Below are 57,671 nucleotides of genomic sequence, written 5' to 3'. Positions count from 1 at the left end.
GTTTATTGGACCAAAGAAATCGTTATCAATAGCAACAGCAGGTCTTCCATTCACACGAATTTCGATCCGGGCTCTATAGTTGACATTGTTATTATTAGGAGTAAAAGAAATAGTGGCAGAAATTAAATACACACCATTTTTATTTGGTCTAAATGTTGAAGTACCAGGACTATATTCATTTGCTAAATCGAATTGTTTAAGTTGATAGTTTACTTTTACAAAAGTATTTTCAGGTACATTTTGATTTGCATTATTAACAGCTCTAAAGGCTGAAGCAATATTAATATTCTCTTCAATTGAATCGTTTGGTTTTTTCGGTTTTGGTGGCAAACTTTTCACTTCCCTCTAATATACTTCTATATTATATTAGGACGAGAATGGAGTGATTGTATGCCTGTCCATTTTTCAATCATTAAACAGTTAAACCATCAACCAGTTAGCATACAAAATGCCACTTCCTTGGGCAAAATCCAATTTAAAAAGCCTACTAGGCAATTAAAGTAGAAAGGAAACTGAACCAGCCATCTCTATCCATTTTGAACCCAGCAATGAGATAGCAGGGTATGTCAGTTGTACCTAGTTACTTGATTTAAACACACGACATACTTACAACTGGATATCAGACAGGATCATTGTCGAACATTTAGGTAGGGACTTCTTTGATAACTTTTTTCGAATTTAAAAATCTAATTGGTCTACAGATACCAATAAAACGAAAAAGACTAACGAATTTAAACGTTAGTCTTTTTACGCATTCAATCAGATGTTTGCACTTGAATGGTTCGTCACCATTATCCTCAAGAATTGTCAGTCATGTACTAAACTTACTAGATTGCATGATATATATATCCGACTTTTTTATGATCGAAAAATCAGATAAAATATCTAACAATCAGATTGCTATTTTTTAAAAAATCTAGGTAAATATTCTTTGTGCGCCTCTAACATTTCGTCTACAATCGAGATAGCCAATTTATCGTTAGCAACAAGCGGATTGATCGTCAAAGCAACGATTGCTTTTTCACGACTTCCTTCAATCGCAGCCTCAATCGCCATCTGTTCAAACGATTTAATCGTTTGGATCAATCCTTGTACTGGAACTGGCATTTCGCCCATCGTTAATGGAACTGGACCATCTTTTGTAATGACACAACTCACTTCAACAGCACAGTTAGATGGTATTCCCGAAATGGCTCCATTGTTCATCGTATTAAGCGGTTGAATATCTCGCGTATCATTGTAAATCGATGAGATCAAACGACATGCCGCATCGGAATAATATGCACCACCACGTTTTTCTAACTCGGGTGGTTTTACATCTAGCGTTTCATCTTTATATTTTTCAAACAAAGATGCTTCAATCCGTTGAACGACTTCTGCACGTGTTTCATTCGACTCAAATTCCTTCAATGCTCTTGCCAGCATTTCAGAAGTTTTGAAATAGTAGTGATGGTAAGAGCAAGGGATGACATTGATTCCTTTGAGGAATTCAGGTGCCCACTCCTCTGCGTCAATGTTTTTGACAAAACTTGCATTAGCAGGATCCATAATCATTTCAAGAACTTTCTCTTTTACACTCACTCCATCTAGATAAACCTCTAGTCCAAAAACCATATGATTAAGACCTGCAAAATCAATACGAATTCGAGAGTGTTCAACATTTAATAGCTTTGCAATCCCCATCTCCATTCCAATCGGTATATTACAAAGGCCAATAAATTTCTTAATCTTTGAATATCTTAATGCTGCCTCGGTCACCATTCCTGCAGGGTTTGTAAAGTTAAGTACCCACGCATTTGGACAAAGCTCTTCCACTTCCTTGCAAATATCCAAAATCACTGGAATCGTCCGGAGCGCTTTAAATAAACCACCTGCACCGTTGGTTTCTTGACCAATCACACCATGTTTTAATGGAATTCTTTCATCAAGTGCTCGTGCAGCCAATTGTCCAACTCTTAGTTGTGTCGTAACGAAATCTGCACCTTTCAAAGCCTCACGACGATCATATGTTAGGTGAATTTCCATTGGAACACCAGCTTTTTTGACCATTCGTTTTGCGAGCGCACCAACTGTTTCTAATTTTTCGCGACCTGCTTCGACATCCACAAGCCAAAGTTCTGTAACAGGGATTTGTTCATAACGCTTAATAATACCTTCAACTAGCTCCGGCGTATAACTAGAGCCCCCACCAATTGTCACAATTTTAAATGGCTTTGACATTACGTAAGGCCCCTTTCATACATATCAACAAACTCTTTTGCCATGTCTTTGACAGTGATCGCGTTCATCAAATGATCTTGAGCATGAATCATTAACAGTGAAATTACTGTTGGGTTGCCGCCAATCTCTGATTGAATAAGCGTTGTTTGAATATGATGCGCTTCATTTATCGCTTCATTTGCTTCTTTTAATTTCTCACGTGCTAAATCCATATTCCCTTTTTTTGCGGCTTGAATGGCTTCCATCGCGGAACTTCTACCATTTCCACCGTGTAAAATCAATGTGAAAATTTCTGTTTCATTTTTTATCATGAAATGGACCTCCTTTCTGTTTTCGAATGGTTCTTACTTATTATCGTATAGTTTGATGGCTTGCTCGAGAATCGCTTCCCCATCGCACATGCCATAATTCAACATATCGATGACATCAACTGGGATCTTTTTCTCTTCACAGATGTCTTCCATTTCGCTTAACAGAAAACGTACTTGTGGTCCTAATAATAACACGTCCGCCTCTTCGAACTCTGTGCGAATTACTGATTCAGAAACTGCCCAAATGCGTGCTGAAATCCCTTTTGAAGCAGCAACTTTTTCCATTTTTAAAACGATTAAACTTGTCGTCATACCGGCAGAACAACATAACATAATATTCATGATGATTTCCTCTTTCTTTCTTAAGTATTTAAACGTCGACCTTATTCGCAACGACTAATCTAGCGATTCGATCGTGTGCAGCCAATGATTTTTGATTCGCAAATAGGCTGATAACCGACAGTAAAAATGGGATGCCCTGAAACAAAAACATGGTCAAAAATTTAATGAAACTTCTAACTATCATGAGTAATACAAAAGCAAGTAGACCTTTTTTGTGATGGATGTGCGTTAGTTTCAAACGAAAGAACATTTTTCCAATAGTAGAACCTCTTAACGATAAGGTTGTTAGGATATCATAGCAAAACCAGATAAGAAGCGATTGAAGAAAGGCTTGATTAAAAAGAGCCATCACCTCTACGGTCGCATCTTGAGTTCCTGTTTCACTCATTGTTTTTTGAATTTCAATCATCTTTGTAAAGACGCCAGGAAAGTCTGCAAGTCCCGTTAGTTTATAAACAATCGAAAGAAGGATTGAGACAATTATTGCATCAGTCACAAAAGCGGCCATTCTTTTTAATCGAATCTGAGTAATTATATTCTTTTTGCTGTCCATAGTGAGTATTCGCATTTAAACATTAAGCCGTCCCTTCGTTTATCCGATTTTATACAGATAGGTTGGGTGTCAAACTTAAGTAGATTGACACCCGAAAGTAGTGACGTCTAAATTAATTAGTCGCTTTCTCCAATTCTAAGTTTTTCTTATCCCACATCTTAATGAAAGGGAACCAAATCGCACTGGCAACTGCAAAAGCAACTAATTGCATGACGACACCCATCAGTTTCCCACCAGTCATCAGATAACCACTGATGAAATATGGGGTTGTCCACGGAATAATTGTACCAGTCGTATGTGGAAAAATTCCCATTGCTGTACCAAAATACGTAACGGTTAATACTGCTACTGGTGCAAGTATGAAAGGAATGATTAAGAATGGGTTTAAGACAATTGGAACACCAAACATAATTGGTTCGTTTACGTTAAAAATAGAAGGTCCAATCGCCAAACGTCCAACTTTCTTAAGAAGTTTTGATTTTGATAAAAACATCATATAGATAGCTACTGGTAAGGTAGCACCCGAGCCACCCATCCAGATCCCATTCTCATAGAATGTATACGTAATGATATGTGGTAATGCTTTCCCCTCTTTTACAGCTGCTAAATTTGCATCCGCATTTGTAATCCAAATCGGTTCCATCACGGACGTGATGATCGATGAACCATGGATTCCAAAACTCCATAAGAAATGTTCCATTAAACTTGCGATCAGCGTACCAATATAGCTTGAACCTAAAATCGTAAATGGTTGTGTGACAACCTCATGGATAAACGTTGCAAAATTTTCCCAATTAGTGTGTGAAAAAGCAAATCGAACAATTAAAAAGAACGTAATAATTACAAAACCTGGAATTAGGGCTGTAAACGAACGTGAAACGGTCGGTGGTACAGTATCTGGTAAGGTGATAATTAGCTTCTTTTGTAAAAAGAAACGATAAATTTCAGCGGTGATAAGAGCCACAATTAATCCTAAGAACAAATACTGTGCACCAAAAAGATCAGGCGACCAAGCTGATACACTTTCTTTATCAACAGTGAACTCGCTCATAATGTTCACAATTAAATAGCCTGCTAATGCCAAAACACCTGCTGGAACACCATCAATTTTTTTGCCATCGACTTTATAACTGCTTGCTAGTGAGTATGCTACACCAAACACGGCGATTAAAGCGATGATCCCCATTGTACCGTTGTAAACGATGTCTCCAAAAGCATTCCAATTTTCTCCAAATAGTTTGGACATAAAGTCTTGATACCATTTCGCTTCTAACCAAGCGACGATTATGAAAAACGAACCAATAATCATTAGCGGCATAGCAAACATAATTCCGTCACGTAAGGCAAGTAAATGTCTTTGATTACCTATTTTCGAAGCGATTGGTAAGAACTTCTTTTCAAAAGATTTATTTTTCATTGAATTTTCACTCCTTTAAAGGTCTTGGGTAATCAGAAGATCCCTTGATTACCCGAAACCTTTTAGAATATATTTATAGAACTATAGAATTATATAAATTAGCTTTTGACTTACAACAACTCATTAAGAAAGTTTAATTTTTATAACAGAAGTGTAATTACTGTAAACTTTAACCTTTCCAACAACAGTGTAAGCACGAACTTTAAAGTAGTACGTTTTACCTTTAACTAGTCCAGTAGCAGTTAATGATCCTTTTGAAGTTGTTTTTGTCACTTTACCCGTGAAATTGCTTGCTGTTGCGCGAACAATTTCATAGCCAGAAACACCACTTACTGTCGCCCAAGTTAATTTAATAGAAGTTGAACTTACTTTTACACCTTTTGGACCTTTCGGAGTAGCAACCATCCATTTTGCGTAAAGTATAGTATTTCCTGTTAATTTACTAGATGTAAAGTTCCATGCAGTTTTAAACGCTGCATCTTTGTACCAACCAACAAATACAAATCCTTTTCTTGTTGGATTAGTAGGTTTTGCAATGACAGTATTGTAATTTGCTATTTTAGTAGTTACTGCAGTTCCACCGTTACTGTTAAATGTCACTTTATAACTATTTATTTTCCAGTGCGCAGTTAACGTAACATTTCCCTTTACGACTGTATTGAAGTTATATGGTTCTGTTTTTGAAACTGCTTCATTGTACCAGCCAGCAAACGTGTAACCCAATCTTGTTGGTTTTGTTGGTTCAGAAATGCTAGTATTTTCGACTACTGTATTGCTTGTTACTGGTGAACCACCGTTGCTGTTAAATGTAATTGTGTATTTGTTAATGTTATTGTTATTGTCATTGTTAAGACTCCATTTTGCATAAAGAACAGTTGAAGCTGTTACTTTATCAGTCGCAAAATTCCAAGCTTGTATACCCGCTTCATCTTTATACCAACCAAGGAATGTATACCCAGTTCTTGTTGGTGTTGTTGGTGCTGTAATTGTCACGTTATAACCTACAGTTTTTGAATCTACTGTAGACCCACCTTTTGAATCAAATGAAACTGTACTTGTTGCATTCTTGGAAACTGTGCGTACAAAAGTCATCACATGGCTATCATTTGGAAAAGCAGGTTCTCCATTCATTGTCATGCCTGAGTATACAACCGTTGCAGTAATGTTCGCTGGTTGTGCTGTTATATAAGTAACGTCTCCATTAACTGCAACTGCTACATCGCTAGGTGAAGAAGACTCGTAACTAACTTCTACAAATTTGTGTCCATCTGTATTTAATCCTGTCTCAGCCATTGCATTTTTTAACCAAGTTGGATATGCAAAAGCATCCTTATCTAGCTTAGCAGGAGCAATTGGTTCATTTGATTTATTCGGGTCAATAACCTTAATCGTATATGTTATTTTAGTAGGTGTTCTAAAGAATCCATCAATAACAGTTGCTGTAACTGTGCAAATTCCTGGTTTTAAAGCAGTTGCATAAGCACCATAGTACTCACCATTTACACTTAAATCGGTTGGACTTATATTTCCTTCATCACCATAAGTTGCTATATTTCTAAGGTCAATAACTTGAAATGCATTTGCTTCAGCGTTGATTTGTGTAGGTAATCCGTTGCTATATCCTGCTTGATCCCAAGCATTCGTTGACCAAGAAACATTCCTAACATATCCCGTAGTTTTAGCATCAAGCTTAACAGAGTCACCCACGTTTATTGTAAAAGTATGTGAATCTGCATTATATTTCGCATTAGGATTCATAGATACTATATTAGTTGGGTATTCAAGGCTTTCAGTACCTTTATTTACTGGTGCTGTAATTTTTGATCCTAACCCTTCAACATAAGCAGCATCTTCAGGGTTTTGAGTGATCCAGTAAGGCATTGAGATTACAGTTGAAGATTCCATTGATCTGCTGTTACCAGAGTCAATTGTTCTTCTATCCATCGTTCCGAATATGTTTGTGTTGTATTTAGACATCATCACTTCATCACGTGGAATTAACTGGTCAGCCATAAGATTTGGTGCTATATGTGTTACGTCATTTCTGTTTGCAGAAAGAACATCCCAGTTTATGAAATTATTAGGGATACGTGTCATTTGCCATGTTGAACCAGCAAGGTCAACTTGTGGATTTCCGATATCAATCCCTTTATCTTTCAATGCACCTAGGGAAGCTGCGTAGAAAGTTGTCATGAATGGGTTTTTCTCTCTCTTTTCGTTCGTCCACCATTGGTTCATGCCTTCTAAAATTTCGTCGCCGTTAAACTTATCAGCATGGTGAGATAATGTGTAATATGCAAGTGCTTCTTCTTCTTCATCAGAATAGTTCATGTATGATTCGTGAGTTACACCGCTTACACCGATATCATCACCGTTATGAGCAGCAATACCAAAGTATCTTGCAAGATATTGTAATGACATATCAAGCATTGACGTTGAGTTATGTGTTTTTGGGTATCTTACTTCAAAATCATTGTGTTCATTAACTGTTGATGACGCTTTTTTGCCGTTCATTACATTGTACTCATTTGCAAAATCAAGTGGCTCAACTACATCAATGCCTTGTGCTACAAGGAGTGCTCTTTCTTCAGGAGTATACGTACCCAAATCTCTTGCAACTACAAGTGCTTGAAGCTGTAATTGTGCATTTAACGGACCATCTTCATAGTCTGCGTCTCTTCCCCATGCATCCTTATTACCATCAAGATATTCAGGGTTCATATTGGCCCATCTAGTTGGAGCATTTGGAACATTTAATCCATTTCCAGGAATTGTTCCTGTATCAAAACGAGATTCAGCTGGGTTCTCACCATTCACAGTCAATTGGAAATAGTTGTTTAGAACTAATGCATTTGTGTGGTTAATCATATCGTTTTTGATTAGCGCCGCTAGCTCTGGATCTTCATCTTTGAACGCTTTATATGCTAGATCAAGAGTGAAATAGTGACCTACTAATTCGTCTGTTGATGTTGTTGCTTTGTAAACAACTTTATTTGAGTCTAAAGCTTTTGTATCAGCATCAAAACCAGCGTTTTGGTTTGTAAATGTTTTTGTTAAACGTGGAGGTACTGCAACCGTGTCATAAGCTTTAAGAGCAGGATTAGTTCCATTTTTGAAAGATCCTGGGACATTATAGTAAACTGTTTTTCCGTTTACATCTGTGGTTTGTCCTGCCTTCTTTTTAATCCATGCATTATCCCAAGTTTCAGCTTCTGGAACTGTAGCTCCATTGTTACTTGTGTTAACTTTGTAAGACCTAGCAAAGAAACCAGATGAAGCAGGTTTTTTTGTGTAATCTAATGTATACTTACCATTTTCATCAACGTAAACTGGCTTTCCTTCGTTCGCTGCAAGCCACGCTTTTGCTTCATCAATAGTTGATACATTGCCCCCATAAGAGTTAACAACATACACATAGTCGTTTACATTATTTTTAGACGTAACTTTTAATTGTGTACCAGATACATAACCAAGAGTTACAATTGATTCAACTGCACGAATAGCAGATGCTTTTGCATCTATTGTTCTTTCATCAGATTCTCCGAAATTATCCTTCATGTAGTTGTATCTCCAGATTTCACCAGAAGCGTACATTGTCGTCCAAAGACCATCGTTGTCAGTATCACCTGTTCCTCTAGCAGCGTCTTTATCAGCCGTCATAAGAGCTTTAATCATATCCGCAGTAGAAGAGAAAGTCGTACTACCAGATTGGAATCCAAATCTGTCTGTATAGTTTCTAGAAATTTCTGTTTGAAGTAAAGCTTTACCCATTAGGGACATTTGCTTTCTTACAATATGTGTTGCATTTCCTGTTTCACCTAGAACCCAAAGTCCATTATTACCATCTGGCATAATGTTGGTAATCACTTCTTTGGCGTTATATGTAGCAGCAGCGCCATTATTATTAGTACCAGAACCAGAAGATTGACCTGTTTGAGGTATATATCTTCCACCCTGTAAGTATTGAATTTGATCCGCTGGAGTTAAGTTGGGATCGTAGAGAGTAATTGCGTCAGATACGATTCCGGTAATTACTCCATGAGGTCTTTCATCTCCAAGAAGAATTTTATCGTTTGATTTGATTAAAGTATCTTTTGAAACCAACCATTTTACGCCACTTTCTCCATTAACATAGCCAACATAGCTTTTAGAAGGGAATTTAGTTCCTGACGGTGCAGTTGGAATATTTGTTGTTTGCCAATTTGTTGTAGCAAGAGTAGCCGGAATTTTTGGATCTCCTGCATTGTAATAGTAAACTACCTTTTCAAGGTTTGTAGTTGACTGTGTCTCTATGACGGAAACCGTAATATTCACTGTTGTAGGAGCACCACTTCCATCTACTCCAATACCAGTGATGATTGCTGATCCACCAGATACACCTAATATCTTTCCACTATAATCACCACTCGCATTACCAATCGTATCAACATAAGCAACATAAGGATCAGAAGTCGTCCATTTAACGGGTTTTGTTGTATCTAAACCATTTGGTTTTGCATGTGTTATTTGAGTAGTATTCATTAAAATAGTAGTACCAGTTGAAACTGAAGCTACAGATTGAGTTGAAATAGTGGGAGCTGCATTAGCTACTACACTACTAAAAGGAGTTGCAAACATTGAAATTGCTAGAACAGAAGCCGGTACTGCTTTAGTAAAACGCCATTTATTTCGTTTCATTTCTCTTCCTCCAAAGTAATATATTCGAATCAATTTTCTAGCTCTAAGTCACGGTGCCACAAGGAGACAATAACGATTAAATTTTGCTCATTTAAATCATAGATTTAACGATACATTACAAACCATTCCTTGCTTTTTTCCCCTCTACCTCCTCTATGCTTAGTGAGATACCTTATTAGGAAAATATTATCAATGCTGTATTCCCAAAAACTATATACTCAATTGTTCCTTGCTTCTCGCTGCGTAACCGCTTAAAACTTAAAAAGAAAGGAACAAATGATATCGCTACGTATATTTGTTCTTTTACACAACCAACCAATTTAACTTAAATGTTCGTAATCTACTATTTTAATGGTTTCATGAATACTTAACGATTACGAACCATATTGAAACAAGATTTTTGAAATTTCATACTGAAAATCTGTGAAATTATTCGACTTCAAGACTTTTTGTTTCGCTTCGGGATGTTCCATTAAGTGTAAAAATAATCGACTTAATTCCTTGTGTAAAAACAAGTCTCCAGCACGAAGATTAATTAAAAATAGTATTTGTACTACTTTTCCATCGTAAGTCGGTGGATTCTTAAATATCACAACACTGATTGAATCTTGAATCGCAACCATTTTTAATGCATGTGGACTTGCAATCCCATTTTGAAGAATGGTCGATATTTTTTCTTCTCGTTCAACAACCAAATCAGGATAGTCAGGTGTTGCGAAACCATTTTCAACCACTTTTTTAGCTTTTTCTTTAATGAACGCTTTGTAGTCAAATGTCTCTCTACTTTCTTCTATATGAAACAATTCTGAATGAAACAAAGATAAGAGTGTCGGCGCATTTTCTTCAACTCTACTAGCTGGGTACCTAGTGAGCGTACGACGAATTCGTTGGATATCTGTTTCAGTTAAGATAGGCGCTACTTGAATATATGGAATCGAAATATTGTCAAAACGAATCGGAATCGATGAAACAACTAAATCATAATCTTCTAGTTGAGCCGATTGAAGTTCACTATCCAGGACGACATCAATGGTTGCTTCTTGGAAAACGGTTTCAAGTTTCATTTTCAGTAAAAAGGCCGATCCTGCTCCTGATCCGTGAGAAAGCAGAATCTTTTTGTAGGAGCTTAATTGTTTTTGCTTCTCCCTTTCCATATGGGCTGCAAAATGCATTGTAATGTAACCCATTTCATCACTGGAAAGTTCGAATCCCCATATTTCTTTAATCATTTCAGAAAAATTTAAAGCAATCATAAATACGTCGGAATATCGACTGTATACATCATCTAACAATGGATTGGTAAGCTTTAAATTGAAATATAACCTTCTTAACAATGGATACATATGCATGATAAGCGTATTCAAAAGTTGTTGATCACTCATAAAATGTGTCAAGAATGTTTGATCTAACTTCTCCAAACATTTCTTTAGTTTTTGATTCAAATCATTCTTTTCTTGTTCCTCAATATCGTCAACACTCGATTTCCCACTTATGTGTGCAGCAAGATACACAATTTCACTCTCAGGTAGTACGACATGATAAAGTTCAGAAAGAATTTCACAAATTCTCTTCGCTATATTCATAAACGAGGGCTTAATCAGGGAGACATCTAACTTCTTTTCCTGATTAGGTAAAATAAAATTGTGTTGAGTTACTCGAAACGAAAGTACTTGAATGTGAACTAAAATGTTCTCTAGTGCAAAGAAACTTAATTTCAATTGATTATTTTGTATTTCTTCTCTCAAAACTGTTCGAATCTCTTCGAATGGAAATGCTTTCTCGAACTGTTGATAAGTCGATTTCTTTAACAATCCCGTTTCTTTTTGACTTAAGAAATAAGAAAACGCCCTTCTGAAATTTGTTTCATCTCCAACTAAACGAACACCATAACGTGATTTTGATTCGACTTTTAAATCGAAAATTCGAGCTTGCCTTTCTACTTCAATCATGTCGCTAAAAACCGTCGATCTGCTGATCATTAGGCTATCTGCAAACATATCAATGGTTTGAAACTCAGTCGTTTGAAGCAGAAGCATAATGATATTTACTACACGAACACGAGGTAAATCAGGGGCTATTGCACCCTCAATTTCTTTCATATACGTTTGAACTAGTTCTTTGTTAACGACATGAAGTAAAAAACCTTCTCCACGTTTTTTTTGAATCACAAATCCAGATTTTTCACCAATCACGTTTAATTCTTTCAATTCATTTCGTAAAGTCCGATTTGAAATAGCGAATTCTGATTCAAGTTCTTGCGTTGTTAGTGATTTACCTTTTTGATATAAATACTGCAAAATTAGATCTCTTCGCATACATTACCTCATCAATCTAGATGCTTCTCTATTATTTTCAAGTATACTTTTCACTAAATACATTGAACAGTTTGAATTTTTCCAACATTGTTAGCAATTTCAAACTAATTTATCATTGCTATCGTATAACTTTTGTCCTGCTAAAAATACAGGTACTTTTTACTAATCCCCCTCTCTGAATGGAATCATTCTCACTTTAAACACATACATAGTGCGCATTCTCCATCTAATGTATTTGATGTAGCAGAGATTAGAGTCAGGGTTGTTTAACATCTCTTCACAGTATGTGCATGAATCCGAAACAGAGGATCACCCTTTCGAACACAAAAAAAAGCGTTCCCAGGCCAAGGGAACGTTTTTTCTTATCGCTCATTTTACTTTTCTATATCCTTATCAGACTAAAATCATACGTTATAATACTTCGCAAAAAGATCTTTATTCCATTCATCTCCACCGTCCACATTCGAGCTCTTAAACACTGGTGGTCTCAGTCCAGCTTGATAGTATTTCTTTGCTAACAAAATCGAAATGGTTTGAGCAACAAAAGCCCCCGCCATCGTAGAAGTTGCGCCCATCCCTGTGTTTGCTTCTTCAACATAAAAAGCAGCATCTCCAGGTCCAGTACAATTATCAATAACGATATCACTAAAATCACATAGATAGTTGCCGCTACTGTGTCTTGATTTTGACCCTTCAGGGTGATTCGGATTAGTAAAAGCAATAACCTTCGCACCGCATTCCTGTGCTATTTTTGCAAGTTCAACAGTCATTCCATTTCTTCCTGAATTGGACGCAATCACAAGGACGTCTTTTGCGTTTATTTTATATAAATCAAAGATCACTTTTGCATAGGCTTCTATACGTTCAATCACCGTGCTTTTTAAAGGATGATCGTGTAAAAAAAACTCATTTGGCAAAATAGGAGAGACTTTGGCAAAACCACCCGCTCTGACATAAAATTCTTCTGCAAACATATGGGAATGGCCTGAACCAGTGACAAGGAAGCGACCGCCATTTTGAATGGCTTCAAAAATACATGTTGCAGCTTCATCCATTTTTTTCTTTTGTGTCGTATACAGTTTTTCAAGATTTGCTGTCACATATTGATAATATTTCTCCATATAACTATCCCTCATTTGATTGATTTGAGTACCCGTTGAGACATTTGTTTTAACATGTGAATTTTGAATTTACCGACTTACCACCCGTACTTCTTTTCGCTCCATTTTTTGATAATCAGATCTTGTTTAACAAAAACTAGACTATTTTTTTCAATATCTTGATCTATGATTGCGCCAGCTCCAAGAACACTATATGCACCGATTTTACAACCCGGCATAATGATCGTATTAACGCCAGTTCTGCAATAGTCGCCAAGATACGAAGCATTTGAAAAATGCAGTGGTACTTCTTTTCGTCCATTCACAACCTGCTCAGTTTCTCCGTCATCAAAGCGTAATGTACCGCAAACGGTTGCTGCTCCGATATCCGTATGACTGCCAATTGCACCATAAAACTCGCCATAGTGGTAAAGATATACCTTATCCATCACCATTCCACCAAGGAACTCTGCACAATGGTCAAAAATACAATAAGATCCGATCGATACTCCATCGTAAATGATGCAGTAATTACGAATAATTGTTTGATCACCAATCACAGCATTTCCATTAAAAATGGCTCCATTATCAATGATTGTATTGTCACCCACAATCAGGTTACCATGAATGACAACTCGATCACCTATTGAGGAGTTCTTGCCCAGTTTTACATGGCCATGAATGGTTGCATTTTTGGAAATCGTTGCACCTTCTGCTAGTTGGTTCTCTTGTAGTGCATTACAAAAATGATCCACCATAAATTGGTTCGATTCTAACATATGCCAAGGCTTATCAATATCAAAGAAATAACCATTACATTCGATTGCATGTAATTTTACCCTTTCTAGCGATTTCAGAAGTCCAGCTTCAATATAACGCTCTTTCGGAACACCTACACCTACTTTTACATTTGGAAAATAATCTGGCGTTTTTTTCACATCTTCTAAAAGTGACTCGTCAAAACGAAATCCTGCAAATTGATGGGTAATGCTGTCCCCACGATAGTGGGCACCTATTGACTGTACGAACCCATTCTTAACATTTGCACCAATCCAGTTTCTAGAGGATTCCTCTAAGGTTTTCAACAACACAGCAGGATTTTTCGACATAACTAAATTCTCTATATCCTTTTGTTCAACGATGGTATCCCCATAGAGAACGATAAACTCCTTCGTTTCAGATAGTTTCTCTGCTCCCTTTACGAGACTTTCTGCGCTTCCTAAATTTGTTTGATTGGATACAAATGTTATGTTTTCGATATCTGATAATAGATTTTCTATTTCTCTTTGATGTTCTTCATTAACGACAACAACTATTTCTTCGATTCCTATTGCCAAAATGGATTCAATGTTATAGCGAATTAATGGCTTCCCTGCGATTTTTATTGTTGTTTTGGAGCGTACCGCATTGAAAGGAAACATTTTACTACCTTTGCCGGCCGCAAGAATAATTGCGCTTTTTACCATTCCACATCCTCCGGTTTCATTCACGTTTGAACACTTTGTTTGAAAGATCCTATCTAGTACAGACTAAAATCATGATTGGCTATAAAACTTTTCACTTGTAATCTACTAAACGAAATTTATTTTTGCCTGCTAAAATATAAGGCAATAAATCTTTTGCAAAAGGATGAACAAATCCAATGACATTGTGCTCAACTGATTGGCCTAAATCCTTCAATGAGATTTGCACTTCTCCTTCATATTGCGCACTGCGATTATTTAAAACAGAGATTGTATACATTCCTCTTGGTGCACAATAGCAGGGTGGCACTTCCATCCCCCTCGTATCAGTCGCCCGAATTAAATTTGCAGGCTGATCAACTCTTGAAAGTAGGATTGACTCTTGAATTTTCATTTTTATATTTTCAGGAACAAACTGATTAAATACAACTGGAATTTCTATAAACTCTTGTTTGTAACATCTTGCCATTTCGGCAAGCTCTGAAAGATCCGCAAACGAGTCACCAATTAGTACATCATGAAAACCATTTGCAAATAATTCTAGCATCGCAAACTGACTAGGTAAAAAGCGGTGTTTTTCGATCGTACAGACCCCATGACCTAAGTGATGCAAATCTTTTGGAGAAAGTTGCGATGCAATAAACCCACCGATTGGTACACCGAATGAGGCGAACAAGTCGTTAATTGGGCGAACGTCCTCAAGTGACAATGCTGTGTCTGGTAGCGGGAAAAAGTTGTGACAAGCCGTTAGTTGACCAATATTTCCGTCTTTTTCAATCGTCTCTAGAAATTGACGGCATTCACGGTAAGCGTTTCCATTATGATTATCAGAAGAAGACATTGAAGCATTTATTTCTATTTGAATCCCCTGCTGATTTTTTGAAAGTATTGCAACTTCTTCGCTCGTAAAACCTCCATCAATACGGAGTTTTGTGATGCCCATCTTTTGTAATGCTGTTAAATCGTTCAATTTACAACCGAACTCATTGAAAACTTCATCATTCATATCAGCTGACACGGTCATTCCAAGTTCTTTACAGTAACTTAGTATGTCATTCCAAGTATTTGCATTTACATCCATAGCACCTTCAAAACCATGATTATTCAAAATCAGTGAAACAAATACTTTTTTAAAACCAAACGAATTAGCCTTTTTCAAATAATCTTTGATTTGAACTACAGGATAGAAGTTGGGATACACACTAATTCCTATTTCACGCATATTCAGTCCCCATTCTTTACTATTGTTAGTTTGTATTCACTTGAATTGCGCACCAATAATAATGGCACCGAATACAGGATCATAAAGTGGTGCAGAAATCTCTACTTGTGGTAAAACAACTTTTAACTTCTCTTTTAACATAGCTAAGTAATCGGTTGATTTCGTCAATAAACTGCCTGCAACAGAAAGACGGAATTTTTCTGATCCCATTTGTCGACTGATTCCAACGACTAAACGAACTAATTTCTCTAGTTCTCCTTCAACAATCGTACGAGCAACTTCGTCTCCTTTTGCCCATGCTTCTAAAATAATTGGCGTACATGAAGCTATCTTATCTACCGGTAGCGTATCGTCCAAATATAATAAATCCATAAAATCTTCTGGAGATGCCAACTGAAAATGATCGAGCAACTTTTCTGTAAATGATGTAGACGCGATCACTTTGTCGTACTCTTGCATGACAGCAGCAATCGCATGTCGACCAATTTGGAAACCGCTTCCTTCATCACTGATCAATCCGCCCCAGCCACCCGAGCGTACTATTTTTCCGTTTGAGCCAATCCCCATAACAATAGAACCTGTTCCAGCTATCATCAAAGCATCTTTTCGATCTCCGTTGCCACCAACAAGGGCAATCTCTGCGTCATTCACCACTTCTAGTTGGCAAGTAAATCCACTTTCTTTTAGCGCAGACAAATAGATGTCAATATCTTTCGGACGATCGACTCCTGCAGAACCTAGTACGAGAATCGCATCTTGCAGTCGCTCCTCAAAACAAGAGACTAATACTTCATAAATTTCACAAAATACTGGTCTAAGACCGTCTACGCCGATGTTATTATAATTTGACATTCCAAAATTTTGGTCAAATAGTATTTCACCATCTAGTCGTTCTTTGACCATGACTCTCGTTTTCGTTCCTCCGCCGTCCATCCCAATAATCAATCGATTACCCATTATCTATTCTTTCATCCTTTCTTTATTATGTTATTTCTTTCTAAAAGCACATTCTTGCACTTACACCTTGAATTTTATAAAATACTCACTGTTTCCCGAGACATCAAATCAAACTTTGAATACTTTCGTCCTTGCAGTTCATTCTTCCATCGTTATATATCTAATGTTTTCAATTCCAAACTAGTACTAATGAATATTTGCAATTATTGTAAAGTAAACTTAAAGCTTTTTCTAGGAGGAAATATTCCACTGACTTTCGAAAAAATTCACTTAATACACATGGTTCAAGAATAAAAGTGGAGTATTGAGATTCGAACAACTACAACTTCAAGAGATGTTATTAGAACATTTAATAGTTTGATAAAAAACTGAGGTTAAAGAAATACGCTTTCATGAATCTATACACACACTACAATGTAATTAAATAAAATCTTACAAAATGGTTAATCACGGGGTAGGGTGATTAATTCCCATATTCAACTGCATATCTTAATAACGCATACTACTCGCCTATTAGACCATAATCTAACTTCGGTTTCCTATTTACTTTTATATTTATTTTTAAAAAAATCTTTGAAATTGATAATTAATTTACTTTTTTTCATATTTCCGTCTCAAATAAACAATGCTTTCATCTATAAACGGTTCCTTTGAACCTTCTATTAAAATATTTAGATATGGTTTTGTGTGCTTTATTAAGCCAAATAACTTATCGTAATTTAACAAACCTTGCCCCACCGGTACCTGTTTTAGTGAGTTTCCCTCAATAATAAAATCTTTCGCATGGAAAATAACTATTCTATCTCCCAATATTTTAAAAGCTTCTTCAAAAATCTCTTCTTGATTTATATAGTTATCAATGGTCAATAGATTAACCGGGTCAAAAATAACTTGTAGATTATGAGAGTCAATCATATCTAAAAGACGCTTCATGGTTTGGACAGAATAAATTGGATGATTTACTCCCGCTTCCACTCCAACAATAACACCCAATTTTTCAGCCTCCTTTACAAGTTCAGAGACACTTGCCACTACTTCCATAAAAGGCTTCTCTTTAAAGTTTTCTTCTGTATAAACAATCTCTGCATTGACGTTTCCTGTTTCTGTTCCCACAATGCTGCAGCCAAAATCTTTTGCGAACCTTAGATGCTCTTTGAAGCGATCCATCCCTTTTCTTCTCTCTATTTGGTCTGGATGAATTAGATTAAAATAACAGCCCAAAACTGCAATCTGAAGTCCGTTGTCAGAAAAAGCACTTCCAATATGGCGGGCAATACCAGGAGTTAGATTGCCTATTCCTGAATAAAGTGTCGGCAAGGACTTGTTTAGAGCAAGCTGAACACTGGTCAATCCTTTATCGACTATATCATTTACCAGTTTTTCTAAATTATTTGTTTCGATATCATGGGCTCTAATCCCTATCTTCACAAAAATACACCTCTTTCTTTCTACAAAGAAGCCGTACCAAAAAAGTCTGGTACGGCTTTGTGATTTTTTATTTTCGCCCTCGCCTTGTTATCTGGCAAGCCAGCCTCCATCAACTGCTAACACATGTCCGTTCATATAGTTAGATGCCTCACTAGCCAAGAACACCACAACCCCCATCAAGTCTGACGGACTTGCCCACCGTCCCGCTGGTATGCGAGAAAGAATTTCCGCATTTCGTTTTTCGTCAGCACGAATTGGAGCGGTATTATCTGTCGCAATATATCCAGGTGCTATGGCGTTTATTTGAATATTGTACTCGGCTAATTCATTAGCAAACGCCTTGGTAAGGCCAGCTACAGCATGCTTACTTGCCGTATAAGGAGGAACAAATTTACCTCCCTGGAATGAAAGCATGGAAGCAATATTGATTATTTTTCCCGATTTTTGTTCGACCATCACCTTTGCTACTTCCTGACTGAGAAGATACAAAGAATTAAGATTAATTTCCATGACGTCATCCCAATCTTCCTCTTTGTATTCCAATAGCGGTGCCCTGCGAATAGTTCCCGCGTTATTCACCAGTATATCAATTCTTCCAAATTCCTTAATACATTCTGAAGCTACTTGTTTTACTTTTGTCCTATCACTTAAATCTGCCTGAAAAAATACAGCACGTTGGCCGTTCTCTTCAATCAGATCCTTACTTTCCTGCCAGTCTCCACTCCGTGCGACTATAAAAAGATCAGCCCCTGCCTTGGCCAGTGCAACAGCGTACGCCTGCCCAAGCCCTTTATTGCCCCCAGTCACGATCGCAACTTTTCCTCTAAGGCTGAAATAATCTAGTGAAAAAGAGTTAAGTTCATTAGACATTCTGATAACCTCCGCTCCATAATTCCTTCAAATTATTATTTCAAATCTTCCATTTTCACAAAATCCATGTCCGTATAAGTGATGTTCTCTCCGCACATTCCCCAAATGAAGGTGTAGTTGCTTGTTGCTGTCCCTGTATGTATTGACCAACTTGGCGAAATAACCGCTTGTTCGTTTTTAAGAATTAAATGCCTTGTTTCGTCCGGTTTACCCATAAAGTGAAAAACACGAGTTTCTGGTTCCATATCAAAGTATAGGTAAACTTCCATGCGGCGTTCATGTGTATGGCATGGCATGGTATTCCAAACACTGCCTGGAGACAATATCGTCAATCCCATTTGAAGCTGGCAGCTTTCGCACACATTCGGATGTACATATTGATAAATTTTACGCTCGTTCAAAGTACCAGACTCACCGGTTTCAAGAGGTACAATTTCATTGATATCAATTTTAACAGTTGGGTACGTATGATGAGCCGGGGTAGAATTAAGATAGAATTTAGCTGGATTGCCGGCATCCTTTGAGAGGAATGATACTTCCCTGGTTCCCTTTCCAACGTACAATCCGTCACGAGCCTTCATATCATATTCGGCCCCATCAAGGATGACAGAACCATCCCCGCCAACATTAATGATTCCAAGCTCACGGCGCTCTAAGAAATACTCAACACCTAAATCTTTATCTAGTTTAATAGCTAATTCGTCTTCTGCAGGGGTAACACCTCCAAATATCATACGGTCATTGTGAGTATAGGTTAAGTGAACCTGCCCTGGCTCAAAAAGGGTTTCTACTAAAAATTCTCTTCTTAAATCTTCAGTTGTATATTTTTTCATATCTTCCGGATGAATCGCGTAACGTGTTTTCATCTTCCATTACTCCTTTAGCATCAAATTATTGGTTATGTTAGAGATCATTTTTGATTTTGTAACACTATTGATTGGAGAGGAAATCAACAGGCAAATTTAACATAGTTAATTTATTTTGAAGAAATTACCGAACAATTTTTCCAGGGGCACTGTCAGTAAATCGAAATACTTCTTCTTTTGTGAACAAATTACAGTCACCATGAATAGTGTGTTTCAGTGCCGAGGCTGCTGTTGCAAAAGATACAGTCTGCTGAAGGTCAAATTCTTCCATTATTCCTGTTAAAATACTTGCTGCAAATGCGTCCCCTCCACCAACCCGATCTACGATAGGATCAATATAATGAACTTTGGATTGATAAAGTTCCCCTTGTGCGAACAGATTACCCTGCAGTTGGTTAGCTGATGCGGAAATGACCGTTCTGAACGTGGAGCTGATAAACAGGATGTTTGGATACAACTCAGTAAACTTAGTATAATAATGTTTTAGTCTTTCAGTCTGCGAGAGGGACTGATCCGCTTCGACTAGACCTAACAAATAAATGGCATCTAGTTCTCCAAACGAACAAATATCTATATAAGGAAGCAGTGGCAATATGGCTTCCCCAGCTTCCTGTTGGCTCCAAAGCATAGCCCGGTAATTGAAATCAAAACTCGTTTTGACGCCAAATTGCTTTGCCTTTTTCACTCCAACCAAGAGGGTTTCCCTTAGTTCGGGTGAAAGCGCCAACGTAATCCCCGATACATGGAATAAGAAAGCATCCTTAAAAATTTCTTCCCAATTTATTTCATTTGCTTCCATCATAGAAAAGCTTGAATTTTTTCTATCATAAGTAACTTGAGCGCTTCGTTCCCCAACCCCTGCCTCAAGGTAATAAGTGCCAAGTCGTTCCCCACCCATTAAGAGGTAGTCCGTTCGTACACCGTGAGACCTTAAATGATTGCCAACTGCTTGCCCTAAAGGGTTATTTGGAACTTTGCTTACAAGGAAAGCATTATAGCCAAAATGAGCCAAGGAAACCGCGACATTAGCTTCAGCCCCTCCATAGTTCACTTTTAGCTCTCCAGTTTGTGACAGCCTTTCCCCAGCACCAGTCGAAAATCTTAGCATGATTTCCCCAAACGTGACAATCTTCTTCATCGTAAATCCTCTCTTGCTTCCCGGACCTTTTGGACAAATTGGCTTGCATATTCTGTGATTTTTTCGTACTCTGCTGTTTTAGCTGGAGCTAAGAGATTTCCTCCTACTCCAATTGCCACACAACCGTTTTTAATCCACTGGTCTGCATTCTCGAGACTTACGCCGCCTGTTGGCATTATATTGACATGCGGAAGCGGAGCTTTGACTGCTTTGATATAATCCGGTCCAAAAGCATTGCCAGGGAACAATTTAATTATGTCAACCCCGTTCTCTAGAGCCGTTTTAATTTCCGTAATGGTTATGCAACCAGGCATGTAGGGTATCTGATATAGATTGCAGAGCTTGGCAGTCTGTTCATCAAAGCATGGACTTACGATGAACTGGGCGCCGGCTAAAATGGCAATTCTTGCTGTCGCGGCATCTAGTACTGTTCCTGCACCGATTACGACATCAGAGTTGTCAGCGAAATAGGAGGCAAGTTCTTTAATCACTGTTTCTGCCTCATGAATGGTAAACGTTACTTCAATTCCCATAATCCCGCCCTTTACACAGGCCTCCGAAATTTGAATGGCTTCTTCTTTCGAATCTGCCCTGACAACGGCAACAACACCACATTCTGTAAGCTTGGTTAAGATTCCTAGTTTTTTCATTTCTGCCTCCTTTGAAAATATACTTAATTTGACAATTATTTTTTACAAGAATTCTAGTTACATAGAAGATGAGTAAAGAAGAATTATAATGTCACACCACTTTTAAAAATAGAGATTTCACGAAAGTCATTCTTTTCGTTATTCACCATTTCACTGCTTGCAACCTTGACGATATAATCAACAAAATCGCTCAAGACTTGGTCTGACGAGATATGATCTTCCAATAAAGTTCCGGCATTAAAATCGATCCAATGAGGTTTTGTTTCATAAATCTGGGTATTTGTAGAAATCTTAACGGTCGGAACAAAGGTTCCAAATGGAGTTCCCCTTCCTGTTGTAAACAGAACCATTTGACATCCTGCGGCAGCAAGCGCTGTGGAAGCAATTAAATCATTGCCTGGTGCGCTAAGAAGGTTTAGGCCTTTTGTTTTAAGGACCTCACCGTACTTCAGGACATCGACAACCACTGAAGTGCCAGCCTTTTGGGTGCATCCAAGTGATTTATCTTCAAGGGTTGTGATCCCGCCTGCCTTATTGCCAGGAGATGGGTTCTCATAAACTGGCTGATTATGTTGTAGGAAATAGTCTTTAAAATCATTGATTAACCCGACCACTTTATGAAATACCTCTTCATTGGCTGCACGTTCCATTAGAATTTTTTCTGCACCAAACATTTCCGGAACTTCGGTAAGAACCGTTGAGCCACCTTGGGCAATGAGGTAGTCAGAAAATCTGCCGAGAAGTGGATTAGCTGTAATGCCAGAGAAACCATCAGAACCTCCGCATTTTAAACCTACTTTTAATTCTGACAGAGGGATATCCTCCCTTTCATCCTGCTTTGCTGCTTCGTAGAGTTCCATTACTAATTTAAAGCCTTCTTCAATTTCATCCGTAACCGCTTGTGAGATTAGAAATTTAACTCTATCTTCATTCACTTTACCTAGTTCTTTTTTAAATTCCGGTAGTTCATTGTTTTCACAGCCAAGGCCTAAAACTAGGACTCCTCCTGCATTTGGATGGTTAACCGCATTCATTAATATCTGTTTAGTATTTTCATGGTCATCACCTAGCTGGGAACATCCATAACTATGCTTTAAAACTAGTACATTATCAAAAGGGCTATGGTCTCCAACATATTTTTCGAATCGTTTAATAATTTTTTCAGCAATTCCATTTACACAGCCTACTGTCGGAACAATCCAAAGTTCATTTCGAATCCCTACTGATCCATTTTCACGTCGATAGCCCCTAAAGGTCCGTTTTTCGTCTTTATATGGGTTTGTGGTTTGAACTGGTTGGTAGCGGTATACCTCAGTGCCGGATAAATTTGTTTTCGTATTATGAGTATGGACAAGTTCGCCGGGTGCAATTCCCTTCAAGGCATGGCCAATCGGGTACCCATATTTTATGATATTTTCATTTGCCGTTACCTCTTTAATGGCAACCTTATGTCCTCGATAAATCATTTCTTTTAGTTGAATCGTTACGCCATTAACAACTAGAAGTTCGTCCTTCTTAAGATCTTTTAAAGCAAGAATGATATTATCGTTATCATGAATTTTAAGGTAATCTCTCATCTAACCCAGCCCTCCTTATTTATGAATCGATGTATGAGATAATTCTATTAACGCATTCCTTACTCCCAGTTGTTCGATTTGACTGAGGTGTTTTATTACAGTATCTGTTAGATTTGAAATCGTATGAAGGTCCATTCCCCAAAGCTTCTTTTCACTTAATACTCTTTCCGCTAGAGCGTATATATCTATTTTCTTATTTTCATACATTTCCCAAGTAGATTTAAAGAATTCTAGTGTTTCAGTTCGATCCTGCAAACTGATATTTTCTTCTCCTCTTTTCCCTCGGTAGAAGTAGATTAGGCAGCTCAAAGCAAAAACCATCCTTGGCGGAAGAACATTACTCTTCTTTGTGTAATCAATAAGTGAAGGCAAATTTCTTGTAATAAACTTAGAAATCGAATTTAAGGATATACTCATTAAATAATGCTTAATATATGGGTTGGCAAACCGACCGAGGACCTCCTCGGCGTATACTACAAGGTCGGCAGTATTCCCTTCGAGGCCAGGTAATATTTCCTCGGTTATCATTTCCCTAATAAATAATCCAACTTCTTTGTCACCTACTGCTTCTTCAACCGTTTCTAATCCAGATAAATAAGCAACAGGAGTCATCGCAGTGTGGGCCCCGTTTAGAATCCTAACTTTACGAGTTCGGAATGGAGTTAAATCGTTTACAATAATCGTATTAAGTCCCGTCCCTTCAACTGGAAGCTCGTGTTTTATAAATTCTGGTCCTTCTATTACCCACAAATGGTATTGTTCACCTACCACCATTAATTCATCTTGGTAGCCAAGCTCTGTCGTTTTTTCATTAAAGGTATCTGAAGGAAATCCAGGAACAATTCGATCAACTAGACTCGAACAAAACGTATTCGCTTGCTCGATCCAATTGATAAACCCGTTGCCAAGATTCCAGTTTTGGGCGTACTTTAGTATAATCTCCTTCAGTACCTTCCCGTTATTTTCAATCAGTTCACAAGGTATAATGACACAGCCACGTTTTGGGTCTCCAGAAAAAGCTTGGAATCGATGATATAAGAATGCGGTCAATTTTCCGGGAAAACTCTTCTGAGGCAGATCCTCCAATTTATCCTTAGGGTCATAAGCAATCCCTGCCTCAGTCGTATTGCTTATGATAAAACGAAGTTCCTCTTGTGCAGACAGCTCTATATACGCCTGATAATCCGTAAAAAGGTTAATTCCACGGCTGATTGAATCAATTACAATATGTTCGCTGACAGGACATCCATCCTTGATCCCCTGTAAATAAAGTGTAAATAATCCGTCTTGATTGTTAAGCCTTTCGATCTTCTCAGAGCCTCTAGGCTGGACTACAACGACACTTCCATTAAAGTCGGTTTTCTCGTTCAAGACTTGAACTTGCCAGTCAACAAAGGCTCTTAAAAAGTTCCCTTCTCCGAATTGAAGAATCCTTTCAGGGTAGATACGGTAACCTTTATAATTCTTTCGATTCAACTTTTGCATAGTCCACACTCCTCACCTTAATGCACACGTGAACATTTTTAGTTATACCCCTTCTATAAGTTTAGGGGTATGTTATACGAATTTTTTTACCGAATCTCTTATAATCAGTTCAGTTTTTAAGAGTATTTTTTCAGCCTCCTGCTCATCTCCAATGATAAGCGAAAGCACTTTTTTTGCACCATGAATGCTAATTTGTTCTAAAGGACGTTTTACGGTCGTAAGCCTTGGCGTTGTATATTGTGAGAATCCAATATCATCAAAACCAAACACTGAAATATCATCAGGAACTTTTAAACCTTTTGCAAATACTGCGTTCATTGCTCCAATGGCCATGTCATCATTTGAACAAAATACTGCAGTAGGGGGATTCTTCAAAGACAATAATCTTCCCATTGCCTGGTATCCACTTTCCATATCATAATTTCCCTGAACTGAATATTCATTTTTTATGGGAATGCCATTTTCAATTAATGCTTTCTGGTAACCTTCTTTTCGCTTTTGAGCCGATTTAAAGCTTGGTGTTCCTTCGATAATCGCTATATCACGATGACCACTTTCTATCAGGTATTCCACTGCCTTACGTGATCCCTCAGTATCATTACTTACAATATTAATAAGATTATCTTCTTCAACCTCTCTATTAAGGACAACTAGAGGGATTCCCTTTTGCAAAACATGATAGATAAAGGAGTTGTCACTGACGCTTTGACTCATTAGAATAATTCCATCAAACCTTTGAGAATTTATACTTGAATAATCTTGATAATCATCAATGCCGCGAATGAAAAGATTATAATCTTGCGTTATAATGCTATTGACACCCTTAATCGTATCAGAAAGAAAACTTGCTGATGTCCCATTACTGATACTCGTTAAAAATAACCCGATGGTATAGGATTTCTGCATCACTAAACTTTTTGCATTAAAATTTGGTGTATAGTTTAGCTGAGAGGCAATATCAAGTATTTTTCTTTTGGTTGGCTCTTTAATTAATGGGCTGTTGTTAAGTGCCCTCGACACCGTTGTATGTGATACATTAGCTAACTTAGCAATATCTTTTATTGTAACCATCTTTAAAACCTTCCTTTTTCAACATCAGCCATTTAATTAAAGCTTTTTCATCACTACTTTTTACCTCTTCATATTAAAATCATCTTAATAATTTAGTTTAGGCTCCCGACTGGGTTCTAGGATTTTAAAATTGAAGTAGTCTTTCGCATTATCATAACAGATACCTTTGACAATTTTGCCCAGTAACTCCAAATCATAAGGCACTTCACCGTTCTCAACCCATTCTCCAATCAAGTTACATACCAATCTTCGAAAATATTCATGTCTATTGTAGGATAAAAAGCTTCTAGAGTCTGTGAGCATTCCAATGAATTTGCTGAAAAGACCTACATTAGACAGTGCTTTCATCTGGTCAAGCATACCATCTTTGGTATCATTGAACCACCAAGCTGTGCCGAATTGGATTTTCCCAGGAGTGGTTCCATCTTGAAAACAATTGATTATGCTAGCTATCACATAGTTATCGTTTGGATTTAACGAATAAAGGATCGTTTTAGGTAGCTTGCCTTCTTGCTCTAAGGAATCAAGAATCCTTACCAATGGTTTGGCAATTTGATCATCATTGATTGAATCGTAACCAGTATCAGGACCAAGTTGGCGTAACTTTCTCGTATTGTTATTCCGATGAGCATTGATATGGAATTGCATCGCCCAGCCTAGGTTTGCATACAGTTTACAAAGGTAGATAAGTGTGTAAGTCTTAAATTTCCTTTCGGCTTCTAGTGAAATATCGATGCCAGATAACCTTTGTTCAAAAATCTGAGCAACTTCTTCAAAGGAAGCTTCTTCAAACACCATGGAATCTAATGCATGATCGGAAACCGTACCTCCGGATTCATGGAAGTACCGAACCCTTGCTTCTAATGCTGCAAGGTAATCTTCAAACGTGTTAATTTGAAGATTTGCAACTTCCTTCAGTTTTTCGACCCAATCAAGAAAACCTTCACGGTTTATTTCTAGTCCCTTATCGGGTCTGAATCCGGGTACAACACTCACCGGGAAGTCTTTCTCATTCTTTAACAATATATGATATTCCAAATTGTCAATCGGATCATCTGTTGTACAAATTACTCGTACATTAGACTTTACAATTAATTCACGGACAGAATATCCTTGCCCATTTAGTAATCCATTTACTTTATCCCAAATTCCAGGTGCACTCTGTTCGTTAAGGACATCATGAATTCCAAAAAATCGTTGAAGCTCTAAATGCGTCCAGTTATAAAGAGGGTTACCAACTGTCATTGGAATTGTTTTTGCCCACGCCAGAAATTTCTCATAGTCGCTTGCGTTACCAGTTATAAATTCCTCGGATATACCATTAGCTCGCATTGCCCGCCATTTATAGTGATCTCCATAAAGCCATGCTTCTGTAATATTTTTAAATTTCTTATTTTCATAAATTTCTTTGGGGCTTAAGTGGCAATGATAGTCAATAATTGGCATTTTCTTCGCAACATCATGATATAAAGAGATAGCGATTTCATTTTTTAATAAAAAATTTGGTCCCATGAATTTTTCCACTTCGAGCACCTTCTTATGATATTTTTTGTTAACGTTAACAATTTTCTGTATTTTCAGTTTACCATGTTGAAATAACGCATGTAAACAAGAATGTTAACGTTAACATTTTTATGCAAACATTAAATCGTTTTTTGTTCTACCACTTTAGTGACTTTTTGACTACGGTTTACAACGGAGTAAACTCCCAACAAGCCGATTAATTCACCTGTTGAAGCTGCAATAGCACCGGACCTACCATTTAATGCCGGATTCAAATATACTAATGGAATGATGACTAGGACAACAGTAATCATGTTAAAAATTTGAGGTTTTAACAGTGATTTTGTATTTTTTTGAAGCATGAGAATGCCTCCGTAGTAATCCACCCACGGGAAAACCAAGGTCTTAATAATAAAAAATTTTAATACATTCAGACTTTCAGTTGCCAATTCCATGTCAGCACCTAGCACTGTTCTCATAAACCATGGGCCGGCAGATGTAAAACATAGAATTGCCAGAAAGACAGATGGAACGATACTGAAAACCATCACGCATTTCAAAACCGTTCGTTTGTTTTTTTCATAGAATTGCAGGACGATCTGATGAGTGTACATAAAGAAGCTCAGTATTAGATTCGTAATGCTAAAAGCTAATGCGAAAGAAGCAATTCCTAAATGAACATCATGTATATTACCAAGAAACGCGTAAATCATGGGAATTAAGATGGTTTGAAAAGACAAATAAAAAACTAATGGAAAATAAAAAGCAGAAATTTCTTTTTGTCTCAAAGTTGTATCGATTTCCTTTTTGTTTTCTTTAACAATCGAATTCCCTCTCCACACACTTATGAAGCATTCGATTGCCATTCCAGTTAAAAAGATTATCGCTCCTGCAACACTACTTTTTGCATGATTAGATAAGTTCAAATATAGGGCGACAGTAAACATGCCTACTAACCGAATAACGACGCCTATGGTTACCCATTTTGTTTCCAACTTATTAATAATTAATCCTTGATATAAGCATCGGAGCCCTGAAAATAAAATAACTCCCGAAAGAATAAGAAAGGTAAACTTCAAGGAAGCCATTGAATCAGCTTCCGCATTAAAACCATACTTAAACACCAAGTCCCCAAACCGAGTAAGACCGATTAATGAACACAGGGCTGCTATGACAAGCGACACTTTGATAAAAAAGGTTGCAATTTTGTTGAAGGAAGCTTTCCCATTTGCCAAGGCTGAGCTCGTTTGCCTAAAAACCAAAACTGGCCGTTCAAGGATTCCAAATAAAGAAAAAGCGATCGCATAATTGGCAATTATGACTTCAGCATGGTCGGTTCGGCTCAATGTCCCATTAATAATGACATGGGAAATGGAAGTAAGACTTGCAGATACAGCCAATGGAATAAAAAATATCAGTATCCTAATAAAAGTGGAATTCTTAAAAATCTTTGACAATGTAAATTTCCACCCCTTCTCCATTACATCACCGTTAATTTATAGGGTCATTTATTTTTATCACGATAGCCGAAATAATATGCCTATTTTAGTTTTTTAAATTCGATTGGAGAATAACCCGTGTATTTTTTAAAACTGCTGCTGAAATATTGGGGATTAGAGTAACCAACCCTTTCAGCGACCTCATAAGTCCTCAAATCTGATTTCTGAAATAGCTCCATAGCATTTTTCATCCTCGTTTCAAGGAGAACATCTCCAAAGTTAATCCCCTTCTCTACTTTAAAGAGATTACTAAGATAGGCTGAACTCACATGAACTTCTTTTGCCACTGTTTGAAGGCTTAAATTGGCCACGTGGTAATTTTCACGAATGAAGTCAATTGCCTTATCAACAAGCGAATGTTTTTGATTCCCATTTAACCTTTTAACAAACTCAGCTAAATCGATAGTAATCACTTTTAATTCGGAAAAGATTTCATCAAGCGTCTGCAATTTGACTACCCTAGTTTCAACATTTTCAAACTTTGTAAAGTCCCAGTTTTTTGCGATTTTAGTTGATTCATATAATAATAAACTTATGACCCTGACCGCAAACAAAACCATTTCCTGCAAGGACACTCTTTTATTTATCAATAGTTCTTTTCTGGCATTTTCTAACAACTCCGACACTTTTTCCGGAAGTCCCAGTGTAATATATCGGAATAAATCTTCTTCAATTTTTAATTGCTCTGCTACTTCCTCACAATGTGACAATTCAATTTCTTCTATAGAATATGCTTGATTGATACCTACCAAATGTCTGAAGTCCATCGCTTTTAATGCTTCCCGATAGGAGCAGCACAAGTCTACAAGTTCCTCACTGACTCTTCCACGTGTAATGGTAATCGTTGTATGAAGCTTTTGCTGTATTGTTGAGAGGAATTCCCCAGTTACATTCGTAATAGAACGAGCAAAATCATCTACCAGTAAATCGGGGCCAAAAAGAAAAACAGCAAAGTGTTCGTTTTCAGCGTTTAAAACGCATCCTTCCATTTTTAAAAGGTCAAGGATCTCTCTGCAGTGCTCCATAATACTTTCTTTCACTGTTTCCATGTTTGTCCGATGTGCAAAATCTGCTTGGTCCATTTTGACATATAGAGCCGCTATATGTGTTCCGCTCGGCTCCAAACCTACTATACTTAACTCTTTAATGATTTCTTCATTCGTCAAATCGTTCAGACTTAACCTTTTAAGAAACTGCTGTTGGAGATAATTTTGACTTTCGTTTATATGATTTTCTTTCTGCAGCTCAAGCTCTAATTCTAGCGATGCTTGTTTCAGCTTCTCAATCAACTCACTCGTTTCAACTGGTTTTAGCAGATAATCAAAAGCTTTTAATTTAATTGCTTCATGGGCATATTTAAAATCTTCATAACCCGTTAGCAAAATTACTTTAGTTTTAGGATTATGTTCTTTAATCGCCTTAGTCATTTCCAGTCCATCCATAAAAGGCATTTGAATATCGGAGATGACAATATGAGGATCATGTTCTTTAATAATTTCCAGACCTTGTTCACCATCTGCGCCTACACCAACCAATTCAAATCCATGCTCCGTCCAGGGTATAACACTAGATAAGCCTTTACGGATAATTCGATCGTCATCAACAATTGCAACCTTATACATTAGCTAAGTCCTCCCCATGATTTTGGGATTCTTACCACTGTTTTTGTTCCTAAACCAGCTTCACTTTCTATAGATAAACCATATGCTTCCCCATAATGTAGCTTGATTCTTTCATGGACACTCCTTAAACCGATTCCTATAGTCGGGGAATTCCCCCTTTTGCTCTGAAGCTCTTCTTTAATAATCCTTAATTTCTCACTCTCGATACCAGAGCCATTGTCAGTTACTTCGAGGCATACCATATCGCTTATTTCATATCCCTTTATAATAATCTTTCCCTTCCCCCTTTTTTGTTTAACTCCGTGATAGATTGCATTTTCTATCAAAGGCTGTAGAGTCAGTTTAACAATTTTGCAGGATAATAGATTTGGATCAATAGTAATTTCATACGAAAAATCATCTCCATATCTCATTTCTTGGATGATTAGATAATTTTGGATATGTGCAATTTCTTCCTCTAAACTGATAATTTCTTTCCCTCTGCTGATACTAATACGAAAAAAATTGGACAGTGCTGTAATCATACTGCTGGCTTCTTTATTCATTCCCATATCGGACAAGCCCTTTATCGAATAAAGGGTATTATATAGAAAATGAGGATTGATTTGTGCATGCATAATGGAGAACTCAAGCTGCCTCTTTTCATCCTGTTCAAGTCTAATTTGGTCCAAGAGCGTGTTAATTCTAACCAATAATTCGTCCAATGCTGTTTTCAAAATCCCAATTTCTCTAGGGCCCTTATGTGTGAAAGTAATATTTAAATTATCTTCATTAATTTGCTTCGTTTGAGAAACTAGCGCAGAGACTGGATCGGTAATATATTTAGCCAAAAAATTCGCAATTAAAATAGCAATGACTGTTAACATTAAAATAAGCATAACCGTTACAAATTTAATATAATTGACTTTCTTTAAAATCTCATCCGTTGGAAAAATGGCAGCCACTTTCCACTTATTTACACCGATTGTATCGTAGATAATCGTCATGTTCTTTCCAACTGCATTTTGAAACTCATAACGGCCTTTTTCATCTTGTAATGACTGCAGATAGCTTAGTTCCTTTGAATTCAAACGGTATTCGTTTGCCACTGCTTTTGAATTAAAGGTACCGTCCCGGCTGACAAGGGTTAAATAGCCATGCTCCCCAATCAATGATTTATTTAGAACATTTTCAAAGAAACTCTTCCGTAAATTAAAGAGAAATATACCATTTGCTTTTGAGCGGTCGTTGCCTATCAACTTAAACACGCTTACCACTTCTGATTTACTTGCAAAAATATCATCAAGATGCTCATTATGCCAATAAAAGCCTTGCTTGCTGCCCTGATATTGTTCAGCATATTCCTTATAAGGAAATTGATTGAAATTCATTCGGAAATCACTGCGATATAAAGTAAATTTCCCATTATGCATTTCAACTAGAATAGATTCGATAATCGAGTTGTAGTTTAAATGAATAGCTTTCAATGAATTGCTCATTTTAATATAATCATTAGGATTTGATTCCGAATATTCTGAATCAATTAATTCTAATGTCTTCGGGTCATTAGAGAAAGTAACCAGCTGTTCGAACACATCAAATAGTCTGTTCTCTAAATAGGACTTAGTCTGGAATACTGTATCATTTACACTTTTATAAGCATTTTCCTCCAGCTGGGTTACAGCTATCTGATAGGATATCCAGCCCGTAAATGCGATAAAAAATAGGATGACCGGCAGAAATAAAGAAATGATTGTGGAACGTAGAGAAAATAGAAAATACTTTTTAATGAATACGACTAGTTTGTTTCTCATAGGCAATATAGGAAGCGCTTCCAAATCACCCCCCTCTCCATTTCTTTTCTACTATAATCTTAATATTAAAAATACATTATTTTTCTAGACTAGTAAATGGTTCTTCTTTCGCATTCAAAAACTTCCATGAATTAACAGCTAGAACCCATAATAATTTTATGGGTTCTTTACCACCTATTTTAATATTCCAATACCCGCCTTAGCTTTTACCAGCACCGGGACTGCTTGTGTCGGATCATTCTTGTATATAAGAATAGTTCCAAGCCATCCTTCGGTGAAAGAACTTCTCTTCCCAACTCTGGCGAAAATGCTGAAACCTAGGAAATAATCATTGCCAACAAAGAGACCACTAAAAGACTTCTGAATGTTTTTCTCATCCAGAACTCTTCGTTAATTTATTACTTAATGATATTTACTAGTGCCATACTGGCTAAAATAAAAGCACCAACACCATGAAGGTCATTTTCGGACACTGGACGAGAAACGTAATAGTCATACACACCTGCAGAAGTTCCGATACAGATTCCTTTCATCGTCAGTGATTCACCATCGACTTTAATCATCTCATTTAATAATCCTTGGTATCCTTTGATTGCAGCTTCAAGGTTTTCTTTACCCACGTAGCCCTTTTCAACTGCCCTTGCAATTGTATAAACAAATAAGCTGGAGCACGATGATTCTAGCCAATTATCAGCTTGGCTTCCTTTGTCCACAATTTGATACCATAAACCCGTTTTTTCGTCCTGATAGCCTACAAGGCATTTGATAAGACTTTGTAAAGACGATATTAATTCTCCTCTTCCGCTATGATCATTTGAAAGAAGGTCGAGGATATCAATCAGCGCCGTGCCGTACCAGCCGACCGAGCGTCCCCAGAATTCCGGTGAGCAACCAGTCTCAGGATTTGCCCAAGGCATCTTTCTACTTTCATCGTAAGCATGGTATAGAAGGAATGAATTTTCATCTTTCATATTTTTTCGCATGAGCTTTTCCTGGTATAAGACCATATCGTCTAATCCTTGTTCGTTAAAAGCATTCTGATACATCAAAGCAAAAGGTCCAGCCATAAATAAACCGTCCAGCCACATTTGATAAGGATATTTGTCTTTATGCCAGAAACCGCCTTCTTTTGTCTTGTTCAAGGTATGGAATAAATGTTTTAATTTATCGGCTGCTTTCCTATAACGTTGATCCTTCGTCTCTTTCAACAAAGGAAATAACAATATCCCTACTTGAATAGAGTCCAGCTGGTCCCGATCAAACAGGAAATTACCTTCTTCATCTAGGAGATTATCAATATACCTTTTAAGATAGTCAAAGAACTCTTGATTTTGAGTTTTCTCCCAAACTCGCTGCATCCCGTAAAGGTAAACTCCCTGATGATAATGCCACACATTTGCCGGTGGCAATTCTTCCGGTGTATAAGTTCTCATCAATGTCCTTGATGCTTTTTCAGCCATCGTTAAAGCAATCTCTGCAGTAACATTTGTTGTTTTTGTTTCTGAATAACTCATGATCGTACCTCCTGTTTTTTCCGATTTTTTAAGAAAATCGTTTCACTGTGGAGCAAAGATATCTAAAATAATAGATTCGTCCTCCAGGACATTCACACCGTGTAAGGTGTTAGAAGGAATATAGATTCTATCCCCTTCGCGAAGCCCTTGAAGAGCGGTCAAAGAGAAAGAAAATTTCTTCGTCCACCAAGGTGAATGCATTGTATACAAAATAAAAATGATAGTTGTTTGAGCCATCAGAAGATAACGTATAACTGTATTACCAGTCTTCACTTCCACGTTTTGTTTTATCTCAGCGGGAATTTCTTTGCCTATCAAACTATTAGCCTTCTATAGAAGAGATAAAGCCGTCTCGAAAGTAATTCTAGACGGCTTTATTTTTAATGTTTATTTTTTGAAATGCTCATCGTATTTCTTTTGAGCGTCTTCAATTGCTTTTGCCCACTGATCAAGGAATTCTTCTACCGTCATTTTTCCACTCATTACAGCCTGTGTTCCTGGATCAACTACTGTATCAAGAATGGATCGGTATTCAGGTAAATAGAATGGTGGCTTGTAAAGTATAGTATTCGGATCATCATAAACTTTAAATGCTGTTTGAATATGTGGAGAATCCTTTACCCATTGTTCATTTAATACATCAGAATTCGTAGGAATCTGCCCTACCTGCTGGTTCCAGTAAGATTGACTGTCCTTTGAATTTAGGAATGCTGTCAATTTCCATGCTGCTTCTGGGTGTTTTGTCGTTTTAAATACACTGATTCCGATGGTGTTTCCGCCTTCTGCCTCATATTTGCCATCAGTCGTTTTTGGAAGTGGGATTGCTTGGAACTGATCTGGCTGTAGTGCCTCTTTATGTTCGCCAAAAGAACCAATGTTATGCTGAACCATAGCAACTGCCCCTGTATCGAATCCAGCAATCATTTCTTTGTAACCGTTTGTGATATCACTTTGCGGTGTATATTTTTTATATAAGTCAAAATACTTCTTCAAAAACTCAACATGCTTTTTGTTGTTGATTGTACTTTTACCATCTTTAATGTAGTCTTTTTCACCCGAGTATGCATACATTAAACGTTGTAATTGGAAAGAACCGCCAGCTCCACCGCGGATGGTATAGCCATAGTGTTTACTTGCTTTATCTGTTTGCTGTTTAATAGCAGTGAAGAACTCATCCCATGTCTCAGGAACTTTTGTCCCCTTTTCCTTGAACCAGTCGGGACGAACCCAAAGGATATCAAGGTTTTGTGTATATGGAATGCCGTATAACTTGTTGTCAAAAACGATTTCCTTGTTAAACTCGATTGCACCTTTATTAATCTTGTCTTTATCTTCCCAATTTTCGAAATCGGAATCTAAAGGCAGCAATGCATCTCTCAACGCAAATTCTGGAAGCCAGCTCGTCTGCACACTGCCCACGTCAGGGGTATCCTCTGCAGCGATAGATGCATCGTACTTCGCTTTTGCAGAGTCCTTTGGAAGCCCGACATATTCAACGTGAATGTTAGGGTTTTTCTCTTCAAATCGTTTGATTAATTCTTCCCAGATTGGTGTACGCTGAGGACCTGCATTTTCATCCCAAAACGATAACGTAATTTTTTCATTTGGATCTGCTTTCTTTTCCTTTATGGTTACTTCTTTACCGCAGCCTGCAAGTAGTAATGAAGCAGCCATTGAAGTAGTGGCAACTGTTTTCCAAAACTTTTTGTACACAAAAATCCCCCTCTATGATTTGTTATATGTTTTTAAAGGCTGTGACCTTACACAGCCCTTTGATAAAACCCTGCATTATCCTTTAACGGCTCCACCCATGCCATTAACCAGATGCTTTTGAGCATAGGCAAACATTAGCACTGTTGGAATTAAAGCGATTACACTGCCGGCCGCTAGAGCACCATAGTTAATATTGAATTCACCCATCATATAGCTGAGTCCAACTGGAAGTGTAAACTTGCCCTGCTGATTTGTCAGCATCAAGGCAATCAAAAATTCATTCCAAGTGTAAATGAAGGTAAATACACTTGTTGCAACGATCCCTGGAATTAGGAGCGGGAAGATGACATAGCGGATTGCCTGCAACTTGTTACAGCCATCTACCATCGCCGCTTCTTCTAATTCTCGAGGAACATTTGATATAAAACCATTCATTAACACTGTCGTAAACGGGATCTCAACAGCCGCATAGGTAATAATTAATGATAGCGGGTTACTGATTAATCCCATATGCTTAAAAATAATAAACAAAGGAATAATCAACATTGACCTTGGAATAAACTGCGTGCATAAAAGCATAAGAAGGAATGCGCGCTTCCCCTTAAACTTGTATCTGCTTAAGGCATAGCCTGATAATGTTGATAGTATTAAAACTATAAAAACTGTACATACACCAACTATTAAACTATTTTTAAAATAGGTTGAAAACCCTACATTTGTCCATGCACTAACGAAATTATCGATTGTCGGCGAGGCTGGTATGTATCCAAGCGGCCGCTTGACGATATCTCCTTCATGCTTGAAAGCCGTATTAATAGTCCAGTATAACGGAAAGAGAGTAAAAGCAAGCATAACCAGGAGCGGCAGATTAAATGTCAGAAGCCGGTCAATTCTTTTTTGTTTATTCATGTTAATTCCCCTCCCTATCATATCTCGTAATTCGTAAATAGATGATGGCAAAAAATAGTAATATACCAAAGGCAACAACAGTTAGTGCTGACCCATATCCAAAATTTGATCCGTGAACTGCTTGTTCAGCTATGTACATTGTCAAGGTTGTAGTACTGTGTGCTGGCCCTCCGCCAGTGAGGTTGAAAAGAAGATCAACATTATTAAACTCCCATATCACACGTAGTAAAGTTGTCAGGACAATTGTATTTTTCAAAGACGGCAGTGTCACATATAAGAACGATTTCACTCTACCTGCACCATCCATCTTTGCCGCTTCATAAAGTTCTTCCGGAATACTTTGAAGTGAAGCAAGTAAGGTAATGGTAAAGAAAGGAATCCCTCTCCATAACTCAGCAATAACGACCGATATAAAAGCAGTAGTGCTACCAGCAAGCCATGCCTTGCTTTCACTAATAATCCCTAATCTGATGAAAAGATCATTGATAACACCCATATGTTCATTAAACATTAGTGACCATATTACAGAGGCTAACACACCCGAGATCGCCCACGGAATAAAAGCAGCCGCTCTAATCATCCCTCTAAACTTAAATTTTTGATTGAGAAGGAGTGCTGCAATTAAGCCCAAAATTAGTTGTAAGCCTACCTGAGAAACCACCCATTTAAAAGAGGTTAGCAAACTTGGAAGAAATAAAGTATCCTCTGTAAAAATCCTTTTGAAATTGTCTATCCCGGCAAAACCGTTATAAAAGGGAGCGGAAATATCATAATTCTGGAGACTGTAGTAAAACACCGTCCCAATCGGATAGAATAAAAAGATAACAATCATTAGTGTTGATGGCAAAATAAATAAATAAGGAATCCATTTTTGTAATTTATATTTTTTGATTGGTTTCTTTTTCTCAGTAGAAACTACTGATGCTTCCAGCTTTTGTATAAGATTCATTGAATGGATCCTCCCTTCTTGTTTTTCATTTTAACCGAAAACGCTTACAGTAAGAATTCAATATCTTTAGCTGTTTGTTTGTTTTTTTTAGATATTCATAATTTTTAAAATATTGCTAAAACGTTGACAACAAAGAAGGCAGCCGCGAGCAGCTGCCTTCAATTCCATTAAACTATCCTTTTTTTAACCCCGGAGGCATTTGTTTAACATGGATTTCGAGCTTTGCCACTAATCCATGGTAAAATGCAGTAACAGAAGTTTTTCCTTTCTCCCCGGCTAGAAGATTGCCTCCCCGGTCTACGGAAACAATGGAGATATCTCCCGTTTTGAATTGAATTCCTGAAGATAAAACTTTTTCAGAGCCATCAAAGAATCTAGCAACTACAGAAAGTTTAGCTGATTCCCTTTCCCTAAGAGTTCGAGAGATTTCCAGCTTAATTGACACAGGATCTGCTGACAGTGCACTAACATAGCTATGATTGGCACCTGCACTATTTAGGAAACTATCAGGAGAAATACGAAGGAAGCTGCCATAAACAATGTTTCCATCTAGATCTCTATCAAACTTACCTGGAATCTCAAGACTAACAAAGTCTTTTGAAGTAACGATGTTCCCCTCGCTGTTGGATGTTATGGTTCCGTCATAGAAGTAATTAGTACGATCATTGTTACCTGAAATAAAATCCTTTACCGCACCGGAAGCAGTTCGATAGGAAAGATTGTTTTTAAAAGTCCCCTGCTCTTGAGCGTTGAAGTATGGGTTGATTCGAAATATATAGTTAAATCTTTTATTATTAAAAGCTGTGTTATTTTCAACCACCATCTTACCTGGATTAAAATTGTCCGTAAAACCGTCCATGTTATTATCAAAGGCAATATTGTTCCGGACAACATGAGCGACAGGCAATCCTTCGCCGCCGAGCTTAAAACCATTACCTGCGTTACCATCTTTGTTATAGCCATTGCTCAGTTTACCGTTTGCATAGGCAATGTTTCCTTCAAGTGTAATCGGCATATTTGCACCTTCATTTGTCCGGTTATATAAATCCCAGCCATCATCGATATTGTTATGAGCAATGTTTCCTCTAAAGATATTTCCAACACCAACACCCAGCTTAGCCGCAAATCCGTCTGCATTTTCGTCGGAAAGGTCACGGTTATCATGTGATTCACTATTTAAGATCAAATTATACTTAGGCCATAAAACCGGATTGGAACCACTGCCGCTAATTTGCAGACCTGTATCTCCGTTATAATTGAACAGCATTTGCTCGACAACATTATGGTCACCACTCACCCGCATACCGCCTGTTGCAGCATTCGTAATCTGTATACCAAACAAGTGCCAGTAATCCCCATTTAATTGCAGAACATTACTAAGTTTCCCTTGCCCATCGATGACTACTTTTTCGCCATTATAAGCCATTAATGTTTTCACTTTTTCTTTGGAACCACTATTTTCCTTCTTAATATTAACGATAGACGACGGGGTATAGATACCCTCTAGCATATAAATGATTTCACCTGGTATGGCAAATTTAATACCTGTCTCCAGGTCTACTGGATCATCGATTGTTCCTTTAGCAGAACTAGTTCCATTTGGTGATACAAACAAGCCTGCCCCATTTGTATAAATTTTCTTGGTTACTGTAAGATTCTTGGTGATTGGTGCAGTTGATGGTCCTTCACTTGGTGTAAAGGTAACGGTAAAATCTGTGCTTTCGTTATTCAATAAGGTACTAAACGAATATACTTGATCTTTTTGGACCGATGCCAAACTGACAACTTCTTCCCCATCTTTTATTACTGATATTGTACCGTTATAATTGGCAAGTGCTTTTAGGTCATATTGTTGTGAACCAGATTCCGGTGCTGAAAGTAAGCTCATTGCCGGTTTATCTTGAACAGCCTCAATTGGTGGTGTGGACACAGTATGGGCCTCACTAAGAGTAAGCTTTGCATTCTGAATGATCATTTTGGCGTTTCTGGATGCATAAAAACCAACATACATATTATCCTTGTCCATCACTTGAACAAGATCTGCTCCTTTTACTCTTTGTTCAAATGTTTTTTCTTCCGCCAAATGAGTGAAGCTAGCAGACATAATAAATTCAGTGTCAGTCCGCTCCAACCTCACCTTTACGGGCGTTCCAATAGGCAATTTGTATTTTGAATCCGTTGTAAAAGGAGAGGCTTTTAATTGACTTCCGAGATTACCCCATGGATAAACAACACCCGTCCTGTATATAGGAGCTACACCATTACGCATCATCCCGACCCCAAAAATATTAGAAGCAGCCGGAACTTCTTCATATCCAAGGATCATGGGGTCTTGTCGCGGTGAACCGATTGTGTCCCTGACCATAATTCCTGCACTTTCCTGACCATTTGGTCCGGCACCTGTTTCTGGACCGAACTGTTCGATGGTCATGTCAGCTTCCAAGACAAAATTATGGATAGTAGGATTGAGCTTTGTATAATAAAATGTCAACCCATCGTGCCCAGGAGCCAGCTTTCCTCCTCTGCTTTCCAAGGTGATTTTCCCCTCAATGGTGCCAGGCTTTTCTGGTGAGGCATAGTTAGTCCCTATTTTTTCTGGCAAAACATTTGCGGCAAAATTCAAATCGGTTGACTGGCCAAATGTAACACTTTGCCACACTAAATTCTCACTTTGGACTGCTTCCTCATTACCGCCTTTTTCTTCAGCAAATGTAGCTGGTATGCTGCTACAAAGGAAAAGAAGGGCAAGAAAAACATTTCGGATTCTAGTTAACGCTTTCAATATACTCACTCCCTATTCATTTTTTTAAACTCATATTTTGTTCATTTCTTTGAATCTATTTTTGATATTTTAATAGAGTAACATTTTAAAAATAGAGCCTGCTTTCTGTTTAACAGGACAGACAATTGATAGAATTTCACTATCGAATATTACTTACATTATTAAATATAATAAGCGGATCAGTTGGTCGGCTATTTTTGGACTTACACCCTTCTATTTCAATATCATTTCCGTTTTCCACATAAAAAGCCGGCCCTTTATGATTGCTCACTATTACTCGATGGAATTGAATATCCTTAACATTACAGCAATAAAAACCTCTTTGCTTCATTGGTTCAAGGTCCGCCATCATTGCGGGCAACCCAGGTTTGGCATCTTCGGCCATTGACACAGAAACATTTTCAAATGTGATATCCTCCACGTACATTTCGGCTAGACCATATAAGAAACCAGCTGCGGCACTAACGTTACGGGCCGTTATATTGGCAAAATGGATCCTTCTAAACACAGGTGTTTCTTTTGTAATCGGGTAGGGATTTTTATCCCATACATATTTTTCTTCGCCACGTGGACCCCAGTGGTAATACAAATTGGCAATAAAAGGACAGATGACACCCTTCATGACAATATTATTGATACGCACATCTTCAATCACACCGCCCCGGCCTCGTCTTGATTTCAGGCGGATGCCCCTGTCTGTTCCTTCAAAAATACAATTGCTTACTGTGACATTCCGGATATCTCCACTCATCTCACTTCCAAACACAATGCCGCCATGGCCATGAACCATTGTACAATTTGTGATGGTAATATTTTCACAAGGAATACGTTCTGTTGATTCCTCTGTACCTGCCTTAATGGCGATACAGTCATCACCGACGTCAATATGACAATCAGAAATGCGAACGTTTCGGCAGGATTCTGGATTAATCCCATCCGTATTTGGGGAGTCGCTTGGGTTATGAATCCGAATATTGTGGATCGTGACGTCTTCACAACAGAGAGGATGAACGGTCCAGCTCGGGGAGTTCATCAGTTTCACTCCTGAAATCAAGACATTTTTACAATGGTCGAAACCAATCAGCTTAGGCCGTGGGTATTGATTTTCTTTTCTCTGAAAAAGGTTCCACCAATAATGCCCACTGCCGTCCAACGTGCCATAACCGGTTACTGAAATATTTGCAGCATTTTCCGCATAAATACAAGAGGCGTAAACTTCCCTTGTTACCCCCTCCCAGCGAGAATGTAAGATTGGGTAATCTGTTTGATCAGAGGTGAATACTAAAATAGAGCCAGCCTCTAAATAGAAATGAACATTGCTTCTTAAAATGACAGCTCCAGTAAGGAATCGACCGGCAGGCACATAAACAGTCCCACCGCCTGCTTCTCCACATGCTTCAATAGCCAGCGAAATAGCTTTAGTATTATTGTGTTCCCCATCGCCGATTGCTCCAAATTGTTTGATATCATAAATACTTGAAGTCGTTGAACTAATCATTTTTCACCTTCCTCTTTATTAGCTAAGCATTGTTACTAATTTCACTTAAAATATAATCAATTCTTGTTTCCTTTTTAAAAACGACCAATTTTAGTACGTATCTTTCTTAAAGTCTAAGTGTTATTATGCAAGCGAGATCTTTTTTTGAGAATACAAAATATTTAGAAATCTGTTTTATATCTTTAACTGTTTTAAAATTCAGTAAAATAGTTTCGGTTGTAATACGTAACATTTGCCTAAGTTATAGTCATAATTACTCATTCACTTTCTATAAACTTAAATAGTGCTAATTTTTTAGGCACAAAAAACAGGGTGTGATTCTGATTTCACATCCTGTTTTCTTGTGTTAAATATCATTCTAAAAATCACTCTAATTTAGACTGGTCAATTCGCCTTCCCTGGTATTAAGTGAACTGTTTCGCTTGGCCCAAAGCCACTCCAGCGATATCCTAAAACCTTTACAAGACCATTTGGAATCACATCAGATAGGCGTTCTCTTTTTGAATATTTAATTCCCTGTCCAACTGCCTCCACTTTAAATGTATATTTTTCACCTTTTTTAAGGCCAGTAACTGTATAATTTGTTTTCGCTGTTGTCATTTCGGCATTAATTGGTGTAAATTCAACTCCTTCAGGCTTGATTGGTTTTCCGTTTACATAAACACGGTATCCAATGACATCTTGGTTAATGGCTATAGCCTTGTTCCAAGAGAGGGATACACTAGTACCATCCTGTCCAATCTGAGCTTTTAGCCCGTCAGTAAAAGACGGAGCTCCAATCGCATACGGAGCAGCTGTTTCGACCTCTAGTAGACGATTATAGGGTGTCTTATTTCCAGCTAAATCCACGGCTTCCACTTCAACTTTATATTTTTTGCCTGGCTGAAGATTTCCTAGTGTATACTTGTTGGAAGTCGCAAATCCATGAAGTTCCCCATTTGCATACACATTATAACCTGCAATACCAGTTTCATCACTTGCAGCTTCCCAGACTACAGAAGCCCATGTAAATCCAGGATACACAGCATTTACTTCCTTACCACTAAATGTAACACTAGCAGGTATCATCGTTGTCGGTACTTTAATTTCGGTATTTGCTGGCAACAATGGCACTGTTTTGTCTGCCACTCCATTTGTTTTCACCTTGATTTTCGGACCATTCGAAGTACGATTTCCGGTTGCATCGTCAGCTTCTATTTTAAACATGTACTCTTTTGCTGGAGTTAACCCAGTTAATGTAATGCTTGTTTTATTCGTAGTTGTATAGTTCGTACCAACCTTCTCGCCATTTTTATAGACGGTGTAACCTGTAACACCTATATTATCGGTTGCTGCATTCCAAGTTAAGTTCACACTCTTTCCATCGGCTGAAGATACTGCCTCAACAGCAGAATTATCTGACCATACTGGTTTTTGAGTTGTATCTTCAGGTACCGCTGTCGTATTTTCAAAAACAAGTCCCGTAGAGTTTTTGATACGCCAAGGATTTCCGTTATTATCTTTAACATTTGTAAATGATACATCAATAAATTTAAAATCTTTTGCGTAATCCATATTAACTGAATAGACATTATCAAATTTCACATTCTCAAAAGTAATATTTTCGTGATACACTTCACCGACGTCATTATTACCAGTCACAAGGATGGATTGTTTATTACTACCTCCTTGGTTTCGAACAGTTGTATTGAAAATTTCTATGTCCTTAAATTGAGAGATTTCTTGGGCTGGTTCATAAAGAATAGCCGCATTTGCATCTGTATATGCAGAGGTAAATACGAACGGACCATCCCCATCAATGCCTTCTAATGCATTATCTCTGAAAAGGATATTTTTAGCTCCACCGCCCATTGGAGTATTTGTTTTACAGCGTAAACCAACATCAGTTTTATACATAATGTTATCTTCCACGACAAAGTCCTGGATCCAGCTTCCCGTATGACTGCCTGTTACCACTCCTCCATGACCCTCGCGAATATAGTTATTAAAAATCCAGGCATTTCCGGTAGGATCTTCACCTGCTGCCGCTTGTCCCATACCTGCTGCGAAGTTAATTGCGTCGTCTCCAGTATCAACAAAATTATTGAAGACCATGATGTTCTGGGAATCACCAAACTCATATCCATCAGCATTATTTGCGTCGTAAGTTGTTGAAATCGTTCCATTTACGACGATATTTTTACTGTGAAGGTTCACAATCCCGTGGAAGGAAGGATTAAGCTGTGTGATTCCTTCATAATACATACCGTCTACACCACGTACCGTGATTAAATTTGAACGAGTAGAATAAGCAGATTTTTCGTCCATACCTAACTCTTGAGCAGCATATGATTGATTTGCAGCTAAGATTCCCAGTGTATTTTCTGAATCAAGTTCCAGAGGACTCATTCTTCCGTTGTCTACTTTTACATTCCCAGTTACATTTAAGTTATTACCGGCAGCTAAGCGCGGTAGTTCATTGCCAAGTTCGTCAATGGTTGGATGATTTTTATCTTTTTTCCATCCGTTCCCATCAATGCTCCCTTTTCCTACGATTCGAATATTTTTTAGACTGCCGTAATCATATGTTTGAGCATTGATTAACGAGTAAGAGCGCTCATCAGTAGAGTAGTCATACGCCCAGTAATTCATGCTATAGTCTTTAGGATCTGATGAACCAAGTAAATTCCCATCTACCTGTAACGTCATATCAGATTTAAGCCATAATTCCCCAGTAATAAATTGACCTTCTGGAATTAAAACTTTCGCTCCCGGTGTAGCTGCATCAATCGCGGCTTGAATGGCTTCTGTATCTTTTGTTTTATCATTTGTTGTTGCACCAAAATCAACAATATTAAAAACCTTAGGAACAGCGGTTGTTTTTCCTATAATCTTATTAGAATTAGCGGATTCAACACCATCTGCATTAACGGAGGTTACATAGAATTCATAAGATTTGTTCGGTTTAAGGTTTTCAACTATGAAATTATGAATAAGAATATCCACGTGGAAATTATCTTTATCAATATTTTTATAGAAATTATCGATATAAGCCTTTGCAGGGCCACTGTTATCTTTTGAAGAACTGCCAATTTTCTTTCCATTCATATAGACATTAAAATCCACGATGTCACTATAGTTCTTAGGCTTCTCCCACACTAGAGTTATGCTGTCTTCGTCAAAAGCAAGGTTTGGAATCTGTAAATTTACCGGCGATGCAGGAGCGTTTGAAGCGGGTTGTTTATGGGCAAGAGCTCTTGCACCAAGTTGGCTGAATACTAGTAATGATGCCAAAATGATAGTAATACAAACTTTAATTCTCTTCAACTATGTTTCCACCTTTCTTGTATTTATTGAAAAACAATTACCATTCTCCCTTCTTGATAGTTAATTATAGATAAAAACGCTTTCTTAAATAATTCAATATTTTTAGATTTTTACAAAAAATCTTTATGTGTTTTTAAAATACATCCCTCCTTTTGTCTTCTTAAATATGGTATTAACGGTTAAAAAAAAAGCCTAAACCCTTGATACACTTAGGTTTGAGCTTCTTCAAAAGTATGATTTCAACTGGACCTGAATCAACGAGGCCTCCCCTGTCAATTACAGCGTGCCAAAAACACAGTATTATTGAATATTTCAGGTCAATAAAGTCCAGTAAATCAAGCAATCGATTCTATAGTTACTTATAAGTCTGTGCAAATTTTGTGAAATCCGATAGAACTTTATATTATGAGGTAGGGTGCATTTAAAAGCTCTTCAACCATGAAATGCAAATAACTCCTTCAAAATTAAAAGGCTATCAAAATCGGATACACTTTTGATAGCCTTACTATTTTATAAAAATTATATTATTTTTTGTCATCATGTGGATATTTATGAGGACTATTTGTTAACTTTCGCAAATCACCTCGATAAAAGACATCTTTAAATTCTTTATAATTAAATGGAATAATAGGAGCTAAATATGGATTCATAACGAGCTTGTTATCCATAATCTCTTATGTGATTCTTATAAAAAAAATAAAATAGTGACTTCTTCTAAAAATCAAATAATTATTCGTTAGACTACAATATGAATTTTTTTAAATGTAGAGGTAAATAAAAAACAGAACTCATTGTTCTGTTTATATATAGAGATGACGATTATGACAGGTGAAGAATTTTAATCATATCCATTCCTATTTTTTCACAGATCAAAAAGATCCACATATGTTGCTATTTTTGTACAACTAACGCATGAGTTAGTTACATAAGTATACCTTTCCTTATCAAAACCTTTTCAAAACTTAACTTCAAATACTTTAACCTCTACTTACATAAAAAAGCGATTTTCGTAATTGAAAAATCGCTTTTTTTCAAGACATTTTACAGCATATTCAGAAAAAACTAATCTACGTCACAGTAAGAGGTGGGTTTATATTTACAGCTACAATTTTGCAAGTCGAAATTGCAAATCTAACAGTTGTAGTTGGACTAATTGGTAAAGTACCTAACACTATGCCAAGACCTGTTTGCTCCACGTTAAATCCTGCTGCAATAGAACCATTTGCAGCTAAAAGATTTACTGTAGAACCGATCAGTGTATCTAGCAATTCTCTAATTGGTCTTTCACGACATTCACATTCGCACCCAGAATCAACAGGCGGCAACAAGTTGATAGTTGGTCCTGGTGGTAAAAATCCTACTCCTGTTACATCAGAAATATTGACAACAAAGGTCGTCGAGCCATCTGTTACAGTTACTAAAAAATCATTCACTGCAGTGATAGTGAATAAAAAGAAAAGAGGGGGTACGTTTGGTGTGTCTGCAATCGTGCCAAGAATCACAGTTTCCCCGATAAGTTGTTGTAAAACGTTCTGCATAGGAAAAACACAACAATCACATAAACAACCTTCAACTACTCCAGTAGCACCCGTAGCACCTGTAGCTCCAGTTGCTCCTTGTATTCCAATTGCACCTCTTTTACCTCTTTTTCCTCTCTCTCCTTCTTCACCTTCTTTTCCTCTTGGTCCCCTTGGTCCTGTTGGTCCTGTTGGTCCTGTCGATCCTGTTGGTCCCATTTGTCCTATTATTCTTTGGGTCAATTTTTGCACCTCTCTTTTAAATTTCACATTCATTTTATCTTACGTAAATAGGACAAGTTGGTTCATATAAATGTGAAAAATGAGTCGGTAAATAGCTAAAGAAATTACGTTACTCTTTAACTTTATAGCTATTTTTTATAGTTTCTTATTCAATTAAACTTCCATTTCGTATTATAGGATAGCCAGATATTTCTGGTTGATCTTTTTTTATTAGGTTTTATGATTACAGGAGCCAGGGTAGAACGACAATTCATCGTTGTTCAACAAACGCACACGTTAGTTCAATAAGCGTTTAAATTTATTAATTAATTGTCCAATTATTATCGGCAATCTATAACCTGATATCTTTATTAGCACTGGTTATAGATGCATATTTTGTCATTTTTATATTCTCGAGGCATTATTTATAACTGCAAATCTGTGAGCACAGTCTATATTTAAGTTTAGTTCAAGCGCATTGTGCAAATTTTTTACATTTTTTCGTTCCTCCACAATTCGAATCCTATTGTCTTTGTGAATTATTTGAGTTAAAAACTAGCTGTTCATTAGTTGACATTGAAACAGAATAAGAAAAAGTAATGAGGGCAAAATAGGATAAACTTTCCTGTTTTGGAGGATCAATTTAATGAAAGCTGACCTATTAATTGAAAAAAATGAGAAATCGCTTAGAGGAATGTTATTCAATAGTTCAGACTTCAAATTTAGTGATTTCGAGGTCGGTGACCGCCGTTATCGGCTATTTTATTTGGAAACAATGATTGAGTCTGCATCAGTACAAGACCATATTATCCGCCCATTGCTTACTAATATTAATGGAAGTGTTCGGGAAGCGGTCTCTATTCTCGATTACCGCGAAACTGATCTTCTTTCAGATGCTTCTAAAGCGCTAGTGGAAGGGAAAACTGTTGTTCAAATAAATGGTGAAGCGAAGTTCTATTTACTAGGTACCGAACTAACTAAAGAACGATCAGTAAATATTCCTATGAATGAACGTGTGCTACGTGGATCCCACGAAGCATTGAACGAAAACATTAATACGAATCTTAATATGATGCGTAAGTTGATTGAGACACCTGATTTAGTCGTAAAGTCTTATCAAATTGGTCGAAGATCGAATACACAAGTCGCCATACTTTATCTAAATTCTCTTGCAAATGAAGTTGTTTTAGCTGAATTTGACCGTAGAATTTCTAGCATCGATATCGATTATGTTGATGCACCAGGTTTTCTCCAAGAATTAATTGATGACAAAAAATTCAAATTATTTCCAAAAATACTCGTAACTGAAAGACCAGACCGTATAAACTCGTATCTTATGGATGGGAAAATTGCAATTTTGACAGACGGTTCACCAGATTGCCTAATAGTTCCAGTTTCGTTTTGGGCATTCTTCCAAAGTCCTGATGATTACCAAATCGGCTGGTTGATTGGGAGTGCTATAAGGTTTCTTAGGATTCTTTCTTTTATTATTGCTATTAGTTTACCTGGAATGTATGTGGCTCTTGTCACTTTCGATCCCCGCATTGTTCCATTCGAAATTGCGCTGACACTCCAAAGCTCTATGCAATATATCGCGCTACCACCGATTCTTGAAGCCGTAACAATGCTAGTGGTACTCGAAATATTACGCGAGGCAACTGTCCGCCTCCCTAGTCCAATTGCCCAAACAATCGGAGTAGTTGGTGGTATCGTTATCGGTACAGTAGTTGTACAGGCTAATTTAATTTCTAATATGATGGTAATTGTAGTAGCTCTTACAGGAATTGCATCTTTTAATATTCCATCTTACGAAATGAGTAGTGCTGCCCGAATGTTAACATACCCGTTCATTATCATGGCTTCTATTTTTGGATTAATCGGACTAGAAATTTCGTTCATCTTATTGCTAACACACTTAGCACGACTGGACACGATGGGTATTCCTTACTTTTACACTTGGTTTACTGGAGATACGATTAAGGATACACTTTTCCGATTTCCAATAAGAAGTTTGAAAAAACGTCCGTTGGAAAGCATGGCAAAGGACGATATTCGAATAAAAAGTCCAAGGAGGGGTACTGAATGATTCACTTGAAAAAGATTTCAATAAATCAACTAATGTGCCTTGTTGTTCTTACTCAAGTGGGTGTTAGTGTTTTATCGATTCCTTACGCAGAATCCCGTAGAGCAGGTCATGACTCTTGGATGTCTATTTTGATTGGCGGAATAATCGCGCAAGTTGTTATCATAATTATCTATCAACTTGGAAAACGATATCCCGATCGTTCAATGCAACAATACATATTCTCTATCATTGGAAAACCATTAGGTTCGGTTATGAATCTTTTTTTTGCATTATACTGTGCTCAATCTAGTTTAATGGTAGTCATTTCTTATTCCGATGTACTTAATCGATGGGTGTTATTTCAAACACCTTGGTTTGTGCTAATCGGAGTGTCGCTCGTTTTAACAGCTTTTATCGCTTCTTCTACGCTACGCTCCATTTCTACAATCACACAATCGATATTGAGTATGTTTTTGATTTGTGTTGTGATTATTTTAATTAGTGGAATTGGGAAAGGAGACTTGCGTAATTTTATGCCTATTGGAACACATGGTATTGGATCAATTATAAAGGATTCGATACCTGCCTTTTGGGCATACGCTGGTTACGAGCTTCTTTTGTATGTTTTTCCATTCGTAAAATGCAATAAAAAGAAAGATATTTTAATTGCTATGTCAATAGCCAATGGATTAACAACTTTATTTTACCTAATAATAACATTTATAGTGACTTACAATTTCAGCGAAAATCAATTAAATACCATTACAGAACCAATGGTATTTATTCTTCGTAAATTCAGATGGCCAGTCGTTCAAAGCCTGGATATTATATTTATGACAATTTGGCTGTCAGTAACTACGGTAACTGCATATGTTTATTTGTTTTTGTCCGCACGTTATTTTGCATTTGTTGGAGGAAAAGAAATTCGGAATCATTCGCGTATGGTTTGGATTTTAGCAATTTTATGTTTTATTGTTGGAATTTGGTTCCAAGACCGTCAATTACTATTCAAATTCTCAGAATACCATAACAAATCTACAATGATTATGATTGCAATCGTTCCAACAATCTTTCTATTAATTTCTTATGTACGAGAAAAGGTGGCTAAAGAATGAAAAAAGCTTTAATTCTTCTGTTGCTTTTGCCACTTTTGACAGGATGTTGGGATCGATTGCAGTTACGTAAACTTAATTTAGTAGATATAGCAGCTTTTGACTTAAACGAGGAGAACGGTGAGGTCGAACTCCATTATATCGTTACGAAACTCAAAAGTTCTGGTCAAGGCTCAGGAGATGCAACTTCGCAGGTAACTAAACTTAAAGGGCCAAGTTTAGTAGAAACGATTGGTCAAGGACAATACACCGATCAAGCTCCCTTTTTAGGGATTACTACGGGAACATATATGTTAAGTGAGAGTTTCGCTTCACATGATCCTGTTTCATCACTTGATTTTTTACTCAAAACTCCCTATTCGTCTATCAATATCCCCGTAGTCGTATTTGAAGGAAACTTAACTAAGTTTTTGGAAACTGTACCGAAAGAAAATAGTGAGTTTACTGAAAATCTGTACGATTTTAATAAGGCCTTAGAAAAGAACAATATCATTCCCAACATTTCGATGATGAATTTCATTCTATCACGAGAAGAACCGTTGGAAGATACCGCTCTCCCAGTTATGAAACAGTCCGATTTGGGAGTGGAATTAAGTGGCGCACTATTATTCCGACAAGGTTTAAATACGGGAACTAAATTAAACAAAGAAAAAGTTCAAATGATGATGTTAATGAAAGGTAAGGGAGCAGGAAGGCAAAGATATACCGGAAACTTATCAGACAATAGTAAAAAACAACCATTTTCAGATAAAACAGACCAAATTAATTACGCCTATTCTGTAAAAAGTGAGGATACAAAAATAACATTTACTTCCAGACCAAACAAATTACCGAAAGCAAAATTGAATGTCAAATTAGAAATTAATAGTTACGATCTTGGAATAGCATCACATAAGTATAAGCCTGATTATGTAAATCACATGGAAAAAGAACTAAGTAAGCATTTGGAAGATTTGGCGGTAGCAACGATTGAAACAATGCAAAAAGCCAATTGTGACATTCTCGGTATCGGCAAGGAGTTAAAGGCTCATCATCCGGACATTTGGAAGTCTTTGAATTGGCGTAAAGACTATCCGAGCATGAAGATAGAACCGAGGTTTAAAGTACAAATTATTAATTCAGATACAGAATAGGATTTTATCGCTAATTCCAAGAGTTTATCACACTTTGTGGCTCTGATTTTTTTCATGATTTTTGCAATAGTATCTTTGTGTCCCGATACAAAAAAAACCAAGAACTAAATTGTTCTTGGTTTTTTCAGTGTGCAGTTTAAAGCTTTGTTTTAGGCAAAAAAAGCTAGTGCGTTTAAACTTACTGATTCACTATTTTTTTAAATACTTCTTTTAAAATGAACTAAAAATTCTTCAATAAATCTCTTTGCTACTTCCGATAAACCCTTTGATCCAAAATAAACAAGCCAAAAATCCACTTCGAAATATTTTTCTCCCTCTTTTAATGGAATAACTTTTATTTCTTCACTCAAAACAATAGATCGATTTTTTATAGAAAACTCATGAAGAAATAAAATAGCTTCACTCTCTTTTACTAACTGAAAAAGCAAACTACTTCTGTTTGAAGTTGTAATGATCTGGTTAAAATATAATTTCGTAATTCTTTGTATTCTTTTATAATCTGAATTTTTGTATATAACCAATTTTGTATTTTCTAAATCTTTCGGGGTTACATAGTCATGAAAATAAAATGGCGAATTTTTACCAACAGCTATACATACATGTCCCTTATGAATATGTTCATACTGAATATTTTTTTCTTTTTTCAATTCTCCTAGAGTTGCAGGGATTAATGCAAAATCATAATTTTCCTTATTGAAATTTTGAATTATAAATGAAGGATTTTCTTCTACCAATTCTAATTTAACATCACTGTGTTCAGAATTAAATTTAACCATTGTCTCTTGGAGCAAAAAAGAAAAAGTGGGAGCAGTTAATATTTTTAAATAGCTTAAATTATTGTTTTTATATTCTTGAATTTCTTTGTTAAGTTCCTTAAGTGTATTTAGTAATGTAATTGCTTTGGCAATGACAATTTTCCCTTCAAATGTAGGAGTAACTCCTTGTTTTGAACGGTTAAAAATTTTTATACCAAGCTCATTTTCTAACTGTGTAATCGATTGACTAATACCTGATGGAGAAATAAATAATTTTTCAGCGGCTTTAGTTATTGACATTTCGTTCGCTACATTTACAATATATTCCATTTGTTCGAAATTCATCATTTCACCTCAGTTTTAATCAACCCTCACTAAATATGACTTTTAAAAAAAATTGTCATCTAGCTTTAGTTTCCATAGCTGTAATATTGATTATACATTAAATGAGTATCCTTTATTAATACAGAAAATTTGAACTTCTTATTAAGTATTACTTCACATGATACTCATATTTTCTAAATGTACTTAATTTGTTTGAAAATGTAGAATTTTATTAGGTGTAAAAGAAAAGTTATATTTCATTAATTGAGAACTGAGTTATCTAAACTATCATGAAAATAGAGAAAGTACTTTTCAAAGGAGAGATTAGTTATGTATGAAGGTAGAATAATAAAGTATTATCGTTTAAAGTACAAACTTTCTCAAGAGCAATTAGGTAAAGGAATCTGTTCAGTTACACATATTAGTAAACTAGAACGGAATCAAACCGAGTATTCATCTGAAATTATTAATTTATTATCTGAGCGATTAGGAATAAATATGGAGTTAGAAGTAAAAAATCTTTTAAATATTAAACAACGTTTATTTCATTGGCATGATGTTATGATAAACGAATTATCAGAAAGCATCGAATTAATTAACAATGAACTAGAAGATGAAAAATTATTACAAATCTCAGATAATTTTAATTTGTATCAACTTCTTCGGGTAAGGTATCTCCTACTTCATAAGAAGGCCAAAGAAGCGTTTAAAATTATCGGAAAAATCGAAAAAATTGAAAATAAATTAACGACTTATGAAAGCAATCTTTTAAAACATGTATTAGGTATTTATTATTTAGAAAGACAAGATTACATTAAAGCAATTCAAACTTTAAAGGTCATAGATAGTCAGTCGTATAATAATCCTGAATATTATTATCACTTAGCAATTGCGTATCATACTATACAATCTCCTGTCTTAGCATATTATTATGCTGAAAAATCCCATCAATTTTTCAAAGAAATTAATAGCTATCTTAGGGTAATTGATGCAGAATTAATTATGATTATTCAAGTTAAAAATGATGGAGATTTTAGAGAAACAATTAAAAAATATGAAAATTTAATTAAAAGTTGTGAAATATGTAATGCACCTGATCGAAAGTCAAAAGTGTTACATAATTTAGCTTATGAACACTACCGAAGAAAAAATTATGAACAAGCAAGTAAATACTATAATGATTCTATGTCGTTCAAGAATCCTGATACTTCTCCCTATTTACTTTCTTTAGAAGGTTATATTCGTAGCTCCTACGATGGGAAGCTTATTTCAAATGATGAACTAATACGATTTGCAGAAGATGGATTAAAAATTGCAATTCGTAATAGTGAATTGTTATTTATCCATTTATTTAAATTGCTCCTTTATTTATTAAAATCAAAAGTAGAAGAATACCATAAATATTTATTCAGTAAAGCCTTACCTATGTATAATGAATATGGTTTCATTTTTTTAATTCAACGTTCTAAAAAAGAATTATTTAATTATTATACAGAGAAGAACTTAAATGATAAAGCATTGGAAATGGCTGAATTATTTATCAATAGTTAAATTTTTGGCTCTGTTAATAAGGATTGTTGATTTATCGATTGTCTTCTTTATGTCAGCCTGATTATAAAAAAAAGAAGCCGTTATTTATATATCAATAAAATACATTAACCGAACAAATTTTTAAATAAAAGTAATAAAAAAGGGACAGTCCTTTAAGTCAGTTTAACTAACTTAGAGAACTGTCTCTTTTAATATTTGATTATTCTTCTATATGTTTATTAATCCAAAGACCAATGTCTACATAAACAAAATTAAAAAGTGCTTTAATTGGCATAAAAAAACCCCATTTCAAATTTAATTTGAAATGAGGTTTTGAGAAGTAGTTATTTGATAATTAGTGAACGAGTTACCGCTGCACTTTTGTTTCCAGCTTTATCGATGGCATATAAAGTAATATTATTTTTACCCTTACTTACCTTTGATAATTTTACTGTAAACGTTCCTTTACTTGTTACTTTTACATTTGCCACTACTTTATTACCAATTTTCACAGTAATTGTAGAATAAGCTTCAGCAGTACCTGTAATTTGAATTTCATTCTTATTTTTTAAGATGATCTTTGAAATCTTCGGTCCATTTGGTGCTGTTTTGTCTTGTACTTTGACTTTTGTACTAGTACTTACATTACCAGATAGATCACTAGCCGTGACTGATAATTCTGTTCCTGCTTTTTGATGATTAATTTTGATACTAAATAATCCTTTTGAATCGGCTTTTCCTGTTGCAACTAATGTACCTTTGTTTTTCACTATAATCGTTGCATTAGCTTCTGTTATTCCAGTAATTTTTGTATCATTGTCATCAATTAAATGAATAATTGGTGCATTTGGTGCTGTACGATCTAGTACTGTAATTGATGCTTCACTTTGATTTCCAGCTTCATCCGTAGCAATTACTGTTAATACAGTTCCTGCTTTTTGCGTTGCAATTTCTAAACTAAAATTGCCTTCTGCATTTGCTTTTCCTGTTCCAGCTACAACACCATGATTTTTCACAACTACTGTTGCATTCGCTTCGGTTTTACCAGAGATCGTTTTATCATTGTCATCAATTGTATTAATTATTGGCGCTTTTGGTGCTGTGTGATCTAATACTGTAATTGATGTTGCTTCACTTTGATTTCCTGCTGCATCCGTAGCAATTACTGTTAATACTGCTCCTGCTTTTTGTGGAGTAATATTTAAACTGTAGTTGCCTTCTGCATTTGCTTTTCCTGATGCAACTTCAACACCGTTGTTTTTCACAACTACTGTTGCATTCGCAACTGTCTTACCAGAAATCGTTGTATCATTGTCATCGATTGTATTAATAATTGGTCGATTTAGCGACCATTTCGCGTATATCGATACGTTGTTTGTAACTTTATCTGTCGCAAAATTCCAAGCAAATTGTCCTGCCACATCTTTATACCAACCAAAGAATGTGTAACCAGGTCTTGTTGGTGCTGTCGGAGCTGAGATCACAGTATCGTAGTTTGCCGTTTTATTAGATACTGTACTTCCACCATTGCTATTAAATGTAACTGTATAAGAGTTGATACTCCACTTCGCATATAACACTGTATTTTCTGTTACTTTATCTGTTGCAAAATTCCATGCAGTTCGACCTGCTGCATCCTTATACCATCCAAGGAAAGTATAACCTGTTCTTATTGGTGTCTGAGCTGTAATTGTCGTATTATAATCTGCTGTCGTATTAAATACGAAACCAAAATCTTGTAAATCGAAGATTACTGTAAATTTATGAACTGACCATTTTCCGTAAAGTGTTCTTGCAGAATAAATTGAGTTTGTGAAATCCCAAGGAATTGTACAAGCCTCATCTGCGAACCAAGTTAAATCATAACCATAAGCAACTGGTTCTGTGATTCTGCGTACAACGATTAGGTCTTTTGTTGCAGCTTTGACCACTGTAGGAGCATCACTTGGAAGTACGAAATGTATATTATTTCCATTCACTACTTTTTGGGTAACTGTCGCATCAGCATAATCCGTTGCCTTGATAAGAATCATGTAATCTCTTACTCTTGTAAACAGGCTCTTATCTAGTGTAATCGTACGGTTAACTGTATCTACATTGACCTTTGTTTTGTCTACCGTAATACCGTTTATCGCGATACTACTAATTGCTTTTGCCCAGTCATTATCACTGAACTCAAGTGCCATATTGTTCCCTAAAGCATTATCTGTTGTATCTGGTGTTACAACAGAACCAGCCAACGCATATTTAGCATAAAGGGTGATTGGTTTTGTGACGATGTTTGTAAAATCATACGGTGTTGTTAAGTTTTGATCACTATACCAACCGTAGAACTTAAAGCCAACTTTTGCTGGTTCCGTTGGTTTTGTCGCACTTCTGTCTACAATTTGAGCTGGAACAGGATCTCCGCCATTTGATTCAAACGTTACCGTATAACCAATGACTTGATCGCTAACAATTGCATCTTGATACCCTTCCGAAACAATCGTCACATTGACCTTTTGTCCAATTGTGAAGAGGTTACGGTTAAGAATGATACTTTTATCTGTCATCGTGTAATCTGTATTTAAGACTAATGTTTTCGAACCAATTTTCACTTCTTTTATGTTGTTTTTCCATATCCCGTCATCTGTGAACGGTAACGTAATATCACTACCTACAATGTTTCCGATTGTATCTTTTGAAACGGTAGGTGGTACTTTTATCCAACCTAGATAGTAGATTGCATTATCTGTTAAAAGAATCGGACCATCTGTAATCGCCGACTTCTTGTCGCTTGAACCAGCAGCGTCCAAGTAGAGGTACGGACCAGCTGTCAGACTACCTTTTGTAACATGCGATGGAACATTTGACATCGTTGGCGCTGACGCTTTTGTATTCACAAGCTGATCAGCCAAGAAAGAGTCATTTGACGTTTTTAATGTTCCGCCGTTCAAGTCAATATGACGTCTGTATCCAAGTTTAATATCAGGGATCGTCACTGTTTCGCCTGTTGTCGCGGTTAATGTAACCTTATACCCCTTGATATTTCCTAAATTTGCGATTGTTGGCATCTCACTAAAGGCAAACTTTTCTCCTAATGTCGTTTGTCCCGCTTGAACAGCTTGATCATGCGTAGCGGTTGTAAACGAAAGAATACCGGTATTGTTTGCCCCAGCCGTCAATTTATAGGTACTTGAGTCTAATGTATAAGTCGTTGCGTTTGTGTCTGTTGAGCCATCATTGTTCATCTTATAGTAAGTGGCTTCAATTTTTGAAATGTTAGTCTTGTCTGTTAACCAAGGAATAGTGGTTACATAATCTGGGATGGTGATTTTTAAATCGCCTTCTCCAAGTACCCAACCGTTTCCGCTTACTGATAAACTTCCGTCGAATTTCGGCCCATTTGAGTTGTCTGCGTCAACAAGAGAATAGTTTTGAGTTGCATTCATTTGCCATTTTGCATAGACAGTTTGGTCTGTGCTTACATTATTTCCTGGTTGCCACTGAGTCGTACCTGCTTGATCAGTAAACCAACCAATTAAGACATATCCAGGTCTAGTTGTAGCAGGGTTTTTAAATCCACCAATTATCGCCTGGTTCGCTAAAACATCACCATTTATTTTGGTGCTTGCTGGTTTGTATCCAATCGCTATCGGGCTAACTGGCGCACCACCTTGCGTATCAAATGTTATGCCATATCCAACTGCTTGTGCAGCACTTCCATTTGAATCCACACCAACGGATTTAGTTGGGTAAATCGTATTATCCGCCCCAATCGAACTGATATCAAACTTATATAGCTGTGGTAACCAGTTGGTTCCACCAGGTTTGATCACTGATGTAGGACCAACAGGAGATGCATCTGTTTTAAATAAATCAGCCTTAAAGGTAATTTGTCCAGGTACGCTGATATCGTAATATTGTTGCGGAACATCCACAAGTGCGGAATTCAACGTTTTCACTTTAATGTTGTTGATTCCTTGACGCCAATTTGCATCCTCTGGGAAGGTAAACGTTAAATCCTTACCTAAATGCGCTTTTGCCGGGTCGGTTACCAATGGAATCGTAGGAGTCGGAATTGGTACCGCTGACACGGTAAAGGTATTTGTTACATTTTGATAGCCAGTCGCCTTAATCGTCACGGTGTAATTCGTAGTCGTAGTTGCCGTGAATAATGAACCAGGTAACGTAATTTTAGAAGGCATTGTCTGCGCTGCTCCAAGTTGATCAGCATACTGATAACCTGGTGAGATCGTAACGCTACTTGTTACATCTGTCGAA

38 protein-coding genes and 1 pseudogene (2 of these 39 cut by a window edge) are annotated in these 57,671 nt (G+C 36.8%); 4 read left to right on the top strand and 35 right to left on the bottom strand.

All coding sequences use genetic code 11. The features are described 5' to 3' along the window. The 33 genes and pseudogenes from B7R65_RS09885 to B7R65_RS09725 all read right to left on the bottom strand — a co-directional run. Nucleotides 1-330, bottom strand: the 5' portion of a protein-coding gene (locus B7R65_RS09885; protein ID WP_256941243.1) for an ABC transporter permease. The gene continues 159 nt to the left of window position 1, outside the view; only the first 330 of its 489 coding nucleotides appear in the window; its start codon is at nt 328-330; the stop codon falls past the left edge of the window. A 570-nt stretch (nt 331-900) separates the two neighbouring features. Continuing rightward, nucleotides 901-2,220, bottom strand: coding sequence for a 6-phospho-beta-glucosidase (locus tag B7R65_RS09880; protein ID WP_088042592.1), 1,320 nt, complete (start codon nt 2,218-2,220; stop codon nt 901-903). Next, nucleotides 2,220-2,531: a PTS lactose/cellobiose transporter subunit IIA gene (locus B7R65_RS09875; protein WP_088042591.1), complete on the bottom strand. Its 312-nt coding sequence runs from the start codon at nt 2,529-2,531 to the stop codon at nt 2,220-2,222. Before B7R65_RS09875 ends, B7R65_RS09880 begins: the two co-directional genes overlap by 1 nt. Before the next feature lie 33 nt (nt 2,532-2,564). Then, complete coding sequence (locus tag B7R65_RS09870; RefSeq protein ID WP_088042590.1) at nt 2,565-2,873, bottom strand: PTS sugar transporter subunit IIB; 309 nt, start codon at nt 2,871-2,873, stop codon at nt 2,565-2,567. A gap of 28 nt (nt 2,874-2,901) precedes the next feature. Next, entirely contained in the window at nt 2,902-3,441 is a 540-nt protein-coding gene (locus B7R65_RS09865; RefSeq protein WP_088042589.1) for an RDD family protein, read from the bottom strand. Between the two features lie 97 nt (nt 3,442-3,538). Continuing rightward, a complete protein-coding gene (gene celB / locus B7R65_RS09860) occupies nt 3,539-4,843 on the bottom strand; it encodes a PTS cellobiose transporter subunit IIC (protein WP_088042588.1) in 1,305 nt (434 codons plus the stop codon). A gap of 123 nt (nt 4,844-4,966) precedes the next feature. Beyond that, the gene (locus B7R65_RS09855) at nt 4,967-9,520 is read right to left on the bottom strand and encodes an InlB B-repeat-containing protein (protein ID WP_088042587.1); all 4,554 of its coding nucleotides are present in this window, start codon (nt 9,518-9,520) and stop codon (nt 4,967-4,969) included. A gap of 374 nt (nt 9,521-9,894) precedes the next feature. Further along, nucleotides 9,895-11,835, bottom strand: a complete 1,941-nt coding sequence (locus tag B7R65_RS09850; protein WP_088042586.1) for a BglG family transcription antiterminator — start codon at nt 11,833-11,835, stop codon at nt 9,895-9,897. A 404-nt stretch (nt 11,836-12,239) separates the two neighbouring features. After that, nucleotides 12,240-12,971 carry an SIS domain-containing protein gene (locus tag B7R65_RS09845; RefSeq protein ID WP_218780415.1) on the bottom strand — a complete coding sequence of 244 codons (732 nt, stop codon included), beginning with the start codon at nt 12,969-12,971 and terminating at the stop codon, nt 12,240-12,242. Nucleotides 12,972-13,033: 62 nt separating this feature from the next. After that, nucleotides 13,034-14,401, bottom strand: coding sequence for a sugar phosphate nucleotidyltransferase (locus B7R65_RS09840; protein ID WP_088042584.1), 1,368 nt, complete (start codon nt 14,399-14,401; stop codon nt 13,034-13,036). 91 nt (nt 14,402-14,492) lie between these two features. After that, a complete protein-coding gene (locus tag B7R65_RS09835) occupies nt 14,493-15,620 on the bottom strand; it encodes a MupG family TIM beta-alpha barrel fold protein (protein WP_088042583.1) in 1,128 nt (375 codons plus the stop codon). Between the two features lie 36 nt (nt 15,621-15,656). Next, a complete protein-coding gene (locus B7R65_RS09830) occupies nt 15,657-16,577 on the bottom strand; it encodes an N-acetylglucosamine kinase (protein ID WP_088042582.1) in 921 nt (306 codons plus the stop codon). A 591-nt stretch (nt 16,578-17,168) separates the two neighbouring features. Beyond that, nucleotides 17,169-18,005 carry a sugar phosphate isomerase/epimerase family protein gene (locus B7R65_RS09825; RefSeq protein WP_088042581.1) on the bottom strand — a complete coding sequence of 279 codons (837 nt, stop codon included), beginning with the start codon at nt 18,003-18,005 and terminating at the stop codon, nt 17,169-17,171. An 87-nt stretch (nt 18,006-18,092) separates the two neighbouring features. Then, complete coding sequence (gene kduD / locus B7R65_RS09820; RefSeq protein WP_088042580.1) at nt 18,093-18,875, bottom strand: 2-dehydro-3-deoxy-D-gluconate 5-dehydrogenase KduD; 783 nt, start codon at nt 18,873-18,875, stop codon at nt 18,093-18,095. Nucleotides 18,876-18,910: 35 nt separating this feature from the next. Beyond that, a complete protein-coding gene (gene kduI / locus B7R65_RS09815; RefSeq protein WP_088042579.1) occupies nt 18,911-19,741 on the bottom strand; it encodes a 5-dehydro-4-deoxy-D-glucuronate isomerase in 831 nt (276 codons plus the stop codon). A gap of 124 nt (nt 19,742-19,865) precedes the next feature. Next, nucleotides 19,866-20,879: a sugar kinase gene (locus B7R65_RS09810; protein ID WP_088042578.1), complete on the bottom strand. Its 1,014-nt coding sequence runs from the start codon at nt 20,877-20,879 to the stop codon at nt 19,866-19,868. Then, on the bottom strand, nt 20,876-21,529 hold the full coding sequence (locus tag B7R65_RS09805; protein WP_088042577.1) for a bifunctional 4-hydroxy-2-oxoglutarate aldolase/2-dehydro-3-deoxy-phosphogluconate aldolase: 654 nt from the start codon (nt 21,527-21,529) through the stop codon (nt 20,876-20,878). Before B7R65_RS09805 ends, B7R65_RS09810 begins: the two co-directional genes overlap by 4 nt. An 83-nt stretch (nt 21,530-21,612) precedes the next feature. Then, a complete protein-coding gene (locus tag B7R65_RS09800) occupies nt 21,613-23,106 on the bottom strand; it encodes a UxaA family hydrolase (protein ID WP_088042576.1) in 1,494 nt (497 codons plus the stop codon). A gap of 15 nt (nt 23,107-23,121) precedes the next feature. Further along, nucleotides 23,122-24,591: a tagaturonate reductase gene (locus B7R65_RS09795; RefSeq protein WP_088042575.1), complete on the bottom strand. Its 1,470-nt coding sequence runs from the start codon at nt 24,589-24,591 to the stop codon at nt 23,122-23,124. A 72-nt stretch (nt 24,592-24,663) separates the two neighbouring features. Next, a pseudogene (locus B7R65_RS09790) lies at nt 24,664-25,665 on the bottom strand (LacI family DNA-binding transcriptional regulator); the annotation flags it as partial. Nucleotides 25,666-25,746: 81 nt separating this feature from the next. Further along, nucleotides 25,747-27,174, bottom strand: coding sequence for a glucuronate isomerase (uxaC, locus tag B7R65_RS09785; protein WP_088042573.1), 1,428 nt, complete (start codon nt 27,172-27,174; stop codon nt 25,747-25,749). 131 nt (nt 27,175-27,305) lie between these two features. Further along, a complete protein-coding gene (locus tag B7R65_RS09780) occupies nt 27,306-28,622 on the bottom strand; it encodes a multi antimicrobial extrusion protein MatE (RefSeq protein ID WP_088042572.1) in 1,317 nt (438 codons plus the stop codon). A gap of 83 nt (nt 28,623-28,705) precedes the next feature. Then, nucleotides 28,706-30,286 carry a response regulator gene (locus B7R65_RS09775; protein WP_088042571.1) on the bottom strand — a complete coding sequence of 527 codons (1,581 nt, stop codon included), beginning with the start codon at nt 30,284-30,286 and terminating at the stop codon, nt 28,706-28,708. Then, nucleotides 30,286-32,103 (bottom strand): sensor histidine kinase, encoded by a 1,818-nt coding sequence (locus B7R65_RS09770; RefSeq protein ID WP_088042570.1) that lies wholly within the window; start codon nt 32,101-32,103, stop codon nt 30,286-30,288. The genes B7R65_RS09775 and B7R65_RS09770 overlap by 1 nt, the downstream gene beginning before the upstream one ends. 374 nt (nt 32,104-32,477) lie before the next feature. Beyond that, the gene (locus B7R65_RS09765; protein WP_088042569.1) at nt 32,478-33,593 is read right to left on the bottom strand and encodes a glycoside hydrolase family 88/105 protein; all 1,116 of its coding nucleotides are present in this window, start codon (nt 33,591-33,593) and stop codon (nt 32,478-32,480) included. Between the two features lie 42 nt (nt 33,594-33,635). Then, nucleotides 33,636-33,911 carry a cupin domain-containing protein gene (locus B7R65_RS09760; protein ID WP_088042568.1) on the bottom strand — a complete coding sequence of 92 codons (276 nt, stop codon included), beginning with the start codon at nt 33,909-33,911 and terminating at the stop codon, nt 33,636-33,638. A gap of 69 nt (nt 33,912-33,980) precedes the next feature. Further along, nucleotides 33,981-35,306 (bottom strand): ABC transporter substrate-binding protein, encoded by a 1,326-nt coding sequence (locus B7R65_RS09755; RefSeq protein ID WP_088042567.1) that lies wholly within the window; start codon nt 35,304-35,306, stop codon nt 33,981-33,983. A gap of 75 nt (nt 35,307-35,381) precedes the next feature. After that, on the bottom strand, nt 35,382-36,215 hold the full coding sequence (locus tag B7R65_RS09750; protein WP_088042566.1) for a carbohydrate ABC transporter permease: 834 nt from the start codon (nt 36,213-36,215) through the stop codon (nt 35,382-35,384). Between the two features lies 1 nt (nt 36,216). Then, nucleotides 36,217-37,164 carry a carbohydrate ABC transporter permease gene (locus B7R65_RS09745; protein WP_088042565.1) on the bottom strand — a complete coding sequence of 316 codons (948 nt, stop codon included), beginning with the start codon at nt 37,162-37,164 and terminating at the stop codon, nt 36,217-36,219. Between the two features lie 172 nt (nt 37,165-37,336). After that, nucleotides 37,337-39,946, bottom strand: a complete 2,610-nt coding sequence (locus B7R65_RS09740; RefSeq protein WP_088042564.1) for a polysaccharide lyase domain-containing protein — start codon at nt 39,944-39,946, stop codon at nt 37,337-37,339. 139 nt (nt 39,947-40,085) lie between these two features. Next, a complete protein-coding gene (locus tag B7R65_RS09735; RefSeq protein WP_088042563.1) occupies nt 40,086-41,444 on the bottom strand; it encodes a glycoside hydrolase family 28 protein in 1,359 nt (452 codons plus the stop codon). Nucleotides 41,445-41,828: 384 nt separating this feature from the next. Beyond that, nucleotides 41,829-44,750, bottom strand: a complete 2,922-nt coding sequence (locus B7R65_RS09730; RefSeq protein WP_088042562.1) for a fibronectin type III domain-containing protein — start codon at nt 44,748-44,750, stop codon at nt 41,829-41,831. A 1,067-nt stretch (nt 44,751-45,817) separates the two neighbouring features. Further along, nucleotides 45,818-46,486 carry a hypothetical protein gene (locus tag B7R65_RS09725; protein ID WP_256941253.1) on the bottom strand — a complete coding sequence of 223 codons (669 nt, stop codon included), beginning with the start codon at nt 46,484-46,486 and terminating at the stop codon, nt 45,818-45,820. 649 nt (nt 46,487-47,135) lie between these two features. Here B7R65_RS09725 and B7R65_RS09720 point away from each other — a divergent pair. From B7R65_RS09720 to B7R65_RS09710, 3 genes are read left to right on the top strand one after another with little or no spacing between them, the layout of a single operon-like run. Then, complete coding sequence (locus tag B7R65_RS09720; protein WP_088042561.1) at nt 47,136-48,575, top strand: spore germination protein; 1,440 nt, start codon at nt 47,136-47,138, stop codon at nt 48,573-48,575. After that, entirely contained in the window at nt 48,572-49,669 is a 1,098-nt protein-coding gene (locus tag B7R65_RS09715) for a GerAB/ArcD/ProY family transporter (protein WP_088042560.1), read from the top strand. The genes B7R65_RS09720 and B7R65_RS09715 overlap by 4 nt, the downstream gene beginning before the upstream one ends. Next, nucleotides 49,666-50,799, top strand: a complete 1,134-nt coding sequence (locus B7R65_RS09710; protein ID WP_088042559.1) for a Ger(x)C family spore germination protein — start codon at nt 49,666-49,668, stop codon at nt 50,797-50,799. The genes B7R65_RS09715 and B7R65_RS09710 overlap by 4 nt, the downstream gene beginning before the upstream one ends. A gap of 197 nt (nt 50,800-50,996) precedes the next feature. Here B7R65_RS09710 and B7R65_RS09705 read toward each other — a convergent pair whose 3' ends face one another. Next, nucleotides 50,997-51,884 (bottom strand): LysR family transcriptional regulator, encoded by an 888-nt coding sequence (locus B7R65_RS09705; RefSeq protein ID WP_218780414.1) that lies wholly within the window; start codon nt 51,882-51,884, stop codon nt 50,997-50,999. 324 nt (nt 51,885-52,208) lie between these two features. On the opposite strand from B7R65_RS09705, the gene B7R65_RS09700 reads away from it, so the two are divergent. Beyond that, the gene (locus B7R65_RS09700; RefSeq protein ID WP_088042557.1) at nt 52,209-53,429 is read left to right on the top strand and encodes a helix-turn-helix domain-containing protein; all 1,221 of its coding nucleotides are present in this window, start codon (nt 52,209-52,211) and stop codon (nt 53,427-53,429) included. A 323-nt stretch (nt 53,430-53,752) separates the two neighbouring features. Here B7R65_RS09700 and B7R65_RS09695 read toward each other — a convergent pair whose 3' ends face one another. Beyond that, nucleotides 53,753-57,671, bottom strand: the 3' end of a protein-coding gene (locus B7R65_RS09695; RefSeq protein ID WP_088042556.1) for an Ig-like domain-containing protein. It continues 4,826 nt past the right edge of the window; 3,919 of the gene's 8,745 nt are visible here — the last part of the coding sequence; its start codon lies beyond the right edge, outside the window; the stop codon is at nt 53,753-53,755.

This window comes from Bacillus sp. EAC, from assembly GCF_002156875.1.
Taxonomy (GTDB): Bacteria; Bacillota; Bacilli; order Bacillales; family Bacillaceae_G; genus Gottfriedia.
This window is presented reverse-complemented; position numbering and strand designations above follow the sequence as displayed.

What these genes read in the sequence shown, in the direction of transcription:
- B7R65_RS09840 (WP_088042584.1), bottom strand. Translation starts at nt 14,401, where the DNA reads ATGGTAAAAAGCGCAATTATTCTTGCGGCCGGCAAAGGTAGTAAAATG.
- B7R65_RS09765 (WP_088042569.1), bottom strand. Translation starts at nt 33,593, where the DNA reads ATGAGTTATTCAGAAACAAAAACAACAAATGTTACTGCAGAGATTGCT.
- B7R65_RS09865 (WP_088042589.1), bottom strand. Translation starts at nt 3,441, where the DNA reads ATGCGAATACTCACTATGGACAGCAAAAAGAATATAATTACTCAGATT.
- B7R65_RS09700 (WP_088042557.1), top strand. Translation starts at nt 52,209, where the DNA reads ATGTATGAAGGTAGAATAATAAAGTATTATCGTTTAAAGTACAAACTT.
- B7R65_RS09880 (WP_088042592.1), bottom strand. Translation starts at nt 2,220, where the DNA reads ATGTCAAAGCCATTTAAAATTGTGACAATTGGTGGGGGCTCTAGTTAT.
- B7R65_RS09810 (WP_088042578.1), bottom strand. Translation starts at nt 20,879, where the DNA reads ATGAAGAAGATTGTCACGTTTGGGGAAATCATGCTAAGATTTTCGACT.
- B7R65_RS09800 (WP_088042576.1), bottom strand. Translation starts at nt 23,106, where the DNA reads ATGAGAGATTACCTTAAAATTCATGATAACGATAATATCATTCTTGCT.
- B7R65_RS09835 (WP_088042583.1), bottom strand. Translation starts at nt 15,620, where the DNA reads ATGCGTGAAATAGGAATTAGTGTGTATCCCAACTTCTATCCTGTAGTT.
- celB (WP_088042588.1), bottom strand. Translation starts at nt 4,843, where the DNA reads ATGAAAAATAAATCTTTTGAAAAGAAGTTCTTACCAATCGCTTCGAAA.
- B7R65_RS09855 (WP_088042587.1), bottom strand. Translation starts at nt 9,520, where the DNA reads ATGAAACGAAATAAATGGCGTTTTACTAAAGCAGTACCGGCTTCTGTT.
- B7R65_RS09805 (WP_088042577.1), bottom strand. Translation starts at nt 21,529, where the DNA reads ATGAAAAAACTAGGAATCTTAACCAAGCTTACAGAATGTGGTGTTGTT.
- B7R65_RS09845 (WP_218780415.1), bottom strand. Translation starts at nt 12,971, where the DNA reads ATGAGGGATAGTTATATGGAGAAATATTATCAATATGTGACAGCAAAT.
- B7R65_RS09870 (WP_088042590.1), bottom strand. Translation starts at nt 2,873, where the DNA reads ATGAATATTATGTTATGTTGTTCTGCCGGTATGACGACAAGTTTAATC.
- B7R65_RS09795 (WP_088042575.1), bottom strand. Translation starts at nt 24,591, where the DNA reads ATGCAAAAGTTGAATCGAAAGAATTATAAAGGTTACCGTATCTACCCT.
- kduI (WP_088042579.1), bottom strand. Translation starts at nt 19,741, where the DNA reads ATGAAAACACGTTACGCGATTCATCCGGAAGATATGAAAAAATATACA.
- B7R65_RS09850 (WP_088042586.1), bottom strand. Translation starts at nt 11,835, where the DNA reads ATGCGAAGAGATCTAATTTTGCAGTATTTATATCAAAAAGGTAAATCA.
- B7R65_RS09725 (WP_256941253.1), bottom strand. Translation starts at nt 46,486, where the DNA reads ATGGGACCAACAGGATCGACAGGACCAACAGGACCAACAGGACCAAGG.
- B7R65_RS09750 (WP_088042566.1), bottom strand. Translation starts at nt 36,215, where the DNA reads ATGAATAAACAAAAAAGAATTGACCGGCTTCTGACATTTAATCTGCCG.
- B7R65_RS09875 (WP_088042591.1), bottom strand. Translation starts at nt 2,531, where the DNA reads ATGATAAAAAATGAAACAGAAATTTTCACATTGATTTTACACGGTGGA.
- B7R65_RS09720 (WP_088042561.1), top strand. Translation starts at nt 47,136, where the DNA reads ATGAAAGCTGACCTATTAATTGAAAAAAATGAGAAATCGCTTAGAGGA.
- kduD (WP_088042580.1), bottom strand. Translation starts at nt 18,875, where the DNA reads ATGTCTAATGAACTTAACTCTTTTTCACTAGATTATTTCAGCCTTAGA.
- B7R65_RS09830 (WP_088042582.1), bottom strand. Translation starts at nt 16,577, where the DNA reads ATGGGTAATCGATTGATTATTGGGATGGACGGCGGAGGAACGAAAACG.
- B7R65_RS09775 (WP_088042571.1), bottom strand. Translation starts at nt 30,286, where the DNA reads ATGTATAAGGTTGCAATTGTTGATGACGATCGAATTATCCGTAAAGGC.
- B7R65_RS09710 (WP_088042559.1), top strand. Translation starts at nt 49,666, where the DNA reads ATGAAAAAAGCTTTAATTCTTCTGTTGCTTTTGCCACTTTTGACAGGA.
- B7R65_RS09715 (WP_088042560.1), top strand. Translation starts at nt 48,572, where the DNA reads ATGATTCACTTGAAAAAGATTTCAATAAATCAACTAATGTGCCTTGTT.
- B7R65_RS09705 (WP_218780414.1), bottom strand. Translation starts at nt 51,884, where the DNA reads ATGGAATATATTGTAAATGTAGCGAACGAAATGTCAATAACTAAAGCC.
- uxaC (WP_088042573.1), bottom strand. Translation starts at nt 27,174, where the DNA reads ATGGGACCAAATTTTTTATTAAAAAATGAAATCGCTATCTCTTTATAT.
- B7R65_RS09735 (WP_088042563.1), bottom strand. Translation starts at nt 41,444, where the DNA reads ATGATTAGTTCAACGACTTCAAGTATTTATGATATCAAACAATTTGGA.
- B7R65_RS09745 (WP_088042565.1), bottom strand. Translation starts at nt 37,164, where the DNA reads ATGAATCTTATACAAAAGCTGGAAGCATCAGTAGTTTCTACTGAGAAA.